Origin of the sequence: Domibacillus sp. PGB-M46 (assembly GCF_022668875.1) — a bacterium.
In the GTDB taxonomy this organism is placed as follows: Bacteria; Bacillota; Bacilli; order Bacillales; family Domibacillaceae; genus Domibacillus.
This window is the reverse complement of record NZ_JAKGCR010000006.1, coordinates 113093-169269: the sequence shown is the minus strand read 5'-3', so window position 1 is coordinate 169269 and position 56177 is coordinate 113093. Positions and strand designations below refer to the sequence as shown.

At 47.0% G+C, this 56177-nt stretch carries 64 protein-coding genes, 1 other RNA gene and 1 riboswitch (1 of these 66 cut by a window edge); of the genes, 6 read left to right on the top strand and 59 right to left on the bottom strand.

The features are described 5' to 3' along the window. Positions 1-66: 66 nt before the first annotated feature. From L2D08_RS10250 to L2D08_RS10225, 6 genes are all read right to left on the bottom strand, one after another. On the bottom strand, positions 67-834 hold the full coding sequence (locus L2D08_RS10250; protein WP_242233671.1) for a class I SAM-dependent methyltransferase: 768 nt from the start codon (positions 832-834) through the stop codon (positions 67-69). Then, positions 831-1262: a BrxA/BrxB family bacilliredoxin gene (locus L2D08_RS10245; protein ID WP_242233670.1), complete on the bottom strand. Its 432-nt coding sequence runs from the start codon at positions 1260-1262 to the stop codon at positions 831-833. The genes L2D08_RS10250 and L2D08_RS10245 overlap by 4 nt, the downstream gene beginning before the upstream one ends. Positions 1263-1274: 12 nt before the next feature. Continuing rightward, positions 1275-2399 carry a conserved virulence factor C family protein gene (locus L2D08_RS10240; RefSeq protein WP_242233669.1) on the bottom strand — a complete coding sequence of 375 codons (1125 nt, stop codon included), beginning with the start codon at positions 2397-2399 and terminating at the stop codon, positions 1275-1277. Positions 2400-2453: 54 nt separating this feature from the next. Then, entirely contained in the window at positions 2454-2873 is a 420-nt protein-coding gene (gene mntR, locus L2D08_RS10235; protein WP_242233668.1) for a transcriptional regulator MntR, read from the bottom strand. 86 nt (positions 2874-2959) lie between these two features. Further along, complete coding sequence (locus L2D08_RS10230) at positions 2960-3136, bottom strand: zinc-finger domain-containing protein (RefSeq protein WP_242233667.1); 177 nt, start codon at positions 3134-3136, stop codon at positions 2960-2962. Between the two features lie 22 nt (positions 3137-3158). Further along, positions 3159-3815: a reverse transcriptase-like protein gene (locus tag L2D08_RS10225; RefSeq protein ID WP_242233666.1), complete on the bottom strand. Its 657-nt coding sequence runs from the start codon at positions 3813-3815 to the stop codon at positions 3159-3161. A 52-nt stretch (positions 3816-3867) separates the two neighbouring features. On the opposite strand from L2D08_RS10225, the gene L2D08_RS10220 reads away from it, so the two are divergent. Continuing rightward, the gene (locus L2D08_RS10220) at positions 3868-4254 is read left to right on the top strand and encodes a ribonuclease HI family protein (protein WP_242233665.1); all 387 of its coding nucleotides are present in this window, start codon (positions 3868-3870) and stop codon (positions 4252-4254) included. A 69-nt stretch (positions 4255-4323) separates the two neighbouring features. On the opposite strand, the gene L2D08_RS10215 is transcribed toward L2D08_RS10220, so the two are convergent. From L2D08_RS10215 to L2D08_RS10150, 14 genes are all read right to left on the bottom strand, one after another. Next, complete coding sequence (locus tag L2D08_RS10215; protein ID WP_242233762.1) at positions 4324-5226, bottom strand: 5'-3' exonuclease; 903 nt, start codon at positions 5224-5226, stop codon at positions 4324-4326. A 1-nt stretch (position 5227) separates the two neighbouring features. Continuing rightward, positions 5228-6061, bottom strand: a complete 834-nt coding sequence (locus L2D08_RS10210) for a sulfurtransferase (protein ID WP_242233664.1) — start codon at positions 6059-6061, stop codon at positions 5228-5230. A 4-nt stretch (positions 6062-6065) separates the two neighbouring features. Next, positions 6066-6245 carry a hypothetical protein gene (locus L2D08_RS10205; protein ID WP_242233663.1) on the bottom strand — a complete coding sequence of 60 codons (180 nt, stop codon included), beginning with the start codon at positions 6243-6245 and terminating at the stop codon, positions 6066-6068. Beyond that, complete coding sequence (locus L2D08_RS10200; RefSeq protein WP_242233662.1) at positions 6232-9855, bottom strand: dynamin family protein; 3624 nt, start codon at positions 9853-9855, stop codon at positions 6232-6234. Before L2D08_RS10200 ends, L2D08_RS10205 begins: the two co-directional genes overlap by 14 nt. Positions 9856-10220: 365 nt before the next feature. Continuing rightward, complete coding sequence (locus tag L2D08_RS10195; RefSeq protein ID WP_242233661.1) at positions 10221-10643, bottom strand: hypothetical protein; 423 nt, start codon at positions 10641-10643, stop codon at positions 10221-10223. A 95-nt stretch (positions 10644-10738) separates the two neighbouring features. Continuing rightward, entirely contained in the window at positions 10739-11209 is a 471-nt protein-coding gene (locus L2D08_RS10190; protein ID WP_242233660.1) for a chemotaxis protein CheX, read from the bottom strand. 285 nt (positions 11210-11494) lie between these two features. Then, positions 11495-11749: a DUF2188 domain-containing protein gene (locus L2D08_RS10185; RefSeq protein ID WP_242233659.1), complete on the bottom strand. Its 255-nt coding sequence runs from the start codon at positions 11747-11749 to the stop codon at positions 11495-11497. Between the two features lie 84 nt (positions 11750-11833). Beyond that, positions 11834-12046, bottom strand: coding sequence for a KTSC domain-containing protein (locus L2D08_RS10180; RefSeq protein WP_242233658.1), 213 nt, complete (start codon positions 12044-12046; stop codon positions 11834-11836). Between the two features lie 147 nt (positions 12047-12193). Continuing rightward, positions 12194-12418 carry a hypothetical protein gene (locus L2D08_RS10175; protein WP_242233657.1) on the bottom strand — a complete coding sequence of 75 codons (225 nt, stop codon included), beginning with the start codon at positions 12416-12418 and terminating at the stop codon, positions 12194-12196. A 318-nt stretch (positions 12419-12736) separates the two neighbouring features. Continuing rightward, a complete protein-coding gene (locus tag L2D08_RS10170) occupies positions 12737-13147 on the bottom strand; it encodes a DUF2512 family protein (protein WP_375337574.1) in 411 nt (136 codons plus the stop codon). A gap of 534 nt (positions 13148-13681) precedes the next feature. Continuing rightward, positions 13682-14095, bottom strand: a complete 414-nt coding sequence (locus L2D08_RS10165) for a hypothetical protein (RefSeq protein ID WP_242233656.1) — start codon at positions 14093-14095, stop codon at positions 13682-13684. Between the two features lie 122 nt (positions 14096-14217). After that, a complete protein-coding gene (locus tag L2D08_RS10160; protein ID WP_242233655.1) occupies positions 14218-14502 on the bottom strand; it encodes a hypothetical protein in 285 nt (94 codons plus the stop codon). A 94-nt stretch (positions 14503-14596) separates the two neighbouring features. Continuing rightward, positions 14597-15901, bottom strand: coding sequence for a nucleobase:cation symporter-2 family protein (locus tag L2D08_RS10155; protein WP_242233654.1), 1305 nt, complete (start codon positions 15899-15901; stop codon positions 14597-14599). Continuing rightward, the gene (locus L2D08_RS10150; protein ID WP_242233653.1) at positions 15898-16482 is read right to left on the bottom strand and encodes a xanthine phosphoribosyltransferase; all 585 of its coding nucleotides are present in this window, start codon (positions 16480-16482) and stop codon (positions 15898-15900) included. The genes L2D08_RS10155 and L2D08_RS10150 overlap by 4 nt, the downstream gene beginning before the upstream one ends. 107 nt (positions 16483-16589) lie before the next feature. Continuing rightward, positions 16590-16689: riboswitch (purine riboswitch) on the bottom strand. Between the two features lie 283 nt (positions 16690-16972). Between L2D08_RS10150 and L2D08_RS10145 the strand changes: the two genes are divergently transcribed. Next, a complete protein-coding gene (locus L2D08_RS10145) occupies positions 16973-17200 on the top strand; it encodes a hypothetical protein (RefSeq protein ID WP_242233652.1) in 228 nt (75 codons plus the stop codon). On the opposite strand, the gene L2D08_RS10140 is transcribed toward L2D08_RS10145, so the two are convergent. The 9 genes from L2D08_RS10140 to L2D08_RS10100 all read right to left on the bottom strand — a co-directional run bounded on the left by L2D08_RS10140 (position 17197) and on the right by L2D08_RS10100 (position 25988). Continuing rightward, positions 17197-18333 carry a THUMP domain-containing class I SAM-dependent RNA methyltransferase gene (locus tag L2D08_RS10140; RefSeq protein WP_242233651.1) on the bottom strand — a complete coding sequence of 379 codons (1137 nt, stop codon included), beginning with the start codon at positions 18331-18333 and terminating at the stop codon, positions 17197-17199. The genes L2D08_RS10145 and L2D08_RS10140 overlap by 4 nt on opposite strands. 22 nt (positions 18334-18355) lie before the next feature. After that, on the bottom strand, positions 18356-20038 hold the full coding sequence (locus tag L2D08_RS10135; RefSeq protein ID WP_242233650.1) for a putative bifunctional diguanylate cyclase/phosphodiesterase: 1683 nt from the start codon (positions 20036-20038) through the stop codon (positions 18356-18358). 90 nt (positions 20039-20128) lie between these two features. Further along, an RNA gene (gene rnpB / locus L2D08_RS10130) (RNase P RNA component class B) lies at positions 20129-20524 on the bottom strand. 54 nt (positions 20525-20578) lie between these two features. Continuing rightward, positions 20579-20908, bottom strand: coding sequence for a cell division regulator GpsB (gpsB, locus tag L2D08_RS10125; protein WP_242233649.1), 330 nt, complete (start codon positions 20906-20908; stop codon positions 20579-20581). Between the two features lie 304 nt (positions 20909-21212). After that, the gene (locus tag L2D08_RS10120; protein ID WP_242233648.1) at positions 21213-22436 is read right to left on the bottom strand and encodes a ribonuclease H-like domain-containing protein; all 1224 of its coding nucleotides are present in this window, start codon (positions 22434-22436) and stop codon (positions 21213-21215) included. Between the two features lie 11 nt (positions 22437-22447). After that, positions 22448-24685, bottom strand: coding sequence for a DEAD/DEAH box helicase (locus L2D08_RS10115; protein WP_242233647.1), 2238 nt, complete (start codon positions 24683-24685; stop codon positions 22448-22450). Positions 24686-24804: 119 nt separating this feature from the next. After that, complete coding sequence (locus L2D08_RS10110; protein WP_242233646.1) at positions 24805-25155, bottom strand: DUF1798 family protein; 351 nt, start codon at positions 25153-25155, stop codon at positions 24805-24807. Positions 25156-25169: 14 nt separating this feature from the next. Beyond that, a complete protein-coding gene (locus L2D08_RS10105; protein WP_242233645.1) occupies positions 25170-25397 on the bottom strand; it encodes a hypothetical protein in 228 nt (75 codons plus the stop codon). Positions 25398-25508: 111 nt separating this feature from the next. After that, on the bottom strand, positions 25509-25988 hold the full coding sequence (locus L2D08_RS10100; RefSeq protein WP_242233644.1) for an STAS domain-containing protein: 480 nt from the start codon (positions 25986-25988) through the stop codon (positions 25509-25511). Between the two features lie 173 nt (positions 25989-26161). Between L2D08_RS10100 and recU the strand changes: the two genes are divergently transcribed. After that, the gene (gene recU / locus L2D08_RS10095; protein WP_242233643.1) at positions 26162-26767 is read left to right on the top strand and encodes a Holliday junction resolvase RecU; all 606 of its coding nucleotides are present in this window, start codon (positions 26162-26164) and stop codon (positions 26765-26767) included. Positions 26768-26792: 25 nt separating this feature from the next. Further along, positions 26793-29576, top strand: a complete 2784-nt coding sequence (locus tag L2D08_RS10090; protein WP_242233642.1) for a transglycosylase domain-containing protein — start codon at positions 26793-26795, stop codon at positions 29574-29576. Positions 29577-29599: 23 nt separating this feature from the next. On the opposite strand, the gene L2D08_RS10085 is transcribed toward L2D08_RS10090, so the two are convergent. The 7 genes from L2D08_RS10085 to dinG all read right to left on the bottom strand — a co-directional run bounded on the left by L2D08_RS10085 (position 29600) and on the right by dinG (position 36262). After that, positions 29600-30064 carry a YpoC family protein gene (locus L2D08_RS10085; RefSeq protein ID WP_242233641.1) on the bottom strand — a complete coding sequence of 155 codons (465 nt, stop codon included), beginning with the start codon at positions 30062-30064 and terminating at the stop codon, positions 29600-29602. Further along, positions 30061-30720, bottom strand: coding sequence for an endonuclease III (gene nth / locus L2D08_RS10080; protein WP_242233640.1), 660 nt, complete (start codon positions 30718-30720; stop codon positions 30061-30063). The genes L2D08_RS10085 and nth overlap by 4 nt, the downstream gene beginning before the upstream one ends. A 15-nt stretch (positions 30721-30735) precedes the next feature. After that, entirely contained in the window at positions 30736-31422 is a 687-nt protein-coding gene (locus tag L2D08_RS10075; RefSeq protein WP_242233639.1) for a DnaD domain-containing protein, read from the bottom strand. Between the two features lie 95 nt (positions 31423-31517). Beyond that, positions 31518-32711, bottom strand: a complete 1194-nt coding sequence (locus tag L2D08_RS10070) for a pyridoxal phosphate-dependent aminotransferase (RefSeq protein WP_242233638.1) — start codon at positions 32709-32711, stop codon at positions 31518-31520. Between the two features lie 19 nt (positions 32712-32730). Continuing rightward, complete coding sequence (locus tag L2D08_RS10065; protein WP_242233637.1) at positions 32731-33219, bottom strand: cell wall elongation regulator TseB-like domain-containing protein; 489 nt, start codon at positions 33217-33219, stop codon at positions 32731-32733. A 16-nt stretch (positions 33220-33235) separates the two neighbouring features. Then, on the bottom strand, positions 33236-33406 hold the full coding sequence (locus tag L2D08_RS10060; RefSeq protein WP_242233636.1) for a YpmA family protein: 171 nt from the start codon (positions 33404-33406) through the stop codon (positions 33236-33238). Between the two features lie 51 nt (positions 33407-33457). Beyond that, positions 33458-36262 (bottom strand): ATP-dependent DNA helicase DinG, encoded by a 2805-nt coding sequence (dinG, locus tag L2D08_RS10055; protein ID WP_242233635.1) that lies wholly within the window; start codon positions 36260-36262, stop codon positions 33458-33460. Between the two features lie 65 nt (positions 36263-36327). Between dinG and L2D08_RS10050 the strand changes: the two genes are divergently transcribed. Further along, positions 36328-36465 carry a hypothetical protein gene (locus L2D08_RS10050; protein WP_242233634.1) on the top strand — a complete coding sequence of 46 codons (138 nt, stop codon included), beginning with the start codon at positions 36328-36330 and terminating at the stop codon, positions 36463-36465. 269 nt (positions 36466-36734) lie between these two features. Here L2D08_RS10050 and panD read toward each other — a convergent pair whose 3' ends face one another. The 9 genes from panD to L2D08_RS10005 all read right to left on the bottom strand — a co-directional run bounded on the left by panD (position 36735) and on the right by L2D08_RS10005 (position 43879). Further along, positions 36735-37118 (bottom strand): aspartate 1-decarboxylase, encoded by a 384-nt coding sequence (gene panD / locus L2D08_RS10045; RefSeq protein ID WP_242233633.1) that lies wholly within the window; start codon positions 37116-37118, stop codon positions 36735-36737. Then, positions 37103-37975, bottom strand: a complete 873-nt coding sequence (panC, locus tag L2D08_RS10040; protein WP_242233632.1) for a pantoate--beta-alanine ligase — start codon at positions 37973-37975, stop codon at positions 37103-37105. The genes panD and panC overlap by 16 nt, the downstream gene beginning before the upstream one ends. Then, the gene (gene panB / locus L2D08_RS10035) at positions 37972-38811 is read right to left on the bottom strand and encodes a 3-methyl-2-oxobutanoate hydroxymethyltransferase (protein ID WP_242233631.1); all 840 of its coding nucleotides are present in this window, start codon (positions 38809-38811) and stop codon (positions 37972-37974) included. Before panB ends, panC begins: the two co-directional genes overlap by 4 nt. Before the next feature lie 238 nt (positions 38812-39049). After that, positions 39050-40024 (bottom strand): biotin--[acetyl-CoA-carboxylase] ligase, encoded by a 975-nt coding sequence (locus L2D08_RS10030; RefSeq protein WP_242233630.1) that lies wholly within the window; start codon positions 40022-40024, stop codon positions 39050-39052. Further along, a complete protein-coding gene (locus L2D08_RS10025; protein WP_242233629.1) occupies positions 40009-41205 on the bottom strand; it encodes a CCA tRNA nucleotidyltransferase in 1197 nt (398 codons plus the stop codon). The genes L2D08_RS10030 and L2D08_RS10025 overlap by 16 nt, the downstream gene beginning before the upstream one ends. Then, positions 41198-42340 (bottom strand): N-acetyl-alpha-D-glucosaminyl L-malate synthase BshA, encoded by a 1143-nt coding sequence (bshA, locus tag L2D08_RS10020; RefSeq protein ID WP_242233628.1) that lies wholly within the window; start codon positions 42338-42340, stop codon positions 41198-41200. Before bshA ends, L2D08_RS10025 begins: the two co-directional genes overlap by 8 nt. A 16-nt stretch (positions 42341-42356) precedes the next feature. Next, positions 42357-42734 carry a methylglyoxal synthase gene (locus tag L2D08_RS10015; protein WP_242233627.1) on the bottom strand — a complete coding sequence of 126 codons (378 nt, stop codon included), beginning with the start codon at positions 42732-42734 and terminating at the stop codon, positions 42357-42359. 12 nt (positions 42735-42746) lie between these two features. Beyond that, a complete protein-coding gene (gene dapB, locus L2D08_RS10010; protein WP_242233626.1) occupies positions 42747-43544 on the bottom strand; it encodes a 4-hydroxy-tetrahydrodipicolinate reductase in 798 nt (265 codons plus the stop codon). Between the two features lie 2 nt (positions 43545-43546). Next, positions 43547-43879 carry a nucleotide pyrophosphohydrolase gene (locus L2D08_RS10005; RefSeq protein WP_242233625.1) on the bottom strand — a complete coding sequence of 111 codons (333 nt, stop codon included), beginning with the start codon at positions 43877-43879 and terminating at the stop codon, positions 43547-43549. Between the two features lie 95 nt (positions 43880-43974). Here L2D08_RS10005 and L2D08_RS10000 point away from each other — a divergent pair, with 95 nt between their 5' ends. Next, on the top strand, positions 43975-44847 hold the full coding sequence (locus L2D08_RS10000; RefSeq protein ID WP_242233624.1) for a YitT family protein: 873 nt from the start codon (positions 43975-43977) through the stop codon (positions 44845-44847). Positions 44848-45043: 196 nt separating this feature from the next. Here L2D08_RS10000 and L2D08_RS09995 read toward each other — a convergent pair whose 3' ends face one another. From L2D08_RS09995 to aroB, 14 genes are all read right to left on the bottom strand, one after another. Further along, positions 45044-45724, bottom strand: a complete 681-nt coding sequence (locus L2D08_RS09995; RefSeq protein WP_242233623.1) for a zinc metallopeptidase — start codon at positions 45722-45724, stop codon at positions 45044-45046. A 73-nt stretch (positions 45725-45797) separates the two neighbouring features. Next, a complete protein-coding gene (locus L2D08_RS09990) occupies positions 45798-46004 on the bottom strand; it encodes a sporulation protein YpjB (RefSeq protein WP_242233622.1) in 207 nt (68 codons plus the stop codon). Between the two features lie 66 nt (positions 46005-46070). Next, positions 46071-46649 (bottom strand): lipoprotein heptaprenylglyceryl N-acetyltransferase LhaT, encoded by a 579-nt coding sequence (lhaT, locus tag L2D08_RS09985; RefSeq protein ID WP_242233621.1) that lies wholly within the window; start codon positions 46647-46649, stop codon positions 46071-46073. 59 nt (positions 46650-46708) lie between these two features. Beyond that, on the bottom strand, positions 46709-47476 hold the full coding sequence (locus L2D08_RS09980) for a menaquinol-cytochrome c reductase cytochrome b/c subunit (protein WP_242233620.1): 768 nt from the start codon (positions 47474-47476) through the stop codon (positions 46709-46711). Positions 47477-47521: 45 nt separating this feature from the next. Next, complete coding sequence (gene qcrB / locus L2D08_RS09975) at positions 47522-48196, bottom strand: menaquinol-cytochrome c reductase cytochrome b subunit (protein ID WP_046173709.1); 675 nt, start codon at positions 48194-48196, stop codon at positions 47522-47524. 13 nt (positions 48197-48209) lie between these two features. Then, a complete protein-coding gene (locus tag L2D08_RS09970) occupies positions 48210-48713 on the bottom strand; it encodes a Rieske (2Fe-2S) protein (RefSeq protein ID WP_242233619.1) in 504 nt (167 codons plus the stop codon). A gap of 153 nt (positions 48714-48866) precedes the next feature. Beyond that, entirely contained in the window at positions 48867-49319 is a 453-nt protein-coding gene (locus tag L2D08_RS09965; RefSeq protein WP_242233618.1) for a YpiF family protein, read from the bottom strand. Positions 49320-49392: 73 nt separating this feature from the next. Then, a complete protein-coding gene (locus L2D08_RS09960) occupies positions 49393-49956 on the bottom strand; it encodes a ReoY family proteolytic degradation factor (protein ID WP_242233617.1) in 564 nt (187 codons plus the stop codon). A 22-nt stretch (positions 49957-49978) separates the two neighbouring features. Continuing rightward, entirely contained in the window at positions 49979-51277 is a 1299-nt protein-coding gene (locus tag L2D08_RS09955) for a tetratricopeptide repeat protein (protein ID WP_242233616.1), read from the bottom strand. Positions 51278-51390: 113 nt separating this feature from the next. Continuing rightward, entirely contained in the window at positions 51391-52683 is a 1293-nt protein-coding gene (gene aroA / locus L2D08_RS09950) for a 3-phosphoshikimate 1-carboxyvinyltransferase (protein WP_242233615.1), read from the bottom strand. A gap of 15 nt (positions 52684-52698) precedes the next feature. Beyond that, positions 52699-53802, bottom strand: coding sequence for a prephenate dehydrogenase (locus L2D08_RS09945; RefSeq protein WP_242233614.1), 1104 nt, complete (start codon positions 53800-53802; stop codon positions 52699-52701). 14 nt (positions 53803-53816) lie between these two features. Next, entirely contained in the window at positions 53817-54914 is a 1098-nt protein-coding gene (hisC, locus tag L2D08_RS09940) for a histidinol-phosphate transaminase (protein WP_242233613.1), read from the bottom strand. Between the two features lie 14 nt (positions 54915-54928). Beyond that, entirely contained in the window at positions 54929-55300 is a 372-nt protein-coding gene (gene aroH, locus L2D08_RS09935) for a chorismate mutase (protein WP_242233612.1), read from the bottom strand. Then, positions 55294-56177, bottom strand: the 3' portion of a protein-coding gene (gene aroB / locus L2D08_RS09930) for a 3-dehydroquinate synthase (RefSeq protein ID WP_242233611.1). 214 nt of this gene lie beyond the right edge of the window; 884 of the gene's 1098 nt are visible here — the last part of the coding sequence; its start codon lies off the right edge, out of view — the gene reads right to left on this strand; its stop codon occupies positions 55294-55296. The genes aroH and aroB overlap by 7 nt, the downstream gene beginning before the upstream one ends.

Below are 56177 nucleotides of genomic sequence, written 5' to 3'. Positions count from 1 at the left end.
GATAAAGTTTATTTATCAGTCTCAGGCATCTTTTCTTGATTTATTTTTTAAATGATACGGCGAATTCTATTTTTCAATCGTGCCGAAATGAAACTTTGATGTTTTACGGATATGCTGGGTAAAACCGAATGCTGCAAAACGCTGGGAACGGAAGTGGTCTTTCAGCACCACACGATGCCTGGCAATCCGCTTTGCTTCCCCGACAGCCTCCTTGGTTAAATCACGGTAAGCGGCAAATGACCGAAGCGGAGCAATTCCGCTTGAATCGACCGCGGTTTCGAACATCGGATCAAAATAAACCACATCAAATGATTCATCGGGCACTTCTTTTAAATACGTATGATAATCAGCCGGCTGAACCTGGATTCTTTTCATGGCCGCAAGCAGCGGCTCCGGCCCGTCCGTCCAGGAGCCAAGCCCTTCCCCGACAATATGAGCAATAAACGGATTTGCTTCTATCGATTGCACGCGCCCCGCTTCTCCTACAGCCGCAGAAGCGGTAATACTGTCGGCCGCCGGTCCCATTGTGCAGTCTAAAAACGACATGCCGCTCTCCAAACCGCACACGTTTACCAGTTCATCTTCTCCGCCCGCGAGCAGCCGCTTGACGCGAAACATAGCAGACCCGGGATGGAAAAAGAAAGGCGTCCCACTGCCATCATGCAGTTCAAGCCGCTCCTTCGATACCAATAGAACCGGACATTCATAAAAAGCAGCCAGCTTGTTCACCGGCTGCTTTTTCCGTTCTATAAAGGGCACTCCAAACTGCTCGGCAAGCGCCGCTGCCCTCGCTCTTACACGGGCATCAGCCCGCTGGGATGTGGTGACAATCACTGGCAGTGCTGATCAAAAGCCGTTGTTAAGTTCGAGATAATGGCACCAAGATCGTGGCCTTCGATTTGCTCACGCGGCACAAAATGTACCACTTTATTTCCTTTTAAAAGCGCCATCGATGGAGAAGACGGTTCAAATTCCGGCATCCACGCACGCATCGCAGCGGTTGCTTCACGGTCCTGTCCGGCAAACACCGTCACAAGGCGGTCCGGTGCATGCTCATTCATAGATGCCTGCACCGCTGCCGGGCGGGCAAGGCCTGCCGCACAGCCGCACACGGAATTAATCACAACAAGTGTTGTGCCTTCTGCGGATTCCATAAAATGGTTCACTTCTTCTTCTGTTGTCAGTTCTGTAAACCCGGCGTTTGTTAGTTCCGCACGCATCGGGATTACCATTTGTTTCATGTATTCTTCATAAGCATTCATCTTTATTCCTCCTTATTGGTTACGGGCTTCCGTCATTTGCTTCCACACCGAGCCTTTTGCTTCTTCTCCGCCTTCGATTCGTTCAATGGCCATCATAACCTGCATTTTCACTTCGAATTCCGGATCATCCGCTGCCTCGCGCAAGGCCGGGAGTGCCGATTCGTCTCCCGCTTCATATAAAAACATCGCTGCGCGCCAGCGGACGATTTTGCTTTTGTCTTTTAAAGCCCCAATCATGGCATCTGCGGCTTCCGGAAAACCAAGATCACTCATACAGTCGCCGGCTGTGCGGCGCACCGTAACGGCCGGATCTTCAAGCGCTTTACGCAGTACAGGTAAAATACGCTTGTCTTCAATCATTCCCGCATACACAACAGCCAAACGCCGGATGGCTGCTTTTTCGTCCTGAAGCGCTGCTTCTAGCAGCGGCATATCCGCAAGATCCGGATCTGGCATTTGCTCCAGCTGCTGGTATCGTTTGCGCCAGTCCGGCTCCTTGAGCCAAGCTTCTTTATCCGGCTTTACGCCGTGCTCTTTATGCTGCACAAGCGGGCCTCCTGCCTGTGCCGCTTCCACAAGGCGCTCCACCCGTTCTTTCGGATAAGCGGCCATCACTTCTTCCAGCAGTTCAGGGGCGATCGCATCGAGCTCTCCGTAACGAATACCGAACTCCTGCCACTTACGCTCTAAAATGTAATTGTCACCGCCGCTTTCGGTCAGCTGCCGGAACGCGTCCTGGCAGTAGTCCGGGAGCGCCAGCCGTTTTTCTTCGTCTGCTGATACAAGCTTTAACTGCAGGGGAATGCCTTTGTACACTTGAATAAAGGTTTCCACTTCGCCAAAATGTTCAAGCGGTTTTATTTCTCTTTCTTCTGTGCGGCTTTCGCCAAATGCGGCGCGGACGTTCGGCAAAATATCCTGCCAGTCGTAACGGCCGTTTCGCTCAAGCGCGATAAAGTCTGCCACATGGTAGACACCCCGGACGCCTTCAATTTTCAAGATTGCTTGAATGACTTCAGGCGCCCCTTCTGCCGTCTCCGGCTTGTAATTCGTACTTTTACCCGCCGCAAGCTCTTCGTCCAAAATCACTTTCATCGTATTCGGGCTTGGTGTCGGCTCGATTTTTAAAATCTTCATGCTGGACTCCTCCTCCTTGTTTGGAAAAAAATCCGCTCTACATAAGAGACGGATTCATTCCTTGTTTCGGTCATTGACTTTTTTCAGCGCTTCGATGCGCGCCGGGTCTTCTTCAAAGTATTCGATCAAGTCCGCGATCCGGTTGATGGAATCGGAACTTAAGTGGTGTTCAATACCTTCCACATCTTCGTAAATATGTGCTTCATCCACTCCGATCACCGACAGAAACCGTTCAAGCAAATCGTGCCGCTCCACTAAACGCCGGCCGATTTTTTGCCCTTTTGCTGTTAATATAAGGCCCCGGTACCGCTCGTACACAAGGTATTCATCTTTATCAAGCTTCTGCACCATTTTCGTTACGCTCGACGGATGAACCGACAGGGCACCGGCGATGTCCGAAACACGTGCATACCCTTTTGTATCAATCAGCAAATAAATCTGTTCTATGTAATCCTCCATACTCGGTGTCGGCATAAGGACGTTCCCCCTGACATTGTCATCAATAAAAGTGTACTATAACTATTCTTTTCAAACAAGGAAAAAGCCGGGCATAGGCCGGCTTAAGAAAGCTTATCTCCGTACTGTTTTAATTTTTCTCCGATTGTGCATTGGGTAATACAAAATTTATGAGCAGCGGTTTTGCCTCTTTCTTTACGCAGTGTATTTTTTACGAGGCAGTCTTTGCAGTACGTATTCAGCAACTCTTCTACTTCGAGTAAAAGTTCTGTTCGGTTCAACACGTGGCACCTGCCTTTCCCATTAACTCCCGATCTCTGCGTGACTTGAGATGGGTGTGCCTTCGAGTGCTTGCCTCGCAAGCTGGTCAGCTTCTTTATTGTGCCTTCTATCCACTGGTTTGTAAAGCGGCTTGAGTCGCATGGATGCAATTTTTTCTTCGATCCGCGCTAGAAACCGGGCATGGCTTTCTTCAAAGCACGGCCAGTCCCCGCCAAGCTGGTTCAGCACGGTGAGCGAGTCACCTGTGATGGTCACCGGCTGGCTGTTTACCCCGAGTTCCTCAAGCTTCTGCATCGCAAAGTAAAGAGCCGCATATTCTGCTTCATTGTTTGAATCAAGCCCTTCAAGCCGGGCATTTTCACGCAGCCGGTAGCGGCGGCCGCCTTTTGTATAGTAAATCGCCGTACCCACTCCCGTACTGGCTGATTCGACGTCAAAGCCGCCGTCAAACAGCACCGTAATATTTTCCGGCTCTTCGTCCAGTTTTTCATTCAGCTTTTTAAATTCCTTCAATGTCCATTCCTGGCCAAGCTCATCTATGATCTCTATTTCCTTCACGCGGCCGGTTTTCAGCAGGTCATCGGCGGTTTTCTGCACAAGGTGCCGGTCAACCGGCTCAGACGTAAACGTCGTTTTCACACCTTTAAAATCATACATAAAGCGGATTGTCATTTGCATTTCGCTGCCTCCATTCTTTAAAATAAAAAAGAAAAGATCGGGGGGAATCAATATGTTTGAAGTGTATACAGATGGAGCCTCAACCGGCGATCCCGGCCGGGCAGGCGCAGGTGTCGTGATTCGCTGGGATGGCAAAACAGAACGATTTTCCATTCCGCTTGGTGAAATGGATACGCATGCAGCCGAGTTTACCGCTGTCATTAAAGCACTTGAGCTGTGTAAGGAGCGGGGCGCCCAGACCATCTCACTCCGGAGCGATTCTCAAACGGTTGTGGCGGCTATTGAAAAAGAATATATTCATAAGCCGGATTATAAACCGCTATTGCAGACCATTTTAACGATGGCGGATGAATTTCCGTTATTTTTTGTTAAATGGATTCCATCGAAACAAAATAAAGCAGACCAGGAAGCCAAAAACGCCATTCGGGCAAACCCTTGAACGGTGTTTTGAAGACTTTCTCCTGATCAGTTTCTTCAAAAAAAGAAATGATTATGTACACGTCCTGCCTCAATCAAAGCCAAACGGATCTACTTCTATATAGCCTGTATGGCGGGCGAGGCGGGACAGTCCCTTCATTCCATTTTCCTCAATAAAGCGGGCGGCCTCTTCTGTTGTACCTGTAAAAGCGGCCTGCTCCCACGTCCACTCAAGCGGTACATCGCAATGGATTTCTGCCAGTTTTTCCGACATGCGCAGCATGTCTTCCCCTTCACGCAGTTTTTTTTGAAGTGCAGGGGTCATACCGTCAAGCCCTGCTAATACACCTTCTGTCGTTCCATGCTCGCGAATGAGCTTCAGTGCCGTTTTTTCTCCAATTCCTTTTACACCGGGATAGCCGTCGGCTGCATCTCCCATCAGTGCTTTTACATAATGAAACTGCTCCGGATCAATCCCATATTCCTCACGAAACAGCGCCGCGTCATATGCCTTCCAATTTCCATAGCCCGTCTGCAGCAGCCACACGTGATTACGGCCATTTAACAGCTGCAAAAGATCCCGGTCCCCGGTTAAAATGTAGGTTTCCTCTTCTTTTGTCCATTTGGAAATGGTGCCGATGCAGTCATCTGCTTCATAGTTTCTTACCCCGGCATTGTGAAGAGAAAACGCGGCCGTTGCCTGCTGCGCTAAATCGAACTGCGGCGTAAGCTCTGCCGGCGGAGCCGGTCGGTGTGCTTTATACGAGTCGAACATATCGGTACGGAATGTGTCCTTTCCCATATCCCAGCAGACGGTAATATGGGTCGGGCGAATGCGGTCCGCCGCTGCAAACAAATGACGGATCAGCCCCTGTACAGCGTTTGTTGGGATTCCTTTTTCATTAAACATAAAACGGCCGCTCGGCGCCGTTTGAAAAAAAGAACGGAATAGAAGAGCCATTCCGTCCACAAGCAATAATTTCCTGGTTGTCATCTTATCGATCATGCCTTTCCGTTTCAATCGGGCGCGATTCGTCACTTGACCATTCGCTGTAGCTGCCCGGATAAAGCTTTACATTGGTAAAGCCCGCCTGCTGCAGGGCTAAAATGTTGGGTGTTGCAGATACGCCTGAACCGCAGTATACAATAATCGGCTCATCCGGCCCTATTCCGGCAAACCGTACCTGTTGCGCTTCGGCAGGCTTCCACTTGCCATTTTCCGTCGCTTCGGCAAAAAAACGGTTGATCGCACCCGGAATATGGCCCGGTACCCGGTCAAGCGGCTCGGCTTCTCCTAAATAGCGTTCAGGCGCCCTCGAGTCAATTAAAAGCGCTCCTCCTTCTGCGACTTCTTCGGCAGATGCGACCATACCCGGCTGAAGCTGAACCGTTAACTGCCCGGTTTGGCGCTTCGGCTTTGGCCGTTCTTTTGTTACCGGCAGCCCTTCGCTTGTCCAGGCGGAAAAGCCGCCGTCTAAAATGCAGGCATGTTTATGGCCGGCATAAGTCAAAAGCCACCAGAGACGGCCGGCAAACATCGATACGCCATCATCATAAGCGACCACAAACGTGTCATCCGACACACCGCAGCTTTCCATAAACGCCGCAAAAACCGTCATATCCGGCAGCGGATGGCGTCCGCCTCCCTGCCCTTTTTCACCGGATAAATGATGATCTAAATGCGCATAATAAGCGCCTGGAATATGGCTCTCTTCATATAAAGCAGCTCCTTTTGCCGGATCGGCTAAATCAAACCGGCAGTCAATCACTACGACTTGATCCCCGTTTTGATTCTGCTTTTCTCTTAGCCACTCCGTTGTGACGATCATCCAATCACTCCTTTTTCATTAGCTTTTTTACATGCTCCTTCGGGTCCCAGCAGTTAAACCGGTAATCCGGCTTCGTCTCGAACCCGAGCCGGCTGCATGTATATTTCATTCCGCCCGGCTGTCGTGACGCTTCGAAATGCCGGCACGTGGCACAGGCGTGAAACCGTGAATTAAGAAATGTCACGAAGAACCTGCTCCCACTCTTCGATATTGCCGGTTTGTTCGAACAGGAGAAGCCACGCGTCAAACTGCTCCGTTACATCAAGGCGCACCGCCTGCTTCAGTTCCTCGGTTTCCTGTTCAATAAACTGGTTTGCACTCATTAACAGCCGGCTTTTTTGTTCGGATAAGTAGCCGTCTGCCAGCTGCTCGATTTGCTCCTGCAGCTTTTGCATCATCGCCTGCTTTTCATTTTTCTCAAAAAAGGCTTTTGCATTTTTAAATAGGGACAGCGTACCGGAAAACGGCTCAAGCGGCTGATCCTCAAAAGCCGTTTTAAAGTCCGGTACGATAAGCTTTCCAGTTTGAACGTTTGAGAGCAGCAGTTCCGGTTCAATCATGCTGGCTTTGTTTGCCAGCCTTGTTTGCTTATCCTGCATCAATTTCGCGCCATGATTTTCTACGCGGATGGATGTGGCACGCATTTCCTGCGCAAGGTCATAGCCGACTGATTGAAGCAGTTCTGCGAGTGCCCGCTGGAGCGCCCTTTTCGTTTCGTGCTGGCCGCTAAGCGTGGCTGGATTAAACGATTCCTTGAAGAAATCTGTGAACCGGTAAAAAACACGCTGTTTCACATAATGAACCAGTTCATCGAGCTCCTGCGCCAGCCGTTTTTGCTCTGCCTCTGTTGTCTCAGCGTCAATCGCTGCGATCATTTTGGCCTGCTTCGCTGTTAGTTCTTCCCGCTTCTGCTCTCCCTGGTGGACACTTTCTTTGGCTGCGGCAATCAGCTTTTGAAGCTGGCTGACACCCCGCTCGGCTTCCGCTTCAGCGGATTGAACGGCCATCTGGGCAAGATCGCCCGTTAAAAAGGCGCGGAATGATTCTTTAAACGGCTTCATGCCGGACTGCGGATGATCCCACTCGCCGCGCATGGCTTCTTCAACCGCCAGCATGCTCGAGACGCCATGCAGCCTTGGAAACCGGATTCCATACTGAAGCAGCTGATCCTGAACATACGCTTTTACATCGTTCAGTTCTTCTTCGTCCGCTGCCAGGTCGATCGCGTTAATCACAAAAAACATCTTGTCAAGCTCGAACGCATCTTTTACACGGCCAAGCTGAATTAAAAACTCGCGGTCTGCTTTTGAAAAAGCATGATTGTAATACGTAACAAACAGAATCGCATCGGCATTTTTAATGTATTCAAATGCCACACCCGTATGACGGGCATTGATCGAGTCTGCTCCCGGCGTGTCTACTAGTGTAATGCCAAGCCGTGTAAAATCACAGTCATAATATAAATCGATCGAATTTACAAAACAGCTTTTTTGCTCCTCGGCTACGAACTGGCGGAACAAATCAAGATCAACGCGCAGCGTTCCATCCGGCTGCCCTTTATAGTCGTCAAAGCCTGCTAAGAAAGCCCGCAGGAAAGACAAGTGAATTTTTTCTTTTCCTTCTCCTTCATTCGCAGCAAGAACATCCGGCACCATTTGAACCGCTTCTTCAAGAGATGCAGCACTCCGGCCAAACAGGCCAAGAGAGGCATTCACGTCTTGAAGCATCATTTCTTCCGGCTTTAAGTGCACATCCGCTGTCCGGTGATGATGCTCACTGTCTACCGGATGAATACGGTTTACAGCAGCCGTTGTCGGGTTGGGCGACACCGGCAGTACCTTTTCACCGAGCAGTGCGTTCGCAAACGATGATTTTCCGGCCGAAAAAGCGCCGAACAGGGCAATCGTATACGTCTGGTTTTCAAGACGGGCTGCTTTTTGCAGCGCACCGTCTACAAAACGGGCAAACCCCGGTATATGATGAAGGCGCTTTGCCATTTGGCGCAGCCTGTTTACAACGGCTTCTTTATCGCCTGCTGCCTGAAGCTGGGGCTGTTCAGACGCCTCAATGAACCCTGCACTGCTTCGTTCTTCTGTCTGCCACTGCTCCACGCCATCATATAAAACCGCTTCTGCATCTTCTGCCTGCCACTTTTCCTGCAGTGCCTGCACAATACGCGGCAGAATCGGATCTTCTTCGGATACGATGCGGCGAAGCAGTGCTTCTCTTTCTTCCCGCTGCTTTTCGAGCTCCTCAAGCGTTTGCTTTGCCTGCAGCCGCTTTGCCCACACTTTATACTCTTTTTCATATTGCCCGTATTCACTGTTGAACTGCTCTGTAAGGACAGGCGCTGCTTCCTCTTTCCACGCCTCTGACACAGCGCGTGCACGCTTTTTCACAAGAGACGCCACATCCTCGGCATAATTCAAAACGGCATCTCCCGTTACACCGGCTCCCGGCTTTACAGCATCCACTGCCAAAGAGGCATCTACCGGTACGGAAAGCTCTTCTGCTTTCAAGGCAAGTGCAGGGTCGTCGAGACGGCTTTCTTTCACCCAGGCCGCGCTTACCTGGCGGATGGCCCATTCAAGCTGCGCTTCCGTTTGTTTTTGAATATCTTCTACAAATAAACGAAGGCGCTGCTCCCGCTCTTCTTCCGTTTTCTTTTTCGCAAACAACAAGCCGACTTTAAAGTCCGGGCGGGTTGATTCAAGATAGCTGCGCGCCTTTTCACGTGTGGCAGCCGGCATTAAAATCGCATTTTTCAATACATCATCGCGCTTGGCTTCATATTGCTTGAGCCAAAGAGAGGCGTCCCGCTTTTCCATTTCTGAGCGGATGGCCGCTTCCCTTTCCTCAATCGACTGCGAGCCTGCTTCAGCTACAACCGCTTCGAGCGGCTCAGCCGTTTGTTTTTGCTGCTCGGCCAGCCATTCCATATGCTCATGCACCAGGCGGTTCATCATCGTTTCCGCTGACTGCTCCGCCAGCTGCTCCCGATTTCGGATGCTGTCCTGAATCAGTGCCTGCACTTGCCCAAAGTCGTTATAAGGAAGAGAACGGTTGCGCAGACTCGTGAAATAAAACGCTTCCGGTTCTACATTCCACGTCGCAAACGAGTCTTTCACTGACTGGCGGAAGGCATCAAACGACAATTCTTCTTCCTTGTGCTTATCAATTTGGTTAATAATTAAAAACAGCTTTACGCCATGGGACAAAAGTTCTTTCGTATAAATAAAATTAAGCTCGGATTGAACATGATTGTAATCCATCACATAAAAAACCATATCAGCCAGGTGAAGCGCAGATTCCGTGGAAATACGGTGGGCGTCGTCAGTAGAATCTACTCCGGGCGTATCCATTACCGTTACATCCGGCGGCAGGCTGGAGCCGGCATGCCCGATTTCAATTGAAGCCACTTCATCGCCATCTTTGGCGAACTTTTTAACATGCTTCATATCATAAGGCGCTTTGAATAAGAGCGGACGCCCGTGATGATAATGAATTTTCGCAAAATTTTCTTCAGACGGCTTGATTTTCACAACATTGGCGCTTGTCGGGATCGGGCTGGATGGCAGAAGAGCTTCTCCTGTCAGTTCATTAATCATCGTTGATTTTCCAGCTGAAAAATGCCCGCAAAACGCTACAATCAATTCTTTTTCATGCAGCTTGCGCAAAAACAAAGCGGCTTTCTCAGCACGCTCCGTGTCCCCATTATGTAAAAACTGCTCATACAAACCGGCGGTGCGAATGCGAATCCCTTCCAGTGTCCGTTCAGCTGTTTGCGTTCCCATATGAACATTCCTTTCGATGCAAAGCGTTTTCTTTTTATTGTATACGATTTTGGCCCAATAAAAAAGGATACAGCGCCCAGCTTCTGCCGGTTTTCTGTACCCTCTGCCACTTTATTTTTTCAAGACAAGCGCTTTGCTTCCTTTTCCAGTATGATCAAGCACATATTTCATCACACCGCCATATGTAACGACTGTTGCGGTAACAAATAACCAGATCATGCAAACGCCCACTTTCTTAATTGATAATAATTTTCATCCTCATTTATATGGTAACACCTTTTAAAAAAGAACTCAACAAAAAAAGATGCTTCTTTAAGCACCTTTCAGAGTGTAGACAAATAAAATCTATTGCCGAAGGATTTCTTTCATTTCTTTTCTGTGTAAAGTGTGCAGGCGGTTGGGGTGAGAGCCGATAAGACGGCGGACGCGCGGCTTCGCTTTCCATGAGGCGGGCGCTGAGCCCGTCTTTGCCGCCGTGCGGCCCAGCCGGGCTCAGCCGGCCGGCTTGCCCCATAGGAGTCTTCGCCGCACACCCGCCGCTTGTGCGCATGAGCAAGGCTGCACAGTTTAATGGATACACTTGCCCTGTCACCAAAGCGGTAAAAGCGTATGTAGAGATGCCCTCTGTGCTGATTTTTCAAAAAAAGGGGGAAGCCGGTTGGACGAAGACTGCTGCGGGAAGTACAGTGAGTCGGGAGACCCCGCAGGCGCAGCCGAGAAGGCTCCCCCACTGCCCGAGGAACGGGAAGTCCGGCCGCCTTCCCCTGTCGGCCCTTTTTAAGAAGCAATGTTTCCCGAAAAGTCTCCTGCCCATTTTTCGGCGGTGAAAACTTTTACAAAAAAAAAGACTGGCGACTTTGTCGACAGTCTCAAAGATGCTTCTTTAAGCACCTTTTTCAATATTGAGTACAAGCCGGTAATCGCCCGCTTCTTTAAACGAAAGCGGCAGTTCAATAGCCTGCTTAAATCCTGAAATTTTCGAATCGCCTACAATGATTGTTGGCGGTGTAATATCGATCTTAATTCCTTTTGCAGCGAGTGCCACACCCATATTCCCGGCAATCATGTTGACGACTTCGCCCGCAAAGGACTCCACCATTTCACCTTCAATCGGCATGCCAAACATTTTCTCGCCAAGGCAGGCAAACGCACTTTCCGGTCCGTCTAAAATAATACGGCCTGGCAGATCACCGGTAATGCCAATAAATACCCCGATCGCATGGTGGTTAAAAGATCCATTTAAAAGTGCCGGCCGGCCCACTGTCAGCTCCAATGGAACAATTCCTTTAATCGATTCTACCGCACAGTTAAGCACTTCTTTAATAATCGTATTTTGATCTTGTTGTGTCTGCACCACTTTTGCACCCCCGTGTTCTTTTTATTTTCACAAGAAAAGCTATATTTCATCACTTTTTTACAAGTCATTAGTACTATCGGTCTATTTGTTTATTTGTTTAGATCATTTTCCAAAAATAATATGTAATATCTTAACTTTTGGAAAAAATAGACGTTATAAATGAAAAAACTTTTCTTGCCGCCGGTCAGAGCGGGAACCTAATCGGCAGCCGCACAATCCTGATGTTAAAATAATAAAAAGGATGCCTCTGCTAAGAGAGCATCCTTTTTTTGCTGACAGCTGTCAGCTTTGGTAGTTATGCTGCTTTTCAATTTGTCCGTCTTCATCATGAATAATAGCCATTGTTCCAGCTTCTTCTGCCATTTTTTTCGCTTCGTCTACTGCTTCGGATTTTGAACCGAACGTGTCATTGGGTCCGTCTTTCCCTTCTGTTTTTACAGCCCATTCACCCTCACCGTGAGGAACCACATGAAATCTCGCCTCGTCTGTACCAGCCCGGTCTTCAAAATATTCATTGCGCCCATGGTTCTCGGCCATAAGGAATCCTCCTTTTGAGACAGTATTTGTATCACGGTATCTTTACCCGGTTCAACCGCTTAAAAACACAAAATACTTCCCCCGTCACCAAACTCTTCTATACTTATAGCGTTCTTTAATAAACGCGGCATGATATTTTCCGTGTGAATCTGCCCTCATTAAACTTGTGTAAATATGTTCAGGCACCCCTTCATAGTCATAAATGCTTTGGTCCTGAAACTCGATTCGAAGAATTTGATGAAAAGGGTTGTATCCGACTCGTTTTAAATGAGAAGAAAAGACATTGGCCATTTCCATTTTTTCTGCCTTCCCTCCTTGCTTTTTTCATCTTAAATAAACGCTGTTGTTTCCTTTAGACTTTCCTTTTTAACGGTTTGTTTAAACAAAAAAGCGGCTTCTCTTACGGTTCCATATAAAAAAGAGCCATCCGCTCAGGACCGCTCTTTATGCGTTGTAGGCTGCCAGGTATTTTTCTTTCAGCAGGGCGTAACGGCCTATGCTCTCTACAGACCCTTCGGCGCGGGCTGCGTCAAACAACTTAGCAAGCTCATCAGCATTTACACGGATGCCGCTTACATCGATATCATCCAGACTCTTCCCTTTAATTTTCGCCAATAAAGTTTCGTCACCTTTAATGACCATTTCTTCACCCGTATACAAAATTTCCATTTATCTTTCCCCCTTTTTTTAATTTTTAAAAAGCCGGCGAAACATGAAACGCCGTAAAACAGTTTGTTTCATTCTGGTATATCACATAATATTTTCCGCCGTACTGCTCTTTCCAGCGCTTAACGCCTGATGCTGTTATTGTTTCACCAGCGGCTCATTTCATTCTACATATTCTACTCATTGCCACCTTCTGTTTTTATTTGTTTTGAAAGCAAAAACGAGCCGCCCGCACGGGGCCGCTCAAAAAGATCTGTTATTTAGTTTTTGTTAATCAGCCGTGGCGCCTGATACAACATGCGCCTATTTTTGACTTAATCATTATCTTATATGATTGTGAGCGTGTTCATCATCAAATACATGATTGTCTAAGTACTTATGGAAGAACCATTCACCCGCTGCAACAAGAATGGCTGAAATAAATGCAGCTGTTAAAACATCGCCGCCGTTAATTAAAAGTGACCTGCCCATAAGCGACACAACAAAAAAAGCTATTATCGCATCTGACAAAGAAGCAAGGATGTTTCTTTGAACGTAATCTTCCTTACGCTCATAGTCATCACCTTCTTTGTGGAATATAAGCAAATCGCCGATGATATACGCGACAACTGAAAGAACGGCACTAATGAGGAGTGTATCACTGAGCTCTCCCTGATAAAATCCAGTAAGCACGATCCCTAAAATAGTCGCTATCATCACAAATTTAATCATAATCGCTTTAACGTGATCCAAAAACATTTCCTCCTTTTTCTTCATTGCTCAGTTAATACCCCCTCTGGAAATAATTAATACAGAGTTAATGTTTTTTAATATTTATGTAAAAAAGTAATATTTCGTTATTAAGCTGTTATCTTTCTCTTTATGCTTTATATAAACTGCAGGTATTTATGGCGTTTCAAACCGGCATAGGGGCTGCGTGCTTCTTGTATATAAGCATGTTAGTTCATTATGTTTATATATTTTAAATTTGATTTTTGCACAATTTGAATTTTATTAAAAATTTGTGAAGGTGTGGCTGGCTTTGGCGACGGCTGCTTGAACATTTAAATATAAGGATTATCTTTCAAGCAGTCTCCGGTCAATCGCTTCACAGCCAATCCCCATCTGATGCCGCATTTTCTCTTAATAAGAAATAATCGGCTGCAAAACAGTAAAAGGCCATCCGAAATGCGATTACTTAAATCGTGATTTTATCCGTTTTTTCACGTTATACATTAGATCCCTTCTTCCTTAACCGCGTGCACGTGATTTATTCGCTTGGTCTTTTTACTCCCCCCTGCTAATCGCTTTTCTGATTTCGTCTTCAAATACGGTATACTTTGAACCGTCTGCTTGATCATGATCTCGGCAAAACCATGCAATATCGCGCAGGTTCGGCAGGTCCAGCGCTTGAAAATCGTGCCCAATTTCACGGCCGGCTTCGATAATCTTTTGTTTAGCACCTTTTTTTAGTGCTGAATAAGACGCAATAGCATACAGATAATGCGCTTTTGCGGCTTCAATCTCCGCAAGAACTGCCGGCAGCTTTTCCTCATAATCCGCAACGGCTTCCGCTTTCGCCCGTTCAAAGATTTCTTTTGCACCGGCTCTTAGTTCTGGCGGAGCGACTGCTTTGCCCTGATGTTCCTTTTGTTTCGCCCGGTACTCCGTGATTAAAGTGTTCAATGATTTTTTCTCCATATTAAAATTTCTCCTTTATTTATCTTTTCGAGGGGGAGGCGCTGCCAATGCCCTGCAAGTGTATGTACCTAATTGATCGATTCACTATTCTGCTTTATCGAACGCTGCTGCTTCATTTGGACTTAAACAGCTGTTGATTTCTGTTTTAATTTGCACAAATCCATGCCGCTCAAAACGCCGGCCGCTGCTGATATAAGCGCAGGCTCAATATGTATTTCATCGCCGCTTCTTCCGCTTTGTATACATCCCTGCGTGAAGCGTTTTGAACGATTTTCATTTAACCATTTTATAAAAAGCTGGAACGCACGAGGTGATTTTTTATTGCCGGCTGCCTTCATCCTTAGGATTTCTTTGCCGGGAAAAAATAATCGAAAGCCGGCTAAAACGAAAAGGTAAACTCCTTTCATTGTTTAACGTTTTTTGCATACAAAAAAACGCCACCTTCATTTCTTTTAATCGAAAGAAATGAAGGTGGCGTTTTTAAAACATGAGAGTTTTTTATTACGAAACTTTGTTTTCCACTACAGAAACCGATGCTTTTTTACGGCCTAATTCGTTAAATACGATATTAAGGATGATCGCCGTCATACTGCCGGCTACAATGCCGTTGCCTGTCAGGATTTGAATGCCGCCTGGCAGGCCTTTAAACAAGTCCGGCACCACTGTTACGCCAAGACCTAGACCGACCGAGCAGGCAATAATCAGCAGGTTTTCCTGCGCATTCATATCCACGCGGCCGAGCATTTTAACGCCCTGCGCCACAACCATCCCGAACATTGCGACCATCGCGCCGCCTAATACGCTGGATGGAATAATCGTTGTGAAGGCGCCGATTTTAGGTACAAGTCCAAGGATGATTAAAAAGCCGGCTGTATAGAAAATGACGCTGCGCGATTTCACGCCTGAAAGCTGCATGAGCCCGACGTTTTGTGAAAAAGCCGTGTACGGAAAAGCGTTAAAAATGCCGCCAAGTACAATCGCCAGTCCTTCCGCACGGTATCCTTTGGCTAAATCTTTTTCTTCTACTTTTTTATCACAAATATCTGAAATAGCAAAGTACACGCCTGTTGATTCAACGAGGCTGACCATTGCCACTAAAATCATCGTTAAAATGCCTGTCCATTCAAAGGACGGTGTTCCAAAATAAAATGGCTGCACTAAATGGAACCATGAGGCATCCGCGACAGCCGAGAAATCGACTTTACCCATGAAAAAAGCAAGGACGGTTCCGAACAATAGGCCAAGCAAAACAGAAATCGAGCGGGCAAATCCTTTGAAAAAGCGGTACATCACAATAATGACAGCAAGTGTCGCAAACGCAAGTGTAAGGTTTTCGGCAGAGCCGAAATCAGGGCTTCCCTGTCCGCCTCCCATATTGTTCATCGCTACCGGGATAAGGGTAACACCAATAATCGTTACAACGGAACCCGTTACGACCGGCGGGAAAAAGCGGACAAGCCGGCTGAAGAATGGGGCAATGACCAATACGAAAATACCAGAAGCGATAATCGCGCCGTAAATAGCGGAAACGCCATTTGCCGTCCCAATGGCAATCATCGGGCTGACAGCGGTAAAGGTACAGCCGAGTACAACTGGCAGGCCGATGCCGATCCATTTGCCGCGGTATACTTGAAGAAGCGTCGCAATTCCGCACATAAAAATATCAATTGAGACAAGATACGTTAACTGAGCCGGCGTCATGCCGACCGCTGCGCCGACAATCAGCGGCACAATCACTGCCCCTGCGTACATCGCCAATACATGCTGAATACCGAGCGAAGCGGTTTTTAAACGTGTCGGTTTCATTGGTGCACCTCCGCTTTAAATTGGATTTTTCCATCATGAAGAGATTCGATTCTCGCAAGTGACTCTACGCGTACGCCTTCCCTTTCCAATAAAGCCCGTCCGTCCTGGAACGACTTTTCAATCACGATGCCGATTCCGGCAATCTTGCTTCCTGCCTGCTTCACAATATCCATTAAGCCAAGCGCTGCCTGGCCGTTTGCCAAAAAGTCGTCAATAATAAGCACTGTATCGCCTTCGCTCAAGAAAGATTGAGAAACCGCAATTCGGTTGGTCGTTTCTTTCGTGAAAGAATATACATCTGCCGTCAAGAGATCATCCGTCATCGTTAAAGACTGGCGCTTGCGTGCAAACACAACCGGCACCCCTAGCACAAGTCCGGTCATTACAGATGGAGCGATGCCGCTCGATTCCAATGTGAGAATTTTGGTGATTCCTGCCCCCTCGAACAGCCGGGCAAATTCTTCTCCGATTTCTTTCATTAACTGCGGATCAATCTGGTGATTCAAAAACGAATCTACTTTTAAAACGTGCTCAGAAAGCACGCGTCCGTCCTGTTCCATTTTTTCATGAAGACGCTTCATGGTGTGGGTTTCCTCCTTTGATTCGTCTTCAGGCATAAAAAAAGCCTGAAGCGCAACGTATTCCTCAAAAAAGAGTGAACAATGCCTTCAGGCTTCGAACAGACGGATCCGTTCTCTTGTTCACCCATAGTCGGAGCATTTACGGTGTCCGGTAGAAACTTGCAGGCCGATTCCTGCGATTATATGAGTGAATATGTTTAGTTGATAATCATTATAATAGCATATCATTTGAGAAAATCAATACAAAACACGAACATTTTATTTTTTTGTTTTCTGATTATTCGTTTTCATTCCGTGCACTCTCACCACCAGGCTTTTTACAAAGCAGAAAGAGCCTTTGACCAAAAAATAGTCAAAGGCTCAGTGTGTAGATAAAGTCTTTCGCTTTAAAAAGAGGCGATAAGTGGGATTGAAGATTCACAAAAAAGGACTGAATAGGCATTTTCTCTTTTTAAACAGAAAGATACGACCTTATAAGCTCTAAACAATCTTGTCGCAAGCCACTTGGCGGCGGGAAGGCAGCGCAGACTCCTATGGGACGAGCGGGCAGCCAAGACCGGTGGAGCCGCCAGGCGAAATTGGGCTCAGCGCCTGCCCCATGGAAAGCGAAGCTGCCTGGACGCCGCCGATCCATCCCATTCATGTGCACAGGTATCCATATAATTTGTCTACAGTTGGGCCCTTGACAAAAATAGTCAAAGGCTTTTTCGATGATTAACTTTCGCGGCGAGGCGGGCGCTTGCCCCAGTACTGATAATAATCACAGCGGATAAATCCGTTAAACAGCTTGCGTTTTTTCGTAGCCGGACGGCCATATACTTCTTCAAATCCTTCATGGGACGTTAATACATAAATGGACCACGTATCAAGCGGCTTAAAAGCGCGTCCTAAATCAGCATACAGCTTTTCAACGCCTGGACGGTCGCTGAGGCGTTCTCCGTACGGCGGATTACCAACGATTACACCATATTCCTTATCGGTTTGAAATTTCGTTGCATCTTCTGTCCGGAACCGGATTAAGTCGCCCAAACCGGCTTCGAATGCGTTCGCTTCGGCAATCCGGGCCATTTTCGGATCTACATCCAGCCCTTCGATATCAAGCGGCTGATCGTAATTCGCTTTATCTTCTGCTTCCGTTCGTACGTCATCCCAAATACTCCCGCCGATCCAGTCCCATCCTTCGGAAATAAATTCGCGGTTAAACCCCGGAGCGATATTCTGGCCGATCAGTGCCGCTTCAATTGGGATGGTACCAGAGCCGCTGAAAGGGTCTAAAAACGGCTTGTCAGGATACCAATTCGTCAGCTTGACAAGGGCAGCGGCCAGCGTTTCTTTCAGCGGCGCTTCTCCCTGCCCGGTCCGGTAGCCGCGCTTATGCAGTCCGGCACCGCTTGCGTCAATGGTCAAGGTTACTTTATCTTTTAAAAGAGCCACTTCGAGCGGAAAACGCGCTCCTGTTTCAGCCAGCCACGTTTCCACATGATAAGCGGATTTTAACCGCTCCACGATGGCTTTTTTCACAATCGCCTGGCAGTCAGAAACACTAAACAGGGTAGATTTAACGGACTTCCCCTGTACAGGAAACGAGGCGTCTTTTGGCAGGTAGTCCTCCCAGCGAAGTGCTTTTGTTTTTTCAAAAAGCTCATCAAATGTTTTGGCGTAAAATTCAGCCACAACCACTTTTACACGGTCAGCTGTACGCAGCCACATGTTGCAGCGTGCAATCGCAGCAGCATCTCCTTCGAAATACACTTTTCCATTTTCTGTTCTCGGTTCGTATCCAAGATCTTTTACTTCTTTGGCTACGATGGCTTCAAGTCCCATCGCAGCGGTTGCGATTAATGTATACATAATATCCTCTTTTCGTATCGATTCATTTCGGCTCATCATTTTGTAAAAAAGTGATCAGCTCGGATAAAGAAATCGGTTTTGAATAAAAATAGCCTTGAACGATATCACATGACTCTTCCTGCAGCATCCGAAATTGACGCTCGTTTTCAACACCTTCGGCCACAACCTTCAAATGAAGGCGGTGCGCCATCGTAATAATAGCTTCCACAATCGAAGCGTCATCCTCGTCTTCATCCATCAGCTGAATAAAGCTTCGGTCGATTTTCAGCTGGTCAATAGGAAATCGGCGCAAATAACTGAGCGACGAATACCCTGTCCCGAAATCATCAATGGATAACCGGAAGCCCAGCCCTTTTAACTGGTCCAGCTTTTGGATGGAAGACGGTGCGTCTGGCATAACGGTACTTTCTGTTAACTCCAGTTCGAGGCGCTCCGGCAGAATATTTTCTTCATATAAAATAGCTTGGACGGTTTCCACAAATCCATCCTGTAAAAATTGCAAAGCCGATATATTTACCGCAATCGGTAAATCGGTAAACCCGTGTCGGCTCAATATATGTAATTCACGGCATACCTGCCTTATAATCCATTTTCCAATTGGAATAATAAGGCCGGTTTTTTCTGCCAGCGGAATAAAAACAGCAGGCGGCACACAACCGTAATGCTTATTATGCCATCGAAGCAGCGCTTCTGCACCCGCAGCTCTTTTAGAAACTGTATCAACCTGCGGCTGATAATGAAGCACCAATTCATTTCGCTCAATGGCACGGCGCAGCTCCATTTCCATGGTCAGGGCTTCTTTCGTTTCCTCATTCATCTCTTCTCGGTAAACCGAAAAACGGTTCCGTCCTGTTTGTTTAGAATGATACATCGCTTTGTCCGCATGCCGAATTAACGTTTCCACGTCACGGCCATCTTCAGGAAAAAAACTGATGCCCATGCTCGCTGAGATATAAATATCCTGCCCTGCAATATGAAAAGGAGTCGAAAAAGAGGAAATAACCGCTTCCGCCACTTGAAAAGCTTCGCGTTCGTGATGGAGGTGGGTCAGTGTAAGAGAAAATTCATCTCCCCCGAGCCTGGCAATCATATCTTTATTGCCAAGCAGCCGTTTCAGGCGGCTGGTTAAATCCATCAGCAGCTCGTCTCCCGCTTTTTGACCGAACGTATCGTTAATTTGTTTGAAACGATCTAAATCAAGTAAAAATACAGCTAATTTTTGATTGTATGTTTGAGAAGTTTCTATTACAGAAACCATTCGCGTATAATAAGCGTAACGGTTGGCCACTCCCGTTAAAGCATCTTGATGGGCCAGTCTTTTTGCTTCTGCTTCTGCCGAGCGCTGATCGGAAATATCGGTAAAAACACCAATATAGTGTTCCGCTTTTCTCTGGTCATCATGCACGGCCGAAATGGTCAGCCACTCCGGATAAAGCTCACCGTTGCGGCGCCGGTTCCATATTTCACCGCTCCATTGTCCTTTTTGTGCAATGGTTTTCCACATTTGTTCATAAAATGGGCGATTGTGCAGGCCCGACTGTAAAAAGCTCGGCTGTTTTCCAATCACTTCTTCTGCTTTGTAGCCAGTCACTACTTGAAACGCTGGATTTACAAATAAAATGGCACCCGTTTTATCCGTAACCATAACGCCTTCACGGATGTAATTAACGATTAATTCATTCATTTGTTTTGGATAATTCTCCATAAAAAGGAGTCAGCTCCCCCGCCAAATAGAACAAAAGCTCCCCTGTAAAGGAGAGCTGTGTTAGTTAGATTTCATAAACCCTGAATAACGTTCTGTAAGCCATGTTTTGTACCATTGTACTGCAAACGGCCAGGGTATGGCCTCGTACTCCGGTGGCAATCATCTATCTGCGAAACACCTATATGTTTCACCTTTCCATTCGTTCGTTTTCGTCCGGAAAGTGCCCCTACCAAAATTTGGGTTGCTCACTCACGGGGTTTACCTCGTTCCACCTTTGCCATTTCTAGCAAAGCTACGTCACTGTGGCACTTTCAAGGTATTCACACCATATCCAAGAAGGACGTAGGTGTTTTCCCTGCCGTCAGCAAAATAAATTGCTGCCCTGGCTTATGGTTTCGCCAGGCGTGATCACTACAGGCATCACAGCACTGTGTGAGCATGGACTTTCCTCTGCGAGCACAAAACTCACAGCGATTACCCAAACGTTATTCGATTTCGTTTCTTATTATAAAAGAAACCGCGAGATTTCGCAATGGTAATTTATTCATTATGGAGACGGTCGCCAAAAACGTGGCGTTCCAAATTCGATAAGCGTTTTAAAATATCGAAATTGGTTGATCCAGGAGCCGGCTGCTGCTGGCGAATTGGCGCTTCCGGAATCGGCTTCCGTGCCGAAATCGTGCTGTTTTCTTTTTTCAAGCGCAAGTTTTCCTGCTGCAACTCTTCAATTGCCTGCTGAAATACTTCATAGTCTTTTATGACAAGGTCTAAAAATTGATCTACTTCATCCGGGTTATAGCCCCGCATCGATGTTTTAAATTCTTTTTCCAGGATATCTTTTCCTGTTAACTTAAGTTTATCCGACAACATTGCCTTGCACCACCTTCATCGAATCCTGCCTATTTTTTCATTAATTGTTTCAAAAACAGGGTCGTTTGTCAATCGGAAAGCAGGCAGCCAAGAGGTTTTTTCTTCCCTTATAACAATGCGTAAAAACTATCTTTTAAGTTTGTTAATACGAATGCAGTTAAGCCGACAAACACGAAAAATAAAAATAGAATTGCACGATACAACCTGTCATTCACCCCATATTTATAGTTTATCTCAAAAACAACCATTTATCATTTTACGGTGTTTTTAAAAAAGTTACAACTATATGACAGTCATTTTCGCGTTATTTCGACAATTTTTTTTCAAGCCGGCACAAACGGTGTAACAGAGCGGCTTCGACTGCCGGGTTTTCCTGCTTTTGCTGCAAGGCCCATTTGGTTTCTCTTAACGCCAACGGAATATTTTTCCGTTTATGCTCATACAGCTTGGCCAGCTCAATGGCTGCTTCGATAGAGCGGTCCGCCCCGGCCTGACGGACACGGGTAAACAGCTGCACCGCTTCTTCGGAAGAATGTTCCTTTTTCAGCTGCATCGCAAGCCGGAATGCCGCATCTAAAGCGACGTCATCCCGGCGGCTTTTCGCAGCGTTTTGGAAGGATTCTTTTGCTGCCGCACGGTTTCCCGACGCTTCAAACCACTTCCCTACCTCAAGGGTCGTTTGGTCATCACTTCCTCCTTCTTCATCAAGCACGAGACGGCTGATATGCGTATATAAAGTAATTAAGCTTAAAATGTCGCGCTCGTTGTGCTTCATCACCTGCAGGACACCCTCTGGGTCTCCCCGATCGATAAAATCAAAATAAATAATCGGTGCCAGATGGCCGGGGACATCATTTACCCGTTCGAGTCCGAGGTGCTTTTTTTCCACGTTGACAAGCTTAACCGAATCCATTGTATGCTTAAATAGCCGGCGGGATGCATGATAAAGGTCAAAATGCCCAAAAGCCGGCAGTGCCGGCACCCGCTCGCGTACAAATGTATGGCGTGACTTTACCTGCGGCCAGTCAAATGATTTTCCATTATATGTTACCAGGGTCGTATAGTCGGTTTCCTGTAAAAATTTCGCATACAGTGCCGTTTCATTGCCTGGAGAAGGGAGGAAAAATTGCTTAACGGTCACTTGATGGTTATGAATGCGCGCTGTTCCAAGTAAAAAAATAACACTTCCTGAACCGCTGAGCCCGGTCGTCTCAATATCAAAGAAATACAAATCAGATGGATGAAATCCTTTAGCCGACAGTGGATGATGTCCACTAAAGGATGACCACTGTTCAATCGTTTTTTGCGCCTCATTAAATGTATACAAGCCGTGGGGCGTATCGAGCGGATGGTGCGTTTCACGCGTGATGCAGTACTCCCCTTCAAACTCAAACAGCTCCGCTCCCGCTGCCTTCCACGTCTCCCAATGGCGAATCTCTTTCGGTTCCTCCACCCTTTTGGCAGCCGGTTTTTCCCCCTCACGTACAATATGCTTTTTCTGCCGCTGCAGCTTTTTCATTAAACTCATTTTCAGCCCCCTTAAAACTGGTTGAGCAGATCAATGCTTTTTTGCTTTACATTCATTCCCTCAAACCCCATGCCAACACAGGAAGGACAGCCGTTTTCACACGGGCATCTGCGAATCAAATCAATGGCCGCCTCCTTGACACTGTCGAACCGCTTGTACACATCTTCTGCAAGACCAATGCCGCCCGGATAATGATCATATAAAAAAATAGTCGGCAGTCCTGTATGGGCCGCTTTAATTTGTGAAACGACGTGAATATCACTCCGGTCGCACATTGTGTGGATGGGAACCACATGATGCAGAACGTTCGCAATGCCCATGAGCAAATGTTCCAGTGATTTTTCAGGCTCATCGATTTTAAGCTCCAGCCAGGCTGCACTCGTATGAATTTCTTCTTCCGGCAGTGTAATAGGCCCGGAGCCAATATTTTCGAAAGTCGTTAACTTAATTTTTTTAAAGATGGTCGGCAATATATTCACCGTAACGTCACCGTAATGAACAGAGGAAAGCGGCTGCTCCCGCGTCCGGTCTATTTCCAGCACTTTCAGCTGAACCGCCAAATTAGCATCTGTATAATATTCCACATCCACCTGGCGGACGTATGCTTTTTTGTGCTCCCAATCCAGCTTTTCTACTTGAAACTGCACCCCTTCGTGCAAATAAATCGCTTCATCGTGCAAAAGCGTCATCGCGCTGAGCCGGTCCATTTCGCCGATGATCTTTACATTAGCTGTTTCAGTCTGATCAACAATGACGACATTTTCCTGTGCAGCCGAGCGAAGAGAAATATTGGTCGCCGGAAATGATTCATGAGACCAGTGATATTTGCCTCCATTGTAATGAAGAACCCGTTCCTCCTGCAAATATTCCAGGATTTCGCCTACCTCCACCGGGCCGAACAGTTCGTCTTCCCGAAACGGCAGCTCGTACGCTGCGCACTTTAAATGATCGACTAAAATAATTAAATTTTCGGCATTAATGCGGGCTGATTCAGGATTTCGCTCAAAGAAATAATCCGGATTTTGCACGACATACTGGTCAATCGGCGCCGAACCTGCCACCATAATGATGACTGCTTCGCCATGACGCCGCCCGGCACGGCCGGCCTGCTGCCAGGTGCTTGCGATACTGCCCGGATAGCCGGTCATCACGCAGACCTGCAGCTGCCCAATATCGACACCAAGCTCCAGCGCGTTCGTACTGACCACGCCTAAAATTTCTCCATTTCGAAGCCCCTGCTCAATCGCACGCCGCTCCTTCGGCAAGTAGCCGCCCCGGTAGCCGCGAATCGTTTTCGGGCCGATCTCCCGCTTCACCAGTTCCTGAATATGACTTAAAATCACTTCAACCCGGACCCGGCTTCTCGCGAACACAATCGTTTGAATGTTGTTTTTTAAAAATTCCTGCGCCAGGCGGTTTACTTCAACAGTTGCACTCCGGCGAATATTCAGCGGTTCATTCACAACCGGCGGATTATAAAAAACAAAGTGCTTCCGCCCCCGCGGTGCTCCATTGTTGTCGATCAGCCGCATCGGCCGGTTCGTTAAGGCTTCAGCGAGTTCTTTCGGATTGGCAATCGTGGCAGACGTACAAATAAACTGCGGGCTGCTTCCGTAAAAAGCACAAATACGCAGCAAGCGGCGAATCACATTCGCAACATGGCTGCCGAATACACCGCGGTACGTATGCAGTTCATCAATGACGATATATTTTAAATTCTCGAACAAACTGACCCATTTTGTATGGTTTGGCAAAATAGCCGAATGAAGCATATCAGGATTGGTCATTACAACATGCCCCGCCTGCCGGACTTTTTGGCGGATCGTCGGTGACGTATCTCCATCATACGTAAAGCTTTTAATATCGGCACCCATTTCGGCAATGATTTCGTTTAGTTCACTTTTTTGATCCTGTGCCAGTGCTTTCGTCGGAAACAAATAAAGAGCCCTGCTTGTTGAATCTTCCGCAATTTTTTGCAGGACAGGAAGATTATAGCAAAGCGTTTTGCCCGAAGCGGTCGGGGTCACTGCTACAATATTTTCTCCTTTTTGCACAGCCTCTAAAGCTGAATATTGGTGGGTGTATAACTCGCGCACTCGGCGTGCTTCCAGTGCCCTTTTCAGCCGCTCATCCAAAAAAGCCGGCATCGGACGTGTTTTTGCTTCTACTGGCTCCAATTCATGCCAGTGGATGACATTTTCATCCTGCCGCAGCTCTTCAATCATCTCTACAAGTGTTTTTTTCCACATTTCCCTGCTGGCACCTCTTTTCCTGCTGCTTTCGATCCCAAAAATCGGTTCTTTTCCTTCTATCTTATCGAACAAACGATCTTTTTAAAAGCAAAAAAAAGAACGCTTGGATGCGCCCTTTATTTTTCTAAGTTATGAGAAAGCGATTCAAGCACATACAGGGCTGAATCTGCCGATTGAATAAACTTTGCCTTTCCTGTATCAAAAAAATGGGCATGAGCACCAACCCGCCGGGCGTTGTCCGCTGCCTGGATAATCTGGGCAGCATGCACGTATTTTTGCGGATGCTCTTTTAAATACGAAAGCGCCGCTTGTTCCCAAGCGTCCGCTGCAGCATCTACCTCGTCTGCAAACGGCTTTACAGTTTTGAAAAAATCAGCCGGCTCCTTTGTTTGGCGGCCTGCTTCAAAAATAGCTTTCGCTTGTTCAATTAATTCCCGTAATTTCACTGTTTGATCGCCTAGAGACACATTCTACCCTCATTTCATATTGAGCCGGCTGCCGGCTTGAGCGGCATGACTACATCCCCGCACAAAAAGCGTGCTCCTTCTTCCACTAGAAGCAGACGGTTATGAACCCGCTCTGTGTGAATGCGAAAGCCGGCAATTTTGCGGCTTCGTTCGTCTGCCACCCTCATTTTCAATCGCTGCTCAAGCTCCAATGTATCTTTTTCCAATTGTGCCAACTGTTCCATCCACTCTTGCTTTGTCATTCCCGTCACCCCTTTGCTTTGTTGACTAGTAAATTCGCTCCCGGAAGAAGATCTCCTTCCTGCTTGACAAAACTAGTGAACACACGGCAAAGAAAGCGGCAATCCGACAATTTACGCAAAAGTCATGCCTTTTTTCTTCATTAAAAATTGAAGAGCCTGCCGGAACGTTAAAAACGTATTTAAATCAGGACGAATCTGCATACCGCTTCGCATAACCTCCTGTGTAAACTCCGGTCTGAATCCAACTAAAAATGTGTCAGCCCCCATTAAGTTTAACGAGCTAACCAGCTGATCGATCAATTGTCCAAGCAGCTCGGTTTTCTCAATCTCTTTTTTCGTAATGGCTGTAAAATCAATAATAACATTTTCCACTTCATTTTCGTAGCAAGCATCCATTAACGCAGAAATAATCAGTTCAAATCGTTCCTGCGACATTTTCCCTGTCAGCGGCACTAAGATGGTTTCCGGGATAATGGATGGAATAATCGGAGCAGACACATCCTTCACCAACTGCTTGTATTCGGCCAGCTCTTCTTTTAAAGCTCGTATTTCTTCTTGGAGAGCTTCAATCTCTTCGGATTCTTTTTTCATTGCACATCCCCTGCTTTTATCATGATTCTGTTTATCTTAATATACTAGCCGAATGACTGTCGCTTTTCAATGTTCTGCTCCGGAAAAAGGCATAAAGGAATATGTCTTTTCAAACAGGCGATTTGTTCGCTCATGTGGTATGATATTGATTGGATTCAAGAGGAGGGAATGAGATGGCGATCCGCTATCCGAATGGAAAAGAATATACGCAGCCCGCTCAATCGTCCCAGGCAAAGCAGCAGAACAAGAATCCTGTTTTTTCAAACCGCGGCATGACGCTTGAAGACGATATTAATGAAACGAATGCGTATTATTTAAGCCAAAATATGGCGGTCATTCACAAAAAACCTGTTCCCGTTCAAATTGTACGGGTCGACTATCCAGCCAGAAGCGCGGCTGTTATTAAGGAAGCTTATTTCAGGCAGGCTTCTACAACGGATTACAATGGGGTTTATAGAGGAAAGTATATTGATTTTGAAGCGAAAGAAACGAACAGTGAAACGTCGTTTCCGCTCAAAAACTTTCACGCCCACCAAATTGCCCACATGAAACAAGTGGACGAGCATGGCGGTATCGCTTTTGTAATTATCCGTTTTTCTAAAACGGACGAGCTCTTTTTTCTGCCGTTTCATGCATTGAATGCTTTCTGGGAACGTATGCATAACGGCGGCCGCAAGTCTATTACAAAAGCAGAGCTCACCAGCTGCAGTATGGAGCTGAAACTGGGCTTTTCTCCGCGCATTCCATTTTTGGATGCCGTGGAAGATGTATACTTTTAATATTGAAAGTGAGGAAAAGAGACACATGTCTGGCGAATACAAATCAAGAACTGAAAAGCGGAACCAGCAAAAGAAAAAGCCGGCCCGCGCACAACGAAAAGCAAAACCAGCCAAATCACCTTCGAACAAAAAACGTTCTATTTTCAAACGGGTTTTTCTCGGCCTGCTTTTAGTTGCTTTACTCGTTTTGATCGGTGGTGCGGGACTGTTTGCTTATTACGTAAAAGATACACCGGAAATTGATGAATCGCTTTTAAAAGATCCGGTTTCATCAAAAATTAATACGGATGATGGCGATCTGCTGACCAATGTCGGTGCAGAACGCCGTGAATATGTGAAATACGAAGATATTCCTGCCCTGGTCCGGGATGCCTTTATCGCAACGGAAGACAGCCGATTCTTTGACCATCACGGAATCGATCCGATGCGCCTTGCCGGTGCAGCAATGAAAAACGTAACAGAAGGCTTTGGCTCACAAGGGGCCAGTACGATTACCCAGCAGGTTGTTAAGATGTCTTTCTTGACAGCTGATAAAACGTTAAAGCGGAAAGCCCAGGAAGCTTATCTTGCCTATAAACTGGAGCAAAAATACTCCAAAGAAGAAATTTTTGAAATGTATGTCAACAAAATTTATATGTCAGGCTCCCCTGCGGTGATGGGTGTTAAAGCAGCCGCCGATTACTACTTCGGTAAAGATTTGGATGAACTTACCCTGCCGGAAGCGGCTTATCTTGCGGGGATGCCGCAGAGCCCGAATAATTACAATGCCTTTAAGCACCCGAAAAACGCCGAAAAGCGGAAAGACGTCGTTCTCTCTCTCATGAACCAGCATGACAAAATTACTGAATCCGAAATGAATGAAGCACAATCCGAAAACATTACTGATTTCCTTGCTGAAGAACCCGTGAACAAATCCGGCGTCAGCAAAGAATATGACGCTTTTGTTGACCAGGTGATTGAAGAAGTAGAAGACATGGGCTATAACGCCTACACAGATGGATTGACAATTGAAACAACGCTTGATAAAGAAGCACAGGACTTTATGTATGAGCTGTTAAACAGCGATGAGTACATTGACTATCCGAGTGAGCTGTTCCAGGCCGGTATCGTTTTAACAGATACTGAAACCGGCGAGATTCGGGCGATTGGCGGAGGCCGCAACCAGGAAGTAGAGCGCGGCTTCAACTATGCGACCGATAACCGGACACAGCCAGGTTCAACGATTAAGCCTATCTTAGATTATGGCCCGGCAATTGAATATTTGAACTGGTCAACGTATGAGCAAGTCGAAGACAGCCCGCTTCAATATACAAATGGCGGTTCCGTCGGAAATGCCGGCGGCTCTTACGCAGGTATGATGTCTATGCGTGACGCGCTCGCCCGTTCAAAAAATACACCGGCCGTCCGGACGTTCCAGGAAGTCGGTTTTGACGATGCTTATGAATTTGCCGGCAAGCTCGGCATCAATTTGAAAAGTGAATTTGAATCCTATGCCATTGGCGGAATGGATGGCGACGAAGGTATTTCGCCGCTGCAAATGGCCGGCGCTTATGCTGCATTTGGAAACGGCGGTATTTACAACAAGCCGCATACGGTTAAACAAATTACACTTGCAGACGGCACAGTTGTCAAAAATGATATTAAATCTGAACCAGCCATGAGCGATTACACTGCTTATATGATTACGGATATGTTAAAAAGCGTTGTAGACTATGGAACCGGGACGGCAGCGAATATTCCTTCGCTTCATATGGCCGGCAAAACCGGAACAACGAACTACACGCAGGATGAGCGCGAAAAATACGATATACCATCCAGCGCTTCTCCAGATTCATGGTTTGTCGGCTATACAACGAAATATACAGCGTCCGTTTGGACAGGTTATGAAAAACGCAATGAGTACTTGTCCAAGGACAGCCAGCAGATTGCAAAACAGCTGTTTAAAGAATTGATGACAAAAGTATCTGAGGACGTAGATACACCTGATTTTGAAAAACCAGACAGCGTCATTGAACTGCCAATTGTCAAAGGATCGAATCCAGCAGTTGTGGCGGGAAGCGGCGCTTCAGACAGCGATGTAACATATGAATTATTTGTCCGCGGCGAACAGCCGAAGCGTTCTGCTCCGAAAAAGGAAGAAGAACCGGAGGAAGATGAGCAGACAGAAGATGAAGAACAAACTGAAGAAGAGCCATCCAGCGGTGAAGTAACCGGCTTATCGGCGACCGCAGACGAGAGTGGAAATATGTCTGTTTCATGGTCCTACAGCGGTGAAGGCAGTCCATCCTTCAGCGTATCAAATGGATTGGAAACACAGTCGATTGGCGGCTTCTCGACCGTCTTTGGCGGCGGACAGCCTGGACAAACATACTCCATCACGGTCACAGCCATCGTAGACGGCCAAAGTGTTGATTCGGCTTCTACATCTGTAACCGTTCCTGGTGGTGAAACAACAGAACCGGAACCAACAGAACCGGAACCAACAGATCCTGAGCCAGCAGATCCGGAACCAACAGATCCTGGGCCAGCAGATCCAGCTCCGGCAGATCCAGCTCCGGCAGATCCTGAGCCAGCAGATCCAGCTCCGGCAGATCCTGAGCCAGCAGATCCGGCTCCGGCAGATCCTGAGCCTTCTACTCCACAGCCAAGCACGCCTGCTACAGGTAACAATGGAAATGGAAATGGAAACGGCAATGGGAACAGCAATGGGAATACAAGTGGTAATACCGGTGGAACCGGCGGAACCGGCACAACGCAAGGCAATGGTTCAGCGGAACCAGCACCTGAGGTTCAAACCGAAACACCATAAAAAAATCCCCGGTGAGTTTAAACTCACCGGGGATTTTTTATTGCGTAAACAGCGGCGGCTTTTTTCAGCTCCGTCATCAGCTCGATCAGCTGGCGATAAGCCATGTATGTGTAAGGACGGTTATCAATATAAGTGAACCGCTCCAAGAAATTAATCGGCTTTACCGCAAAATCCGCTTGTTTTTCCTTCCAAAGCACTGGGGCTGCCGGCTGCCCGTTTACCCAAAACAGCGCCATAAAAAACATGGCCAGCAGCGCATCCACTTCTTCTTTTACATCTTTACTGCGTATACGCTGTTTTTCATCAAGTGCCTGTTCCATCTTTGCCCAGGCCGACTCAAGCAGCGGGAGACCACTTTTTTCACTCTCCCACGGTTTTTCTCCGCCCAATTCATATTTAAAATACGGATATACACAAACAGATTCGGGCAGTTCTGCTTCCCTTTCAGTTGAAAAATACCGAAGCTCTTCAGGGATCCTTACTGTCATACACGCGTACCTCCAAGCTTCATACGTTTTTTTCCTTCCCGGCATATATCAAGCAGCGGACATTCCGGACAGCGTGGTGCCTGCGCTTTACAGTGATAGCGGCCAAAGAAAATCATTCGATGATGTGTATCCGACCATTCTTCCTTTGGAATTTTGCGCATAAGCGTGTTTTCCACTTCGGTTACATTGTCCTTCCAGCGGCAGAAACCGAGCCGCTTAGACACCCTCTCTACATGTGTATCAACCGCGATAGCGGGCACACCAAATGCCACGGAAGCCACGACATTGGCGGTTTTTCGTCCGACACCCGGCAGCTTAACAAGCCGATCCTGTGTGTCAGGGACAATACCGCCAAAATCCTCCAGCAGCATCCGTGACATCTTTTGAATGTTTTTCGCTTTGTTCCGGTACAATCCAATGGAGCGGATATCCTGCTCCAGCTCTTCAAGCGGAACCGCTAAATAATCTTCCGGCGTTTTGTATTTCTCAAATAGCCCTTTGGTTACTTTGTTGACGAGCGCATCTGTACATTGCGCTGACAGTGCGACTGCTACGACCAGCTCAAACGGGTTTTGATGATTTAATTCGCAGTGTGCGTCCGGAAACATCTCAGCAAATGTATCCAGGCAGCGGCGAATTTGGATTTTGTTCAGCATATTGATCTGTTCTCCTTACTGCTCCAGCCAGTTGTAAAACGGGACGGCATGCTCAGAACGGGAAATTTGTTCGGTTCCAGTTGGTTTACGAAACTTTTTCCCCTGCTCTCGCGCCTGCTCCACCGTTTTAATCCCTTGCTTTTTCCATTCAAATAAAATGCGGTCAATATAGCGGAAGCTCAATTTCATAGACAGAACTGCTTCTCTGAGCGCAGCTTTGATCAAAGACGGCTCATGGCCATCCTGGTCAATCCAGAGTGCCAATGTTTCACATTCAATGGAGGAAAGCGGCCGGCCGAACTCTTCTTCAAATAAACTGTACAGGTCTTTTTCTTCAACCATAGCCTGCTGCACCGACTGGCCTCTCGCATCTGATTCAAAAATGGAAGCCAGCTTGTGCCAAAGAGGTTCCAGCGAATAAAACTCATAGCCGGTCTGGCTGCCCTGTTCGATCGCGACGACCTGCTTTTGGATCAGCTTTTTCACGCAGCCTGCACAGTCAGAAGACGACATCGACATACGGTTCGACAGCTCTTCAAAGCTCGGGAAAGTAATGCCTTTTTGCGCATATGCGTAAATATGCAGCAGCACCATCATTTCCTGTTCATTTAAGGACAGCCGCTTGTAGTTTTCCAACAGAACGTTCGGAATGCTTGTTGCACCCTGTTCCATCCAGCGAATCATCATTTCTTTTTCTTTCATGTTCATTCCACCTCGACCCTTTGCAATGCTTCATATTATACTAGGACACGGAAAAAAAGAAAAGCCGCCCGAATGGACCGCTTTTCTAATCGATATTACCCTTTTTGGTTTGATTTTACATAATCCGCAATGCGCTCAACTGCTTTTTCAAGCAATTCAAGTGATGTCGCGTAGGAAAGACGGATATTATCCGGTGTGCCAAAGCCGCTTCCCGGCACTACCGCTACATTTGCTTCTTCAAGCAGCGCTGTCACAAAGTCATCCACATTCGCATGGCCAGTCAGGGACGCTGCTTCTGTTACATTCGGGTACAAATAAAAAGCACCTTGCGGCTTTAAGCACGTAACCCCTGGAATTTCATTTAATTTCGCATGAATAATATTTAAGCGTTCTTCAAACGCTTTTTTCATCACTTCTACAGGCTCCTGCGTGCCTTTATAAGCTGCAATTGCACCGTATTGAGCTGTTGACGTCGGATTAGATGTTGAATGGCTCGCAAGGTCTGTCATCGCCTTGATCACTTGCGCATTACCGGCTGCATATCCGATGCGCCAGCCTGTCATGGAGTGAGATTTCGATACTCCGTTAATCACAATCGTCTGCTCTTTTAATTCAGGAGACAATTGGGCGATCGATACATGCTTGTTGTCGCCGTACACAAGCTTCTCGTAAATTTCATCCGATACGATCCAAATATTATGGCGGAGGGCCACTTCTCCTAACGCATTCAGCTCATCCGCAGTATAAAGCATGCCTGTTGGGTTAGATGGAGAGTTGATAATCACAGCTTTTGTTTTTTCTGTAATAGCAGCTTCAAGCTGATCCGGTGTAATTTTAAAATCGTTGGATTCTTTTCCGTCAATATAAACCGGAACACCGTCCGCAAGCTTTACCTGCTCCGGATAACTTACCCAGTAAGGTGTCGGGATGATCACTTCATCGCCTTCGTTTAAAATCACCTGAAATAAATTGTAAAGGGCGTGCTTCGCGCCTGTTGTGACAATAATTTCGTTTGCTTTATATGTAATGCCCTGATCCTGCTGGAATTTCTCAATAATCGCATTTTTCAATTCCGCTAAACCGCCAGCCGGTGTGTATTTCGTCTGGCCGCCTTTTAACGATTCATAGGCTGCTTCAATAATATGATCCGGTGTATTAAAGTCCGGCTCCCCGGCTCCAAGGCCAATCACGTCTTTACCCTGTGCTTTCAATTCCTTCGCTTTTGCTGTAATCGCCAAGGTTGTTGAAGGGGTTAATGCTTTTACGCGTTCTGCTAATTGTACATCCATGAATCCATTCTCCATTCTGTTAAATGTTTTCAACCTTTTTCCACCATGTACCATCTGTAAAAGACAAATAGTAATAATTCAAGCGGCCGTTTTTATTTTCAAATGTAAACAGCCAGACAGGGGTTTTGCCTTCTAAGCCAAGTGTCAGCGATAAAATGTCTGCATCGCCCGCTTCCTCCTTGAAGAGAGCGCGTGCTTCCTTTTCCGTTACATTGCCTTTGAGCGGCTGGACGATTGGATCGGACTTGCCATTTTGCTGAAGCCAAACTGCCACGTCTTTTCCGCTTTCATCCTTCCCTGTACCCGTATAATACGCTTTTGTGCCATTATATACGTACACATCGTCGATTTGCGAAAGAGACGCTTTTTCCTGAAGCTGTTCTAAAGCAGCCTCTCTGGCTTTTTCATACGGTTTTTGTGCATTATTATACATTATTGCGACAATAATCGCAATTATAAGCAAAGGAATTCCGATTATTAATAACCACTTTTTAAAATTTGTTCGCATATTCACCACATCTTCGTTACGTTCGGTAAATTGTAAAAACAGCTTTTGTTTGATCTTCCGCATCCAATGCAAGGCCGAACATTAAGTTCTCCCGTTTCAGCGTCCGGTTCAACGTATCGACAAGCTTATACAAATCGCCGTTATTCTCTACTTTCACCGTGGAAAGTACTTCGATCTTTGACTCCATTAAAATCCCTCCTGGCTCAAATTATAGCAGGAATAATAAGCCTTCATACAATTATTTTTCTCCTGGAAGCCACTTTTCGATCAATTCCATCGTGCCGGTGATATCGAGCTCTTTCGCCGGAACATCTGGAATCGATTGAAGAAACGCTTTTCCATAGCGGCTTGATAGGACACGGCGATCAAACAGGACTGCCACCCCCCGGTCTGATTCCGTGCGAATCAGCCTGCCAAATCCCTGTCTGAACCTGATGACAGCCTGCGGAAGCGAGTAGGCAGAAAATGCATTTTCCCCCTCCCGCTTCAGCTGCTCGTTTTTCGCCTCGACAAAAGGATCATCCGGCGGAGCAAATGGAAGACGCACGATAAACAGAACAGATAAATCCTCTCCCGGAATATCGATGCCTTCCCACAGAGCGCCGGTTCCAAGCAGGATTGATTTATCGTACTGGCGAAAGTTTTTAGCCAGACGAGTTACACTGCCGCCTGTGATGCCCTGTGCAAAAATCGCATATTCGGCCAGCAGCTCTGTTTCCCGAATAAAATCGTGTGTTTTCTTTAAAATATCAAACGAAGTAAACAGAACAAGCATGCGTCCGCCTGCTGTTTCTGCGGCCGCGATAATATAATCAGCCACAGCCTGCGCATATGTATCCTGGTCGGTTTCTTTCACATCCGGCACATCGTTTGGAATGACAATCCGGCAGTGGTTCGCATAATCAAACGGTGAAGGAATCACGTGTTTCCGGAACGAAAAAGCTTCCAGACCCATTTCCCGTGCAAAGAATTGGAAAGACTGCTCAACTGTCAGCGTAGCGGAAGTAAAAAGGACGTGATGCCGTTCCAATAAATACGACTGAATAAGAGCACCCGGCTGAACGGGCTGTGTCCGCATGGTCAGCGTATTGGACAGTGAGCGTATATCGCCCTCGATCCACACTACTTCTTCTTCATCAGGACGGAACACGAGCTCAAACAGTTGTTGATTCCAGTTTCGGCACCGGTCTAAAAACAAAAGGGCATCATCCACATATAATTCATCCCGGGCGGAAAGCTGCTTGCGAATATCTTCAATCGGAAGGACTTTCTCTTCTACCACTTCCACTAAACGGGACACCTTATTGTATAAACGTTCAGCGCCATACTCGATTTGCTGCCAGCCGGCCATATTCCGGCTTTTTTCCGTGATGGCGAGCTGGCGCTTCGCATGGTTTATGCGGGATGTCTGCCGTTCAAAAAAAGCGGAAACAACGCCAAGCCATTCTTCTGCCTCCGTTAAAACGGCGGATACAGCAGTCATTATTTTTTCCGGCGGCCGCTCTGTAAGACGTTTTGATTCAATCCGATTTAAGTGATACAGAAGCCGCCTTTCCTCCGTTGTACCGATTTTCCCCATAAAAAACTTTAAGTCTGCTACTGAAAGCTCCCGGCCAAGCCGCTCTCTTGCAGCTCGTTCGAACCGGTGTGCTTCATCGATTAAAATAAAGCTCTCCGGCGCCAAAATCGGCTTTGCCGCCTTCATGTCGGCAATTAAAAAGGAATGGTTTGTAACAATAATATCTGCACTGGCCGCTACTTCCTTCGCATACCGGGCAAAGTCATGCTTTCTCCATGCCTGCTTTGCTTTATTCATATAATCGTCTGCCTGGCATACTTCTTTCCAAAATAGGGCGCCGCCTGAAGATAAATTTAATTCATCGCCGTCACCGGTTTCAGTTTCAAGCAGCCAGACAAGCATTTGCATTTTTGTGATAATCCGGTCATAATTCCGCTCTTTTTCACGCAGCGACCGAACAAAGCGGGACAGATCCAGATAGTGGCGCTTTCCCTTTAGTACGGCGGCTTTCACATGAAAAGGCAGAAGGATTTCAAGCTTTGCAAGCTCCCGTTCAAGCAGCTGATGCTGCAGCAAAACCGTATAAGTGGACACAACAACCGGCTGGCCGCTTCGCCGGCTTTCATAAATAGCCGGCAGCAAATACGCCAGCGACTTGCCGGTTCCAGTTCCGGCTTCAATGACGGTATGCTCTTTGTTTTGGAAAAAGTGCTGCACTGCCTCCATCATTTCCATCTGGCCGGGACGCCTTTGCATGCCGGGAGCACCTGCAAGCAGCTCCCACTTTTCTTCCTCTGTTTGAGGAAACAAGATCGACTCGTCTGCTTTGCGTTTTTCCGGCTGTTTTTTTGTGCGCAGTGCGAGTCCCCGGTACACAGTCCATTCCTCTGGCAGCATTTCTACACGCTGTTTTTTTTCCGCTGCGATACGCGACAGCAGCAAATGAATATCACTTTTCAACCCGGTTGACAGCTTCAGCAATTGTTCAATTGTAACAAGCGGAAGCTCTTCCAGACGGTCGACAAGGTAAATAAACAACTCTGCTGTTGCGCGGGCATCGCTGTCCGCTCGATGCTTCTGCCCGTGGCTCAGACGGAATTGATCGGATAAATCCCCCAGTTTATAGCTGTCCGAGACAGGCAGGACAATTTTTGCAAGCTCTACTGTATCAATAAAAGAACCGGTAAAAGGCGGATAACCGGCCGCCTCCAGTTCGCTGTTTAAAAAAGGCAAGTCAAAAAAAACATTATGGGCCACAAAAACCGAATCGGCCAGCCATTCCCGAAAGCGCTCCGCTTCTTCCTGAAAAAAAGGAGCCTTCCGGACCGCTTCATCCTCAATTCCAGTCAGCTCCTGAATAAAAGGAGGAATCGGCATTTCCGGGTTTAAATATGTGCTGAACTGGCTTTTAATCCGGCCATTTTCAACGGCAACAAAAGCAGCCTGCATAATACGGCCTCCGCTTGCGTAAGAATGGCCCGTTGTTTCAAAATCTGCCACGGTAAATCGAATATCATTGATCACGGCAAACACACCTTTAAGTAAATTCTTTATCAGTTTACCATAAGAAGAGCAAAAGGTGCCTGCTTATGGGCATCAATTCAAACAAAAGCATCCGCCAGGCGGCTTTTCTTCAAAACAAAGGAAGCTGGCAGGACAAAAACACCGTTGCCAAATTTGAGGAAAGAAAAAAAGACCACTCTATAAACAGCGGTCACAGACTGTAGACAAGTTAAATGGATGACTGTGCAGACGAATGGGATGGATCGGCGGCGTCCGGGCAGCTCCGCTTTCCGCGGGGCTGGCGCTGAGCCAAGTGGCTTGCAACAAGGTGGTATAGAGCCCATAAGGTTGTAGCCTTCTGTTTAAAAAGAGAAAATGTCTATTCAGCCTTTGTGCTTATTGAAGTTCAATAACACTTAGTGAAGCCTCTCTTTTAAAAGCGAAAGACTTGGTCTACACACTAAAACCGCTGGATAACCAGCGGTCAATGTCCTTACATAATGGTGGAAGCCGGTTCTTGATGAAGCATGTCGGCAATCCGATTATCAGCGTCCATAATCAGCACTTTTGGTTTGTGCTCTTTTACCTTTTCTTCCGCTACTAGAACATAAGAAATAATAATAACGGTATCACCGGGCTGAACCAGACGCGCCGCTGCACCGTTTAAACAAACGACGCCGCTGCCGCGCTCACCCGGAATGATATATGTTTCCAGACGTGCACCGTTATTATTGTTGACAATCTGCACTTTCTCATTCGGCAGCATGCCTGCTGCATCAAGCAGATCCTCATCGATCGTAATACTGCCGACATAGTTTAAATTGGCCTCGGTCACCGTTGCTCGGTGGATTTTTCCGTTCATCATTGTGCGGTACATGGCGCACTTCCTTTCACTGGTAAAATCACATTATCAATTAAACGCGCCTGCTTGTACTGCACAGCTGCGGCCGCAATGATTGTTTCGTTGACCTTCTCAATCGGCTCAAGAGCAGGATATGATAAAATCTCGAGGTAGTCGATCACTGCTCCTGCCTCTTCTTCCAATACGTAACGCGCTTTTTGTTTTAAGGAAGCGACATCGGTTTCTCCTGCTTCAACGGACTGCTTGATCAGCCCAAGCGCTTTATAGATGGCTGGCGCTTTTTCCCGTTCCTCCGGAAGAAGGTATACATTCCGCGAACTTTTTGCGAGGCCATCCGGTTCTCTCACAGTATCCACACCAATAATTTCGATCGGTACGTTCAGCGCATCCACTAAGCCATGAATCACAGCAAGCTGCTGGGCATCTTTTTTCCCGAAATAAGCACGGTCTGCTTCGGTTAAATGAAACAGCTTCATGACCACCGTTGCCACCCCGTCAAAATGGCCTTCACGTGAAAGACCGCACAGGGCGTTCGTCCGTTTATGAACGGTCAGCGTCACAGCCGGCTCTTCCGGATACATTTCCTCTACTGACGGCAGAAACAAAAGGTCCACGCCCACTTCCCCTGCAAGCCGTGTATCCCGTTCTTCATCACGGGGATAACGCTCAAAATCTTCATTTGGCCCAAATTGAAGCGGGTTGACAAAAATAGACATCACCACAACGTCATTTTGGCTGCGTGCCTGCCGGGCAAGCGTCAGGTGCCCTTCATGCAAAAAACCCATCGTAGGCACAAAACCAATGGACTTGCCGGCCGATTGAGCTGCCCGTATTTCTTTCTTCAAACCGGAGATCGTACGGACAATTTTCATGAATGGACGCCTCCGTACAAACGATCCAGCTCTTCTTCCTTCATCGTAAAGGTATGCTCTTTGGCTGGAAATGCGCCTGCTTTCACATCTGCTACGTAAGAAGAAACAGCTTGTATGCCGGCTTCGTCAAAATCCGCATAACTTTTCACAAACTTAGCTGTCCGTTCCACTCCGTAACGGGTAATGTCATGATATACAAGCACCTGCCCGTCCGTTTCCACACCCGCTCCAATGCCAATAACCGGAATGTGAAGCGCTTGTGCAACCGACTGCGCTACCTGGTGCGGTACACATTCAAGCACCAGCATAAACGCTCCGGCCTGCTCCATCGCTTTTGCGTCGGCTAGCAGCTGCTGCGCAGCTTCAGCTGTTTTCCCCTGTACCTTATAGCCGCCGAGCACACCGACGGACTGCGGCGTAAGCCCCAGATGGGCGCATACCGGCACCCCGGCTGCCGTTAATTCACGGACGCGTTCCACAACTTCGCCGGCACCTTCAAGTTTAACGGCGTCAGCACCTCCGTCCTGCATGATGGCACGGGCTGTATTTAACGTTTGTTCTTTGTTTACGTGGTAAGTCATAAACGGCATATCTGTTACGACAAATGTATGGCGGGCGCCCCGCTTAACAGCTTTTGTATGATGAACCATGTCTTCCGTTGTCACGTAAACCGTGGATTCATACCCAAGCACGGTCATGCCGAGAGAATCACCGACTAAAATAATGTCTGAACCGCCTGCTTCCGCCTGCTTGGCTGACGGGTAGTCATACGCTGTAATCATCGCGATTTTTTCCTGACCGGCTTTCATCTTAATAAAATCTGCTGTTCGCTTCACGCTGTTTCCTCCTTTTGATCAGAGGAGACGAAACAATAAAAAAAGGGTCCTTTTGCTGGAAAGAAGCAGAAGGACCCCGCTGTAAACGGAATAATGTTTCGACCCTCTGTCCCTGTCCATTCGGATCAAGGCAGTGTTTGTCTTGTTATAAAATGCGTTTTACTTTCGGAACGCGGTGCAGTTCAAGCATGATACCGCCCTTGTTCACGATTATTATAACAGGCATCCCCTCATTTGACTACCGTTCAATTTCAATGTCCGCTGAGTAGATCGAGTGAACGATGCCTTCTTCATCCTGCAGCTTTAATACGCCTTCTTCTGTAATCCCAATTGCCTTCCCTCGAATCGAGCCATTCACGGTTCGGGCCGTAATATGACGGCCAATCGAAACGGCAAAGGATTCCCATTTTTCTTTGATCGAGGCAAATCCGTTTTCCACATACTCTTTATAGTAGATTTCCATATTTTTAAGGATAGCCTGTACAAGCTTAGCGCGGGAGATGGTTTCTCCTTTTTCAATGGCGAGTGAAGTAGCAATGTCTTCAAGCTCAGCCGGAAATGCCTGCTGGTTTACATTCATGCCAATCCCGATAATAATGGAACGGATACGGTCAGCATCCGCTTGAAGTTCTGTTAGAATACCGGTTATTTTTTTCCCGTTCATCAAAAGGTCATTGGGCCACTTGATTTCCGGCGTCAGCCCGGTTACATCCTGAATAGCTTCTGCGACGGCCACAGCCGCAATCAACGTAAACTGCGGCGCTTTCACAGGCGGAAGGTTTGGCTTTAAAATAAGACTCATCCAAATCCCTGTACCCTTAGGAGAATGCCATGCTCTGGTCATGCGGCCGCGCCCTGCTGTTTGCTCTTCCGCAATAACCAGCGTTCCTTCCTCTGATTCTTCCGCGATTTTATGCGCTTCTTTCTGTGTAGATTCGACTGTTTCTTTAAAAACAATTTGTTTACCGAGCTGATCCGTTTGAAGGCCGATTAACAATTCGTTTTCACTTACTTTATCAGGCTTCCCTGTAATGCGGTAACCTTTGTTTCGTACTGCTTCAAGCTCAAAGCCTTCCTGCCGCAGTGATTCAATATGCTTCCAGACAGCGGTTCGCGAACAGCCAATGTAGTCAGCCAATGCCTGGCCGGATACAAACCCACCATCTGCTTTTGAAAACACCTCGAGCAGTTTATGCTTTACAGAAGATTGCATGCATGCAGCCACCTTTCAATTTCCGTTCGCTCGTTTGGAACGTCGCGTGCAATAACAGCCCGCTCCGTTCGTTCAAGCACTTCTTTTATCCATGGACCCCTTGGCTTGGACGCCCATTGGATCAAATCATTTCCTGTAATGGCGAGATCGTGGCGGCTTTTTATCGGAAGCGATTCAAAACGGCTGGCTGCCCTGCCGGCATCCAGCTCTTTTGCTCCGGTCAGTGCGTACCCTGCAGCCGCTGCGTCAACAGATGACTGGAGACCGCCTTGAAAAACCTGCCAATCGGTAGCGCCTTTCGCTAAAAACTGAATTAACGTTCGAACACTTCGGCTGATGCTTTTAATTCTTTTTTGCGGAAGCCGCCATTGTGTTAAAAATGGGGACGGATCTTCCTCTGCACACAAGTAAGCTGCCGCTGTCCAAACCTGATCTGCTGTCAGCCCTTCAATCGGAAGACCTGCCAATCGGGTAAGCGCGGGCTTTTGTCCACTCAGCCCTGGCAGAAATTGATAAAGTCCTGTTTCAATTAATACAGCCACCGCCTGGCGCTTATTGCACCCGCTAAACAGTTTGTCCATTTCGTTCAGCTTCCGCTCAACGGCGATGTGACCGAGCAGCGGCGCATGCTCGGTCATCGCTTCCTTCGTATCGTCATCCAAACGAAAAGACAACTGACTTACAAACCGGGCAGCACGCATCATTCGGAGGGCATCCTCTGAAAAACGTTCGCCTGCACGGCCTACAGTCCGGATTTTTCTCGTTTGGATATCTTCTTTTCCGCCAAAGGGGTCAATCCATTCGCCATTTTTATTCATCGCCATTGCATTCATCGTAAAATCACGGCGTTTTAAATCTTCATACAGGGAGCGGACAAACCGGACCTGATCCGGCCGCCTGAAATCCGTATAATCGGATTCGGTCCGAAATGTAGTCACTTCGAAGCCAATACCGTTATGCAAAACGAGGATTGTCCCATGATCAATACCGACGTCAACCGTATTCCTAAACACTGCTTTTACTTCAGCCGGCACTGCTGATGTGGCAATATCCACATCATGAACAGGACGGCCCAGAAAAAGGTCCCGGACCGCTCCGCCGACAAAAAATGCTTCGAAGCCCGCTTCTTCCAGGCGTGCAATAACCGGCAGCGCCTGCCGAAAAAAAGGATGGTCAATCATAAGTGGCTTCCTCCAGCAAGCTGTAATAAATACGTTCATATTGCTTTACAATATCAGATGAATGAAACTGCTCCTGAACAGTTTTCATTGACCGCTGCTTCATCTGTTCATATAAGGCTTCATTTGTCAGCAATTCAATTGCTGCTCCGCTGATCGCTTCGATGTCACCAATGGGGCGGACAAATCCGTTTTCACCGTCCTCAATCACTTCTGGAATGCCGCCTGCATTAGTTCCAATACACGGCACCCCGCATGCCATCGCCTCAAGAGCGACGAGCCCAAAGCTTTCTTTCTCTGACAGAAGAAGCTTTACATCGCTGATCGTGTATAATTCCGCTAAATTGTTTTGCTTTCCAAGATAAAGCACTTGTCCTTCAAGTCCAAGTGATTCGGCCAGCCGGCAGACAACCGTCATCTCCGGCCCGTCTCCAACCAGGAGAAGCTTTGCGGGCATTTGCTCAGCAATGTTGGCAAATACTTTTATTACATCTGTGACTCGTTTGACGGCGCGGAAATTCGATACATGAATCACCACTTTTTCCTCATCTTTGATGCCAAACTCTTTCCTTAAATGGCGGGCCGTCTCAACGGGGCGGTATACGCGCTCGTCAATAAAGTTGTACACGGTTTCAATGTGCTTATCCGGTGCGATCATCTCTTTTGTCTGCTTTACAAGCGAGTGGGAAACAGCTGTGACTGCATCCGATTGTTCAATACCGAATTTAATGGCGGGTGCCAGTGCCGAATCTGTGCCAAGCACCGTAATATCTGTTCCATGCAGCGTGGTCACGATTTTTACGTTCGACTTGGCCATCTGCTTGCCTAGAATAGCACAAACCGCGTGCGGGATTGCATAATGAACGTGTAAAATATCAAGCTTTTCACGCTCAATCACCTCGGCCATTTTGCTTGCGAGGGCAATATCATAAGGCGGGTACTGAAAAACCGAATATTGATTGACTTCCACTTGATGAAAAAAGATATTTGGGTATACCCGATTAAGCCGAAACGGAACAGCCGATGTAATAAAATGAATGGTATGCCCCTGCTCAGCCAGAAGCTTGCCAAGCTCCGTTGCCACGACGCCTGATCCGCCCACAGACGGATAGCATGTAATACCAATGTTTAATCCCATATTTTTCTCCTGCCGATCATTCACTCTGTTCTTCAATAATACCATCAATCAATACGCGTGCTGTTCCAAGGTTTGTTGCAAGCGGAACAGAATATACATCACAAAGACGGACAAGCGCGGTTACGTCCGGTTCATGCGGCTGCGCCGTAAGCGGATCCCGGAAGAAAAAAACAAAATCCATTTCCCCCCGTGCGATACGGGCGCCGATTTCCTGGTCCCCTCCAAGCGGCCCGGATTGAAACCGGTGCACATCAAGCCCTGTTTTTTCCATTACGCGCGTCCCGGTAGTGCCTGTTGCAAAAAGTGTGTGGGCACCAAACACCTCTTTATGAAGGTCTACAAATTCGATCAAGTCGTCTTTTTTCTTATCATGTGCAATCAGCGCAATATTCATTAGAATCCCCCATTAATCTAAGATATTTTCGAGACCATACACCAATGTTTTTGTTTTCATGACCGTTTCCACGCATACTTTTACGCCAGACATAAAGGATGCCCGGTTGTAAGAGTCATGACGGATTGTTAAGGACTCGCCATCCGCACCAAACAGCACCTGCTGATGTGCAATTAAGCCCGGCAGGCGGACACTATGAATATGCATGCCGTCCATTTCGGCACCGCGTGCGCCTGGAATCGTTTCTTTTTCTTCTGGATGCCCCTGGCGTTTCGGTTCACGCACTTCGCTGATCATTTGCGCTGTTTTTACGGCTGTACCAGACGGTGCATCCAGCTTTTTATCGTGGTGAAGCTCAATGATTTCTACGTCGCTAAAGTACTTCGCTGCCATCTGGGAAAACTTCATCATCAAAACGGCGCCAATGGCAAAGTTAGGGGCAATAATGCACCCAAGCTCTTTTGATGCAGAAAGCTCTTTTAGTTCCTCCAGCTGTTCATCGGTAAAGCCCGTTGTCCCTACCACTGGACGAATACCGTGCTCAAGTGCTGTTTTTGTATGTACATAGCCGAATTCAGGTGTTGTTAAATCAATCAATACATCCGCTTGATGCTCTGAGAAGCAGTCTCTTGCGTCTGTATAAATCGGTGCTTTTGAGCCGGAAAACCCGATATCCTCCAGTGTTTCCCCGGCATGTTTTCGGTCCAGGGCCGCTACCAATTCAAATTCTGGTGTATTCATCACCATTTTAACTGCTTCCATTCCCATGCGGCCGCGCGGGCCTGCGATAATAACACGAATACTGCTCATTTTTACTTGTCCTCCTCAATTTTGGTCCAGCGGTCTTTGTCTCTTGTCTGGAATTTGTGCATGACCCGGTCGTGTGCCGTCTGCAAATCAATCTCGAGCGAATTTGCCAGGCAAATGGCTACAAACAAAACATCCCCGAGTTCTTCCTCGATCGTTTTCTCTTCTTCGGATGTTTTCTTTGGCTTCTCCCCGTAGTAATGGTTGACTTCACGGGCCAGCTCGCCCATTTCTTCTGTCAGGCGGGCCATCATCGCAAGCGGACTGAAGTAGCCCTCTTTAAACTGTCCGATATAGCCGTCTACTTCTTTTTGCATATCACGCATCGATTTATCCATTTTTTTCACCACTTTCTTTCTTTTATATGTTACATATTATATAGAGGAGGTGCAATTTTTTCTTATTATTCATCACAATAAAAAGGAGAACGTATATGAAACCCGGCATTAAATCCAAAAATGTATTTTTTATTTTGGTTGGCTCGGCTATTTTTTCATTTGGGCTTGTCCATTTTAATATGCAGAACAATTTAGCGGAGGGCGGTTTTACGGGTATTACCCTGCTATTATACAATTTATTTGGAATTGACCCTTCCTACTCGAATTTACTTCTTAACATTCCCATTTTTTTAATTGGGTGGAAACTGCTCGGCCGCGTCTCTTTTTATTATACGCTGATTGGCACCTTTAGCGTTTCCTTCTTTTTATGGATATTTCAAAACTGGCAATTTCACATTCCGCTTCGGGATGACCTGTTTCTTGCCGCGCTGTTTGCAGGGGTTTTTATCGGAGTGGGCCTTGGGATTACGTTCCGGTACGGAGGCACAACAGGAGGCGTCGATATTATTGCGCGGCTTGTACATAAATATTGGCAGGTAAGCATGGGCAAAACCATGTTTTTATTCGACGCGGTCGTGATCACGGCTTCTTTTTTGACATACATCAATTACCGGGAAGCGATGTATACGCTCGTTGCTGTTTTTGTCGCAGCACGTGTCATTGACTTTATGCAGGAAGGAGCATACGCGGCGCGCGGCGCGATGATTATCTCTTCTGCTCACGAGGAAATTGCGGACGAAATTAACAAACGAATGGATCGCGGAGTGACGATTTTAAAAGGATATGGCTCTTTCACAAAGCAGGAACGCGATGTTTTATACTGCGTGGTGGGCCGAAATGAAATCGTCCGGCTGAAGAATATTATTCATGCAGTGGATCCGCACGCATTTGTTTCGGTGACAGTTGTGCATGATGTATTCGGAGAAGGCTTCACTCTTGATGAAAACAAACAGCCGATTGAACGTTAAAAAGCACCGGGAGACTCCCGGTGCTTCAGGCTGCCCGCAAACGCCCGCTTTCGGCGTCACTTGCCAGCTGTGAATGCTCATGACCCTAAAAAGGTTACTCCGCTTCCCAGCCGGCGGCGTTCCTGGAAAGTCAGACGTTTTAATCAGCCTGCTTTCCACTCCCAAAGTACCGGAAAATTCCGGTGCTTTTTTATTATTAATCGTCGTTTTGAGCCATTCCCGTGTACATGAGTACGAGGCGAACCAGCTCTAGAACGGCTACAGCAGCCGCTGCTACATACGTCATGGCAGCCGCATTTAACACTTTGCGCGCCTGTCGTTCCTCATTGTTGCGGATAATGCCGGAAGCAACAATTTGGTCCATGGCCCGGTTTGATGCATTAAATTCCACCGGCAGTGTGATAACTTGAAATAGAACACCGGCAGCCATTAAAATAATCCCGAGTAGGAGCATATTCGTAGCGCTGGCAAAAATGCCAATCATAATGAAAATCCATGACATATTTGAGCTGAAATTCGCAATCGGAACAAGAGCATGGCGGAAGCGAAGAAATGCATAGCCGACTTTGTCCTGAATAGCGTGTCCCACCTCATGAGCCGCGACAGCCGCTCCAGCAATGGAATGACCGTGGAAGTTATTCGGTGACAGGTTCACTGTTTTTGTAATCGGATTGTAATGGTCACTTAAAAACCCGCGTGATTCCACTACTTTTACATGCTGCAGACCATTATCGTCCAAAATGCGGCGTGCTGCTTCTGCACCAGTAATTCCCGTTGAAACGGCTACTTTTGAATACTTATTATACGTGCTTTTCACCTTAAATTGCGCCCAAAGCGGCAGCAAAATCAACAGGATAAAATAAATAATCCAAATCATCTAACTCCCTCTACCTCCGTTATGTTGTCGTATTTTGTCTTATCTTTATTTTAACGATTTATACCCCCGGGCGTCAAAGATTATGCTTGTTTTTCCGTTCTTCTTTCGTGCCTTTGTACTTTTTTCTGCCTGTGTATATGAGCGCTGCCATGACAACCCCGCCCGTGAGCGCAGTAACGTGAATCAGGTCTTCTTTTTTCTCAGGATTCATTTCTTCTGCTCCGCTGACTGGTACAAATATGAGAAGGAAACTCCAGATAAATGCAATAATTTTGTCCATTCTCCATCCCCCCGCCCATCTGCTTTTTTCAGTATATGCGCGGAGATGAAGGAATGATGCCGTTTCTCACCACATTAATCGCTTTGGGCGCACACACATCCACCACGTGACGAAAATAGAGAGCAGGCTGAGCCAAAATGTAAAATAACCAATTTCCTGGATGTATAAATCCAGCTGTGAATACACAGGATACTGCATAAAAACATAATCAATCATTTCGTTATGAACAGTCCAGACCGCAGCCGCAATGAGGTGAATCGGTTTGACCCGGAAAAACGGTGCATACAGCAGCCCCTGGACAGCCATACCCAAGTGTGAGGCAACCAGCATCCAGCCAAGCCAGGAGAGATCTCCTGTAACAAAGAGCGTCAGCCCATTCATCACAACGGCCCATATTCCGTATTTAAATAAGGTCATAACAGCGAGCGCCTGCATAAGCCCCCAGTTCCGGCCAATCAAAAGGCCGAATAAGGCGATTGTAAAAAACAAGCTCGCGGTCGGACTGTCAGGCACGAACGGAAGAAAAACAGGATCTGTCTGCTCTAACTGAGGCATGTACCATATGTATCCATAAATCGTTCCAAGTAAATTAATGATAAAAAGCGCCCACATAAATGAGCGGTTTGATAAAAGAAAAAACAGCATATATGCCTCCATGGAAAAAAAGACTGCCCATCGAGCCGGACAGTCCCGTTCATTTGGTTTTATTTTGCTTCCAGTGTAGAAATAAATTCAGACAGCTTCTTTAAGTCTTCTTCATTTCCTTTATACATTCCAGGCGGCATGGAACCTTTCCCGTTTTTTGCGATATCGGCGACTTCTTCCGGTGTCAGCCCGGTGCCGACAAGAGACGGCGCCGCCGATCCTCCTGACAATGTATCACCGTGACAGTTGATACAGCCATTTTCCTGATAAATTTTAAACCCATCAGAGTTGGTGTCGATAGCGGCTTCTTCTACAATTGCCCCCTGCGCTTCCCTTGCTTTCCAGTCTACTGCATTTACAGCTTCCCAGGTTAGGAAAATAACCGCAGCGAGAGAGAGAAGCATAAAGCCCGTTGCAAATGGGCGATCAATGGGGCGGCGCTTTGGACCGCGGTCAATAAACGGTGCCAGCATAAGCCCGCCAAAGGCAAGACCTGGAATAACAAAAGCACCAATAATGTTATAGGGTCCGGATGCGTACGAGTATTTTAAAAGCTGGTATAAAAACAAGAAGTACCAGTCTGGCAGCGGCAGGTAGCCGGTATCTGTCGGATCTGCAACACGCTCAAGCGGTGATGGATGAGCAATGGTCAAGCATAGATAGCCTATTAAAAACACCGAACCGACCATCCACTCTTTCAAAAGGAAGTTCGGCCAGAAAGCCTCGGTTTTGCCTGGATATTCTGAATAATCTTTCGGAATATTCGGTTTTCGTTCGGCAGGAACCCGCGAGTCTCCGACAAACTTCATTCCTTTTCCACGATGCATTGCGTTCCCCTCCTTTGAATTGGACTGAAATGGGCAAGGCCGATTTTATAATGGACCGGAAATCCCCTGCTTGCGGATCATGATAAAGTGGGCACCCATTAAGCCAAGCAAAGCAGCCGGCAGGAAAAAGACGTGAATGGCGAAAAAGCGTGTGAGTGTTTGTGCACCGACAATATCGGGGTGGCCGGCAAGCAGCACTTTTAATTCATGGCCGATCAGCGGCGTGGAAGCGGCAATTTCAATGCCTACCTTGGTAGCAAAAAGTGCTTTCATATCCCAAGGCAGCAGGTATCCGGTAAAACCGAGACCCAGCATCACAAAGAAAATCAAAACACCGACAATCCAGTTTAACTCACGCGGCTTTTTGTAAGCTCCCTGGAAGAAAACGCGCAGTGTATGTAAAAACATCATGACAATAACAAGACTTGCACCCCAGTGGTGCATACCGCGTACAATAACGCCAAAAGCGACTTCATTTTGAAGATAGTAAACCGATTCCCATGCGTTTTTAATATCCGGCACATAGTACATGGTTAAAAACATTCCGGACAGAATTTGAATGACGGTAACAAAAAACGTCAAGCCGCCAAAGCAGTAAACAAATGCCGAAAAGTGATGAGCCGGATTCACGTGCTCAGGTACTTCATGGTCTGCAATATCGCGCCACATCGGCGTAATATCAAGACGTTCATCCACCCAGTCATAAATTTTATTGAGCATATTGTACGCCTCCCTACACGATATTGTTTGCCTGTGGTTTGCCAAGCTGGAGGAGCCCGTCTTTTTCCGCAGTCGGATAGACATCAAGCGGTCTCAGCGGCGGCGTATTCGGGACATTTTTTCCGTTTTTTTCATACATGCCGTTATGGCAAGGACAGAAAAATTTGTCTTTGTGACCGCTTCCTTCCCAGCTTACCGTGCAGCCAAGATGCTTGCATATTGGAGACAATGCAACAATCTCGTTTTTATCGTTTTTGTAAACCCAGGCCGTACTTGTGACTTCCGATGTATACCATGCGTCAGTCTGCTCATAAGAAAAGTCAACGCGTACCGGTACATCTGTTAAATCAGCTATCTTTTGTTGTGTAGGATGAAAATCGCCGGCAGCTTCCCCTTTAAGCACCGGATCAACCGCAAAACGAACCATCGGCATGAGCATACCTGCCGCCATGAAACCGCCTACACCAGTGAGAGTGTAATTCAGAAACTGACGTCTTGATACAGGTTGTTTCCCCATACTTTCCCTCCCCCTTATACACTTTGCGTCGCCCGTTGTGGACTAATATATGAGCATAAATATAAACTAGGACATTATTATGATAATCTATACCGGATACCAGGTCAATAACCTGGGGATGAAAACGCTTTTTTATTGTGAAATTTTTCTGAATTATTCCATATTTTCCTGCCATTTCTCTACAACCATCTGAACAAGCTGTTTTGCCTGGTGAGAGATGAGCGAGTACTTGACTGACTCCTCCATGTTACCAAGGGGGACAGACGGAACCAAAATGACAGAGCCGCCTAGTTCGTTTTCCCTCGCACGCCACATAGAATCTGCCGTTAGAAAAAAAACGTGCTTAAACGCCGCTGAGCGTGCTTTTTGGGACCAAAGAGCGGCGTTACCCGCCATTTCCGGTACATAAGCGTACGGCGGTGTCACGACAATTCTTCCTTTAAACTGCCGTTCAAGAAAATCGGCCAGCAGTCCAATAAATTCATATTGTTCAGCTGACTGTCTGAACTCTTTTCCAAAATCCAGCGGAACAAGCGGCACAAGAACCGTATCAATGTAGTTTTTTTGCTGCTCCACGAGTGCAGCATCTTTCCCATTCCAATTCATTTTATCACCCTCTTTTATCATATAGCGCTTTTCTTCCGATTGTAAATACAAGGCTATGAAAAAACGCATCCGGTCAGCAGTCGGATGCGTTTGTATGTTCTAATAATTCATTGAGCTGGTCGGTCAGCCGGAAAAAGGTTTCTTTGTCTCCACGGTCGAGCGCTTCATCAATCTGTTCTTTTAAGCGGTCGCGCTGAAAATCGTACACGCTCCATTTTAAAAATTGCTCGGCCAGCTCTTTTTCTTTTTCCGTCAGCCGAACCCGTTTTGGCATAAACGGATTTTCGACCCGTACAGCCGCATATTGATGCGACAAGTGGGCATCTTTGAATTTTAATTCGATGAAGATATCTTCATCTTTATTTAAACGGATATCATGAAAAGACTTTTCCGCATCTGTTGTCATAATGTTGTCTTTAAAAAAGCGAAACGGTGCGCTGTCCACACAATGAGATGACATAATCATGCCTCTTGGACAGTACTGGGCGTCCTCTACAAAATGCACATGTTCCATAAGCTGGTCGTGGCTCATTAAATAGTTTAAAATCCAGACAGATTCTCTGCGCTTTAGCTGATAATGATTTAAAAACCAGCGGATAAAATCCTTTTTCTCATGAACGGAAACCGGAGCAGCCATCATCATCACTCCTCTGCCTTTTTTAATAGGTATCTGTATTTAAGCGTTCTACAAGTTCTGACCATTCGTCATTAAGCGGCTCTTCTTTCATTAACTTTTGGAAAATAGAAAGCGCCTGCTGGCGGTGTCCTTCCTCAAGCAGGAAATAGCCGTACTCGGCCAGAAACTCTGTATTTTCATTTAAAATCGGATAAAGGTATTCATATAGTTCTGCCGCTTCTTTGTACTCCTCCAGCCGCTCCGCAGCTCTAGCTGCGTCCCACAGCAGCAAAGGCTCTGCACTGCCCGCTTCGCGGAAGACCGAAGCAATTTCAAGCACGCCTTCGTATTCTTCCTTTTTCATCAGCAATGCATTCAGTGCAAGGGCAGCCTCTGTATATTCCGGGTCCAGGGCGAGGGACTCACGAAGGTGAGCCTCCCCTTCTTCTTCAAGGCCCCGTTTTAAAGCCAGCTTTCCTGCAAGCAAAAACAATTCTTTTTGGTACGCATCCCGCGCAATGCCAGAACGGGCCGCTTCAAGAGCAGCTTCTAAATCTTCTTCCATTTCATGCGCGCGTGCCAGATACAAGTAAACAGAATGGTAATCAGGATCAAGCTCTGCTGCTTCAGTCAGCTTCGCTGCGGCCGTTTTGTATTGGCCTGCTTGAAAAGCGGTAAAACCATACATAAACAACGTATCAATATCTATTTTATCATCAAGGGCCTGCTCGAAGTGAGGCAGGCTTTCTTCAAAAGCACCGCCGGCACTGTATGCTTCTGCCAGGCGCTTTTGAATCGAAATGCCGGCAATCTCCTCCACGCCCGCTTCTTCAAGTTCCTTGTACTGCCGGATGGCTTCTAAAAACTTGCCTTCTTCTAAATACAGCTCCCCAAGTGCAAGCTTAATAACAGGCTCGTCCGGTTCTGCCTGTTGTGCCTGCAGGAGCTTTTGCTCGCTGACTTCATACAGACCCTGCATTTGATATAAATCGGCCAGTACGAGCAGTGATCGCGTATAAAACGGGTCACTATCATCAATTTCATCTAAAATAAGCATCGCTTCTTCTTCACGGTCAAGTTCTACAAGCGTCTCTGCCAAAAGCAGCGACAGCTCTCCTTCTCCCGGAAAAGAACGCAGCAGCTCTTCAAACAGCTGCCTTGCTTCATCTAAAAAGCCAAGCTGGAGCAGCTGCTCCCCCAGCATAAATTGTTCTTCTGCATCACTAGAGGCGAGCACCTTTTCATATAGGGCAGATGCACCTGCCATATCTCCCTTTTCCAGGTGTGCGATCATATTTTCCGCATTGTTCATGTTTACCGCCTCTTCTTTCTCCGTCTTCATTTCTTAATTCCTTATTTTAATCAAAGATGGTCAATCGGGCAACTTTTTGGCTTGTACTTCATGTATTCTACTTTGACCGTTATATTCCTTCTTTCCAAAACAGAAAAACGCCCTCATAAAGAGGACGCTCCTTTAACCAGTGTATTTAAATGATCGAAAAATTCAGGGTATGAAACGGCAATGGCTTCATGATTCTCAAGTTCTACGGCACCATCTGCCAGCAGAGAGGCGATGGCCATCACCATACCGATTCGATGATCTCCGTGTGAAGAAACGGATCCGCCGTGAAGCGAAGACTTTCCGCGAATAATCATTCCATCATCGGTTGCTTCAATGTCTGCTCCCAGCTTTTTCAGCTCATTTACAACGGTGTCAATACGGTTTGTTTCTTTCACTTTTAATTCTTCCGCATCGCGGATCACCGTTTCGCCTTCAGCCTGCGTTGCAAGCAGGGCAATAATCGGAATTTCATCAATCAGCCGCGGAATGATAGAGCCGCCGATTTCGATTCCTTTTAATTGAGATGTTTTCACGGTAATGGTGCCCATTTCTTCACCTGTTTCCGTCGTTTTCTCAATCGTGATATCTGCACCCATTTGCTTCATTACATCAATGATTCCCGTTCTTGTTTCGTTCAAGCCGGTATTTTCGAGCACGACTTCGCTATTTGGTGTAATGGCTGCTGCTACCATAAAAAAGGCAGCTGATGAAATATCTCCCGGTACATACACATCTGTCCCCTGGAATGTCTGGCCGCCCTGAACGATAATCCGGTCACCCTCCCGGCGGATCTGGCCGCCAAACTGCTCGATCATTTTTTCGGTATGATCGCGCGTTGCTTCCGGTTCGATAATAACCGATTCTCCATCTGCCTGAAGCGCTGCAAAGATAACGGCCGATTTTACCTGTGCACTCGCAACGGGCAGGCGGTACTCGGTTGTATTCAACTTACGGCCGCGAATGGAAAGCGGCGTGAAACGCCCATTGTCGCGTCCCGCGATATCTGCACCCATGCTTGCAAGAGGCACTGTTACCCGGTCCATTGGACGCTTGCCGATCGACTCATCCCCAATCATCACAGAATGGAATGGGCGTCCGGCTAAAATACCAAGCATTAACCGTGTGGTTGTCCCTGAATTTCCTGTGTCCAGGATGGCGGACGGCTCTTGCAGCCCTTCCCACCCTTTTCCGTGGACAATGATTTCTTCGTCTGTTTCCTCAATTTGCACGCCAAGCTTGCGGAAGCAGTCAATTGTGCTTAAGCAGTCTTCCCCTTTTAAAAAATGGCGGACTGTTGTTTTTCCTTCTGCCAGCGCCCCGAACATAATGGAGCGGTGAGAAATAGACTTGTCACCCGGCACTTCTATACGCCCGCCAAGAGACGGATTAGTAAACGTCAGTTTCATGTTTTGGACCCTCTCTTATGCTAAGAATAAATCATATGTTGTTTTCTGCTCAATGCACTGCTTGGCGCGAAGGCGGTCTCTTTCGCTTTGAAAGCTGATTACCAAAACACCGAACACATCTTCACGTGTTTCGACAATCCGAATGTTGGTAATGCTGATACGCTCATCCGCCAGATAGCCTGTTAATTCAGAGATGACGCCTGGATAATCCGGCACATCTACGTACAATTCATAGAAAGCAGGAATAGCTCCTTTTGAAGCAGTCGGAAGGCCATCCCGAAATTTTTTCGCGTCGCTAAAATAGTGATAGAGCTTTTCCCCATTTTCTGTTTCCAAAAGAGATAAAACCCCATCCATCTCATCACGCCAGTTGGTTAATAACGAGATGAGCATTTCTTTATTGTGAAGTGAAATATCCCTCCACATTTCCGGGTTTGAGGAAGCAATGCGGGTAATATCCCGGAAACCGCCGGCGGCCAGCCGCTCAATCAACGGATTGTCTTCATTGAATTTTTGAGCCTGGTGCACAAGCGAGGCGGCAATAATATGCGGAAAATGGCTGATTACACCTGTCATTTTATCGTGCTCTTCTGCTGTTACTTCTAAAATGTTTGCCCGCGTGCCTTCCAGCCATTTTCTTAAAATCGCAACGTGTTTTTCTTTGGCGGCACCCCCCGGCGCCAGCAGGTAAAAGGCATTTTCAAATAACAGCTCTTTTGAAGCAGCCACCCCGCTTTTATGGGAACCTGCCATCGGATGGCCGCCGATAAACACAACTTCTTTTTCTTCAAGAAGCTTGGCCCGTTCCATGATACGGCTTTTTGTGCTGCCTGTATCCGTTATCAGCACGCCTTCTTTTAGCGGGAGTCCGGCGAGGATCTCAATCATTTCCTCCGTTTTTAAAACCGGCACCGCTAAAATAATTAAATCCGCTCGTTTGGCCCCTTCTTCAAACGAAGAAGCCTTTTCATCTATAATGTTGAGTGCTTCTGCAAGACCCAGTTCGGATTCTCGAACATCAAACCCGATAATATGAGCCTGCTCATGGGCTTTTTTTATCGCTTTTGCAAGAGATCCGCCAATTAAGCCAAGGCCGGCAATAAAAACATTTCCTCTCATCGGCGCATCACCTTCTATCTTTTTACAGTTTCAGCCAAAAAGCTTTTCATTGCCTCGATAACACCTTCGTTTTGTTCTTTTGATCCGACTGTAACCCGCACCGTTCCCGGAATGCCAAGAGCAGCGCCTGAGCGGACAATATATCCTTTTGACATTAAGTATTCAAACAGCTCGTTGCTGTCACAGTTGAAATCGATCAAAATAAAATTTGCTTCCGATGGATAGAACGCAAGATTATTTTCGCGGCAGAACGCATAAAACTGCTCTAAGCCTTCTTTGTTTGCTGTACGGCACTGTTCAATGAACGATTGGTCCGACAGGGCCGCTGCTGCCGCCACCTGTCCGACCGAATTCACATTAAACGGTTCACGAACGGGATCAAGCTGTGCAATAAGCGATTCGTCTGCAATTCCATAGCCGACACGGAAAGCAGCTAAGCCGTATACTTTAGAAAACGTGCGCAGCACAATCACATTTTTATATTCTTTAATAATTTCAAGCGCGTCATAGTAATCAGATGCTGTTACATACTCGTAGTACGCTTCATCAAGCACAACCAAAACGCCTTCCGGTACCCGGTCTAAAAATCCGCGAAGCTGTACATCCGTAATATGGACACCTGTTGGATTGTTCGGGCTGCAGAGCCAGACAATAGCCGTATTTTCATCAATGGCTTGAGCCATTTTGTCCAAATCGTGTGCGCCATTCACCAGCTCTACTTCCCGTATTTCGGCACCTTCTACAATGGCATTATGGCGATACTGCGGAAATGAAGGAGTTGGCATAACCGTGTTTTTTCCGGGCTCAAGCATCGCGCGGGAAAGCATTAAAATAATTTCATCCGAGCCATTTCCGAAAATCAGCTGTTTTTCGCTTACGTTTAAGAAGGAAGCAAGCTCCTTGCGAAGACTCGTTGTATAACCATCCGGATAAATCGCAAATGATTCCGCGTATTCACGGATACTTTTCGTTACCCGTTCCGATGAGCCAAATGGGTTTTCATTGGATGCAAGCTTAACAACGTCCTGCAGGCCATACGCTTTTTTTACTTCATCCGTTGTACGGCCGGGCTGATATGCTTTTAATGTAAGTATTTGTTCTTTCCATTTCATTTTTCTCCGCTCCTTCAGTTTGTTGATTGCTGCAAGTCCGGACGCAGGACGGACGCTCCTTCTAAATAAACGTGCTGAATATCTTTTTGCGCCACATCTGTGTTCACGTGCATCATAATTCGAATGCAGCGTTCTAAACCGCCTTTGATCGCGAGCTCCTGCATGCACATAACCGGAACGTATTCCCACCCGTTCTGCTCGCGCAGTACCTTGGCTGGAAACATAGCATCCAAGTCATTGGTAGCAGATAAAAACGCCGAGCAGACGGCTTCCGGGTCAATGTTATTTTGTGCAATCATCTCTTCCATGAGACGTTTTGTCGCTTCTTCCATTAAACGGCTGTCATTGGCTGACACCGTAATGGCTCCACGGATTCCTCTTACCATGTGTCGGACTCCTTTCGAAAGTGCTCGTCAATATGCTGAAGCTCTTCTTTTGTCATTTCTGTTACGTACGGCTTGCCTACTTCATTCAGCAAAACAAAGCGGACCGTGCCGCCGTATGCTTTTTTGTCGCGGGCCATCACAGCGTAAATGTCTTCAAACGAAAAAACCGTACCGGCTTTTACCGGATATCCCGCCCGCTTCAGCCATGCGGCAAACGAACTGGTATCGAAGGAAAGGTCGTTTTTAAACTGTGAAGCATAAAGGGCAAAAATCATGCCGCAGGCAACCGCCTCGCCGTGCGCTGTTTTTCCATAGCCGGACAGCGCCTCTACCGCATGTCCGTATGTATGGCCAAAGTTTAAAAAAGCCCGGACGCCCGTTTCTTTTTCATCTTCTTTTACGATTGCACTTTTAATTTCGATCCCTCTTTGCAGACAATGCTCTAAAAAAGACCCTTTTATATCTTCCGCGCTTTTCACCGACTGCTGAATGTTTTCAAGCAGCGATGGGTCCGCAATAAGGGCATGCTTGATCACTTCCGCAAAACCGCTTCTCGTTTCCTTCTCAGAAAGCGATTTTAAGAAAGCTGTGTCATACACCACCGCTTCCGGCTGGTGAAACGCGCCAATCATATTTTTGCCGAGTGGATGATTGATGGCCGTTTTGCCTCCGACAGCACTGTCATGCGCCAATATCGTTGTCGGAACTTGAATAAACGGAATACCGCGCATATAACTCGCCGCGCAAAAACCTGCCAGGTCGCCGCAGGCACCTCCGCCAAATGCGATCACAAGCGAGCGGCGGTCAAGCGCTGCTTCAAGCATAGCCGTTAAGCATTGTTCAAAAACAGAAAAGGATTTAGCTGATTCGCCCGCCG

Bases quoted from the DNA above. Each gene is read 5' to 3' on its own strand.
- L2D08_RS10085 (WP_242233641.1), bottom strand. From the start codon at position 30,064: ATGACAGTAAGGATCCCTGAAGAGCTTCGGTATTTTTCAACTGAAAGG.
- L2D08_RS09960 (WP_242233617.1), bottom strand. From the start codon at position 49,956: ATGGCTGCTCCGGTTTCCGTTCATGAGAAAAAGGATTTTATCCGCTGG.
- panC (WP_242233632.1), bottom strand. From the start codon at position 37,975: ATGAAAATTGTCCGTACGATCTCCGGTTTGAAGAAAGAAATACGGGCA.
- L2D08_RS10210 (WP_242233664.1), bottom strand. From the start codon at position 6,061: ATGATCGTCACAACGGAGTGGCTAAGAGAAAAGCAGAATCAAAACGGG.
- L2D08_RS10105 (WP_242233645.1), bottom strand. From the start codon at position 25,397: ATGACAAAGCAAGAGTGGATGGAACAGTTGGCACAATTGGAAAAAGAT.
- L2D08_RS10075 (WP_242233639.1), bottom strand. From the start codon at position 31,422: ATGAAAGAAAAAGAAATGATGATTCGCTGGATGGAACAGGGTGCAACA.
- L2D08_RS09990 (WP_242233622.1), bottom strand. From the start codon at position 46,004: ATGGACAAAATTATTGCATTTATCTGGAGTTTCCTTCTCATATTTGTA.
- panD (WP_242233633.1), bottom strand. From the start codon at position 37,118: ATGTACCGCACAATGATGAACGGAAAAATCCACCGAGCAACGGTGACC.
- L2D08_RS10135 (WP_242233650.1), bottom strand. From the start codon at position 20,038: ATGGAGAATTATCCAAAACAAATGAATGAATTAATCGTTAATTACATC.
- L2D08_RS10200 (WP_242233662.1), bottom strand. From the start codon at position 9,855: ATGGGAACGCAAACAGCTGAACGGACACTGGAAGGGATTCGCATTCGC.
- recU (WP_242233643.1), top strand. From the start codon at position 26,162: ATGGCGATCCGCTATCCGAATGGAAAAGAATATACGCAGCCCGCTCAA.
- L2D08_RS10245 (WP_242233670.1), bottom strand. From the start codon at position 1,262: ATGAATGCTTATGAAGAATACATGAAACAAATGGTAATCCCGATGCGT.
- L2D08_RS10115 (WP_242233647.1), bottom strand. From the start codon at position 24,685: ATGTGGAAAAAAACACTTGTAGAGATGATTGAAGAGCTGCGGCAGGAT.
- L2D08_RS10150 (WP_242233653.1), bottom strand. From the start codon at position 16,482: ATGAAGCGTCTTCATGAAAAAATGGAACAGGACGGACGCGTGCTTTCT.
- lhaT (WP_242233621.1), bottom strand. From the start codon at position 46,649: ATGCTGTTTTTTCTTTTATCAAACCGCTCATTTATGTGGGCGCTTTTT.
- mntR (WP_242233668.1), bottom strand. From the start codon at position 2,873: ATGCCGACACCGAGTATGGAGGATTACATAGAACAGATTTATTTGCTG.
- L2D08_RS10090 (WP_242233642.1), top strand. From the start codon at position 26,793: ATGTCTGGCGAATACAAATCAAGAACTGAAAAGCGGAACCAGCAAAAG.
- L2D08_RS10000 (WP_242233624.1), top strand. From the start codon at position 43,975: ATGAAACCCGGCATTAAATCCAAAAATGTATTTTTTATTTTGGTTGGC.
- L2D08_RS10005 (WP_242233625.1), bottom strand. From the start codon at position 43,879: ATGGATAAATCGATGCGTGATATGCAAAAAGAAGTAGACGGCTATATC.
- L2D08_RS10220 (WP_242233665.1), top strand. From the start codon at position 3,868: ATGTTTGAAGTGTATACAGATGGAGCCTCAACCGGCGATCCCGGCCGG.
- L2D08_RS09995 (WP_242233623.1), bottom strand. From the start codon at position 45,724: ATGATTTGGATTATTTATTTTATCCTGTTGATTTTGCTGCCGCTTTGG.
- L2D08_RS09945 (WP_242233614.1), bottom strand. From the start codon at position 53,802: ATGAGAGGAAATGTTTTTATTGCCGGCCTTGGCTTAATTGGCGGATCT.
- qcrB (WP_046173709.1), bottom strand. From the start codon at position 48,196: ATGCTCAATAAAATTTATGACTGGGTGGATGAACGTCTTGATATTACG.
- L2D08_RS10120 (WP_242233648.1), bottom strand. From the start codon at position 22,436: ATGAGTTTAATGAAAAAGCTGCAGCGGCAGAAAAAGCATATTGTACGT.
- L2D08_RS10155 (WP_242233654.1), bottom strand. From the start codon at position 15,901: ATGAAACCGACACGTTTAAAAACCGCTTCGCTCGGTATTCAGCATGTA.
- nth (WP_242233640.1), bottom strand. From the start codon at position 30,720: ATGCTGAACAAAATCCAAATTCGCCGCTGCCTGGATACATTTGCTGAG.
- L2D08_RS10140 (WP_242233651.1), bottom strand. From the start codon at position 18,333: ATGTATACATTAATCGCAACCGCTGCGATGGGACTTGAAGCCATCGTA.
- L2D08_RS10025 (WP_242233629.1), bottom strand. From the start codon at position 41,205: ATGATTGACCATCCTTTTTTTCGGCAGGCGCTGCCGGTTATTGCACGC.
- L2D08_RS10050 (WP_242233634.1), top strand. From the start codon at position 36,328: ATGGGCATCAATTCAAACAAAAGCATCCGCCAGGCGGCTTTTCTTCAA.
- bshA (WP_242233628.1), bottom strand. From the start codon at position 42,340: ATGGGATTAAACATTGGTATTACATGCTATCCGTCTGTGGGCGGATCA.
- L2D08_RS10225 (WP_242233666.1), bottom strand. From the start codon at position 3,815: ATGCAAATGACAATCCGCTTTATGTATGATTTTAAAGGTGTGAAAACG.
- L2D08_RS09980 (WP_242233620.1), bottom strand. From the start codon at position 47,476: ATGCATCGTGGAAAAGGAATGAAGTTTGTCGGAGACTCGCGGGTTCCT.
- L2D08_RS09955 (WP_242233616.1), bottom strand. From the start codon at position 51,277: ATGAAGACGGAGAAAGAAGAGGCGGTAAACATGAACAATGCGGAAAAT.
- L2D08_RS10175 (WP_242233657.1), bottom strand. From the start codon at position 12,418: ATGGAAATTTTGTATACGGGTGAAGAAATGGTCATTAAAGGTGACGAA.
- L2D08_RS10185 (WP_242233659.1), bottom strand. From the start codon at position 11,749: ATGGCCGAGAACCATGGGCGCAATGAATATTTTGAAGACCGGGCTGGT.
- L2D08_RS09965 (WP_242233618.1), bottom strand. From the start codon at position 49,319: ATGAATTGGAATGGGAAAGATGCTGCACTCGTGGAGCAGCAAAAAAAC.
- L2D08_RS10100 (WP_242233644.1), bottom strand. From the start codon at position 25,988: ATGAAAAAAGAATCCGAAGAGATTGAAGCTCTCCAAGAAGAAATACGA.
- L2D08_RS10015 (WP_242233627.1), bottom strand. From the start codon at position 42,734: ATGAATATTGCGCTGATTGCACATGATAAGAAAAAAGACGACTTGATC.
- aroA (WP_242233615.1), bottom strand. From the start codon at position 52,683: ATGAAACTGACGTTTACTAATCCGTCTCTTGGCGGGCGTATAGAAGTG.
- L2D08_RS10160 (WP_242233655.1), bottom strand. From the start codon at position 14,502: ATGAAAGGAGTTTACCTTTTCGTTTTAGCCGGCTTTCGATTATTTTTT.
- L2D08_RS10065 (WP_242233637.1), bottom strand. From the start codon at position 33,219: ATGCGAACAAATTTTAAAAAGTGGTTATTAATAATCGGAATTCCTTTG.
- L2D08_RS10070 (WP_242233638.1), bottom strand. From the start codon at position 32,711: ATGGATGTACAATTAGCAGAACGCGTAAAAGCATTAACCCCTTCAACA.
- L2D08_RS10240 (WP_242233669.1), bottom strand. From the start codon at position 2,399: ATGAAGATTTTAAAAATCGAGCCGACACCAAGCCCGAATACGATGAAA.
- L2D08_RS10165 (WP_242233656.1), bottom strand. From the start codon at position 14,095: ATGGAGAAAAAATCATTGAACACTTTAATCACGGAGTACCGGGCGAAA.
- L2D08_RS10060 (WP_242233636.1), bottom strand. From the start codon at position 33,406: ATGGAGTCAAAGATCGAAGTACTTTCCACGGTGAAAGTAGAGAATAAC.
- L2D08_RS10180 (WP_242233658.1), bottom strand. From the start codon at position 12,046: ATGGAAATGGCCAATGTCTTTTCTTCTCATTTAAAACGAGTCGGATAC.
- L2D08_RS10215 (WP_242233762.1), bottom strand. From the start codon at position 5,226: ATGACAACCAGGAAATTATTGCTTGTGGACGGAATGGCTCTTCTATTC.
- L2D08_RS09970 (WP_242233619.1), bottom strand. From the start codon at position 48,713: ATGGGGAAACAACCTGTATCAAGACGTCAGTTTCTGAATTACACTCTC.
- L2D08_RS10030 (WP_242233630.1), bottom strand. From the start codon at position 40,024: ATGCAATCTTCTGTAAAGCATAAACTGCTCGAGGTGTTTTCAAAAGCA.
- aroH (WP_242233612.1), bottom strand. From the start codon at position 55,300: ATGGTAAGAGGAATCCGTGGAGCCATTACGGTGTCAGCCAATGACAGC.
- gpsB (WP_242233649.1), bottom strand. From the start codon at position 20,908: ATGTTGTCGGATAAACTTAAGTTAACAGGAAAAGATATCCTGGAAAAA.
- hisC (WP_242233613.1), bottom strand. From the start codon at position 54,914: ATGAAATGGAAAGAACAAATACTTACATTAAAAGCATATCAGCCCGGC.
- dapB (WP_242233626.1), bottom strand. From the start codon at position 43,544: ATGAGCAGTATTCGTGTTATTATCGCAGGCCCGCGCGGCCGCATGGGA.